The organism is Lacisediminihabitans sp. FW035 (assembly GCF_054880895.1).
In genome coordinates this window covers 506,588-562,384 of the sequence record NZ_CM142187.1, presented here as the reverse complement: position 1 = coordinate 562,384, position 55,797 = coordinate 506,588, and the positions used below count along the sequence as shown (strand labels likewise).

The 55,797-nt window shown below is 66.3% G+C and carries 54 protein-coding genes and 1 tRNA gene (2 of these 55 only partly in view); 21 read left to right on the top strand and 34 right to left on the bottom strand.

What is annotated here, in order from left to right:
* The 9 genes from ACVXZ4_RS02825 to ACVXZ4_RS02785 all read right to left on the bottom strand — a co-directional run.
* A protein-coding gene (locus ACVXZ4_RS02825) for a cyclase family protein (protein WP_461796726.1) crosses the window boundary here: on the bottom strand, positions 1–134 show its 5' portion. The gene continues 529 nt to the left of window position 1, outside the view; 134 of the gene's 663 nt are visible here — the first part of the coding sequence; it begins with the start codon at positions 132–134; its stop codon lies off the left edge, out of view.
* Positions 135–220: 86 nt separating this feature from the next.
* A complete protein-coding gene (locus tag ACVXZ4_RS02820) occupies positions 221–2,200 on the bottom strand; it encodes a glycosyltransferase family 39 protein (RefSeq protein WP_461796725.1) in 1,980 nt (659 codons plus the stop codon).
* A complete protein-coding gene (locus tag ACVXZ4_RS02815; RefSeq protein ID WP_461796724.1) occupies positions 2,197–3,426 on the bottom strand; it encodes a bifunctional glycosyltransferase family 2/GtrA family protein in 1,230 nt (409 codons plus the stop codon). The genes ACVXZ4_RS02820 and ACVXZ4_RS02815 overlap by 4 nt, the downstream gene beginning before the upstream one ends.
* 68 nt (positions 3,427–3,494) lie before the next feature.
* A complete protein-coding gene (locus tag ACVXZ4_RS02810) occupies positions 3,495–4,646 on the bottom strand; it encodes a cystathionine gamma-synthase (RefSeq protein ID WP_461796723.1) in 1,152 nt (383 codons plus the stop codon).
* A gap of 26 nt (positions 4,647–4,672) precedes the next feature.
* Positions 4,673–6,037, bottom strand: a complete 1,365-nt coding sequence (locus ACVXZ4_RS02805) for a cystathionine beta-synthase (protein ID WP_461796722.1) — start codon at positions 6,035–6,037, stop codon at positions 4,673–4,675.
* A gap of 47 nt (positions 6,038–6,084) precedes the next feature.
* Positions 6,085–7,953, bottom strand: coding sequence for an ABC transporter ATP-binding protein (locus tag ACVXZ4_RS02800; RefSeq protein WP_461798052.1), 1,869 nt, complete (start codon positions 7,951–7,953; stop codon positions 6,085–6,087).
* 224 nt (positions 7,954–8,177) lie between these two features.
* Positions 8,178–9,155 (bottom strand): carbohydrate ABC transporter permease, encoded by a 978-nt coding sequence (locus tag ACVXZ4_RS02795; RefSeq protein WP_461796721.1) that lies wholly within the window; start codon positions 9,153–9,155, stop codon positions 8,178–8,180.
* Positions 9,152–10,285, bottom strand: coding sequence for a carbohydrate ABC transporter permease (locus ACVXZ4_RS02790; protein WP_461796720.1), 1,134 nt, complete (start codon positions 10,283–10,285; stop codon positions 9,152–9,154). Before ACVXZ4_RS02790 ends, ACVXZ4_RS02795 begins: the two co-directional genes overlap by 4 nt.
* Before the next feature lie 143 nt (positions 10,286–10,428).
* Positions 10,429–11,805, bottom strand: a complete 1,377-nt coding sequence (locus ACVXZ4_RS02785; RefSeq protein WP_461796719.1) for an ABC transporter substrate-binding protein — start codon at positions 11,803–11,805, stop codon at positions 10,429–10,431.
* Between the two features lie 307 nt (positions 11,806–12,112).
* Here ACVXZ4_RS02785 and ACVXZ4_RS02780 point away from each other — a divergent pair, with 307 nt between their 5' ends.
* Entirely contained in the window at positions 12,113–13,132 is a 1,020-nt protein-coding gene (locus ACVXZ4_RS02780; protein ID WP_461796718.1) for a LacI family DNA-binding transcriptional regulator, read from the top strand.
* Between the two features lie 490 nt (positions 13,133–13,622).
* Here the strand turns inward: ACVXZ4_RS02780 and rplL are convergent, their stop codons facing one another.
* From rplL to ACVXZ4_RS02750, 6 genes are all read right to left on the bottom strand, one after another.
* Positions 13,623–14,006 (bottom strand): 50S ribosomal protein L7/L12, encoded by a 384-nt coding sequence (gene rplL / locus ACVXZ4_RS02775; RefSeq protein ID WP_461796717.1) that lies wholly within the window; start codon positions 14,004–14,006, stop codon positions 13,623–13,625.
* Positions 14,007–14,063: 57 nt separating this feature from the next.
* On the bottom strand, positions 14,064–14,579 hold the full coding sequence (gene rplJ / locus ACVXZ4_RS02770) for a 50S ribosomal protein L10 (RefSeq protein ID WP_461796716.1): 516 nt from the start codon (positions 14,577–14,579) through the stop codon (positions 14,064–14,066).
* A 412-nt stretch (positions 14,580–14,991) separates the two neighbouring features.
* Positions 14,992–16,200, bottom strand: a complete 1,209-nt coding sequence (locus tag ACVXZ4_RS02765; RefSeq protein ID WP_461796715.1) for a hypothetical protein — start codon at positions 16,198–16,200, stop codon at positions 14,992–14,994.
* Entirely contained in the window at positions 16,193–17,038 is an 846-nt protein-coding gene (locus tag ACVXZ4_RS02760; protein WP_461796714.1) for an NAD-dependent epimerase/dehydratase family protein, read from the bottom strand. The genes ACVXZ4_RS02765 and ACVXZ4_RS02760 overlap by 8 nt, the downstream gene beginning before the upstream one ends.
* Positions 17,039–17,073: 35 nt before the next feature.
* Complete coding sequence (locus ACVXZ4_RS02755) at positions 17,074–18,573, bottom strand: sensor histidine kinase (RefSeq protein ID WP_461796713.1); 1,500 nt, start codon at positions 18,571–18,573, stop codon at positions 17,074–17,076.
* Positions 18,570–19,325, bottom strand: coding sequence for a response regulator transcription factor (locus tag ACVXZ4_RS02750; RefSeq protein ID WP_461796712.1), 756 nt, complete (start codon positions 19,323–19,325; stop codon positions 18,570–18,572). The genes ACVXZ4_RS02755 and ACVXZ4_RS02750 overlap by 4 nt, the downstream gene beginning before the upstream one ends.
* A gap of 156 nt (positions 19,326–19,481) precedes the next feature.
* On the opposite strand from ACVXZ4_RS02750, the gene ACVXZ4_RS02745 reads away from it, so the two are divergent.
* The 5 genes from ACVXZ4_RS02745 (at position 19,482) to ACVXZ4_RS02725 (ending at position 23,970) form a co-directional block, all read left to right on the top strand.
* On the top strand, positions 19,482–20,729 hold the full coding sequence (locus tag ACVXZ4_RS02745; protein WP_461796711.1) for an efflux RND transporter periplasmic adaptor subunit: 1,248 nt from the start codon (positions 19,482–19,484) through the stop codon (positions 20,727–20,729).
* Positions 20,729–21,448 (top strand): ABC transporter ATP-binding protein, encoded by a 720-nt coding sequence (locus ACVXZ4_RS02740; RefSeq protein WP_461796710.1) that lies wholly within the window; start codon positions 20,729–20,731, stop codon positions 21,446–21,448. Before ACVXZ4_RS02745 ends, ACVXZ4_RS02740 begins: the two co-directional genes overlap by 1 nt.
* A complete protein-coding gene (locus ACVXZ4_RS02735) occupies positions 21,445–22,668 on the top strand; it encodes an ABC transporter permease (RefSeq protein ID WP_461796709.1) in 1,224 nt (407 codons plus the stop codon). Before ACVXZ4_RS02740 ends, ACVXZ4_RS02735 begins: the two co-directional genes overlap by 4 nt.
* Before the next feature lie 51 nt (positions 22,669–22,719).
* Positions 22,720–23,250: a DUF5666 domain-containing protein gene (locus tag ACVXZ4_RS02730; protein WP_461796708.1), complete on the top strand. Its 531-nt coding sequence runs from the start codon at positions 22,720–22,722 to the stop codon at positions 23,248–23,250.
* Positions 23,251–23,340: 90 nt separating this feature from the next.
* The gene (locus tag ACVXZ4_RS02725) at positions 23,341–23,970 is read left to right on the top strand and encodes a DUF5666 domain-containing protein (protein ID WP_461796707.1); all 630 of its coding nucleotides are present in this window, start codon (positions 23,341–23,343) and stop codon (positions 23,968–23,970) included.
* A gap of 8 nt (positions 23,971–23,978) precedes the next feature.
* Here the strand turns inward: ACVXZ4_RS02725 and ACVXZ4_RS02720 are convergent, their stop codons facing one another.
* From ACVXZ4_RS02720 to ACVXZ4_RS02705, 4 genes are read right to left on the bottom strand one after another with little or no spacing between them, the layout of a single operon-like run.
* Positions 23,979–24,995 (bottom strand): sugar phosphate isomerase/epimerase family protein, encoded by a 1,017-nt coding sequence (locus ACVXZ4_RS02720; RefSeq protein WP_461796706.1) that lies wholly within the window; start codon positions 24,993–24,995, stop codon positions 23,979–23,981.
* Positions 24,992–26,122, bottom strand: a complete 1,131-nt coding sequence (locus ACVXZ4_RS02715; protein ID WP_461798051.1) for a Gfo/Idh/MocA family protein — start codon at positions 26,120–26,122, stop codon at positions 24,992–24,994. The genes ACVXZ4_RS02720 and ACVXZ4_RS02715 overlap by 4 nt, the downstream gene beginning before the upstream one ends.
* Positions 26,123–26,164: 42 nt before the next feature.
* Complete coding sequence (locus ACVXZ4_RS02710) at positions 26,165–27,265, bottom strand: Gfo/Idh/MocA family protein (protein ID WP_461796705.1); 1,101 nt, start codon at positions 27,263–27,265, stop codon at positions 26,165–26,167.
* Complete coding sequence (locus ACVXZ4_RS02705; RefSeq protein WP_461798050.1) at positions 27,262–27,954, bottom strand: sugar phosphate isomerase/epimerase family protein; 693 nt, start codon at positions 27,952–27,954, stop codon at positions 27,262–27,264. The genes ACVXZ4_RS02710 and ACVXZ4_RS02705 overlap by 4 nt, the downstream gene beginning before the upstream one ends.
* A 264-nt stretch (positions 27,955–28,218) precedes the next feature.
* Between ACVXZ4_RS02705 and ACVXZ4_RS02700 the strand changes: the two genes are divergently transcribed.
* Together ACVXZ4_RS02700 and ACVXZ4_RS02695 are read left to right on the top strand one after the other, a co-directional pair.
* Positions 28,219–29,400, top strand: coding sequence for an ROK family transcriptional regulator (locus ACVXZ4_RS02700; protein ID WP_461798049.1), 1,182 nt, complete (start codon positions 28,219–28,221; stop codon positions 29,398–29,400).
* A gap of 67 nt (positions 29,401–29,467) precedes the next feature.
* Positions 29,468–30,070 carry a YqaJ viral recombinase family protein gene (locus tag ACVXZ4_RS02695; RefSeq protein ID WP_461798048.1) on the top strand — a complete coding sequence of 201 codons (603 nt, stop codon included), beginning with the start codon at positions 29,468–29,470 and terminating at the stop codon, positions 30,068–30,070.
* Here ACVXZ4_RS02695 and ACVXZ4_RS02690 read toward each other — a convergent pair.
* On the bottom strand, positions 30,067–30,759 hold the full coding sequence (locus ACVXZ4_RS02690; protein ID WP_461796704.1) for a DUF998 domain-containing protein: 693 nt from the start codon (positions 30,757–30,759) through the stop codon (positions 30,067–30,069). The two genes, ACVXZ4_RS02695 and ACVXZ4_RS02690, sit on opposite strands and share 4 nt — an antisense overlap.
* Positions 30,760–30,855: 96 nt before the next feature.
* On the opposite strand from ACVXZ4_RS02690, the gene ACVXZ4_RS02685 reads away from it, so the two are divergent.
* A complete protein-coding gene (locus tag ACVXZ4_RS02685; protein WP_461798047.1) occupies positions 30,856–31,815 on the top strand; it encodes an NADP-dependent oxidoreductase in 960 nt (319 codons plus the stop codon).
* Here the strand turns inward: ACVXZ4_RS02685 and ACVXZ4_RS02680 are convergent.
* The 3 genes from ACVXZ4_RS02680 to rplK form a co-directional block, all read right to left on the bottom strand.
* Entirely contained in the window at positions 31,812–32,342 is a 531-nt protein-coding gene (locus ACVXZ4_RS02680; RefSeq protein WP_461796703.1) for a GNAT family N-acetyltransferase, read from the bottom strand. The genes ACVXZ4_RS02685 and ACVXZ4_RS02680 overlap by 4 nt on opposite strands.
* A gap of 188 nt (positions 32,343–32,530) precedes the next feature.
* A complete protein-coding gene (gene rplA, locus ACVXZ4_RS02675; RefSeq protein WP_461796702.1) occupies positions 32,531–33,220 on the bottom strand; it encodes a 50S ribosomal protein L1 in 690 nt (229 codons plus the stop codon).
* Complete coding sequence (gene rplK, locus ACVXZ4_RS02670) at positions 33,220–33,651, bottom strand: 50S ribosomal protein L11 (RefSeq protein WP_185202312.1); 432 nt, start codon at positions 33,649–33,651, stop codon at positions 33,220–33,222. The genes rplA and rplK overlap by 1 nt, the downstream gene beginning before the upstream one ends.
* Before the next feature lie 137 nt (positions 33,652–33,788).
* Between rplK and ACVXZ4_RS02665 the strand changes: the two genes are divergently transcribed.
* On the top strand, positions 33,789–35,018 hold the full coding sequence (locus tag ACVXZ4_RS02665) for an HNH endonuclease signature motif containing protein (protein ID WP_461796701.1): 1,230 nt from the start codon (positions 33,789–33,791) through the stop codon (positions 35,016–35,018).
* 13 nt (positions 35,019–35,031) lie between these two features.
* Here ACVXZ4_RS02665 and ACVXZ4_RS02660 read toward each other — a convergent pair whose 3' ends face one another.
* From ACVXZ4_RS02660 to ACVXZ4_RS02650, 3 genes are read right to left on the bottom strand one after another with little or no spacing between them, the layout of a single operon-like run.
* The gene (locus ACVXZ4_RS02660) at positions 35,032–37,590 is read right to left on the bottom strand and encodes a GIY-YIG nuclease family protein (RefSeq protein ID WP_461796700.1); all 2,559 of its coding nucleotides are present in this window, start codon (positions 37,588–37,590) and stop codon (positions 35,032–35,034) included.
* Complete coding sequence (locus ACVXZ4_RS02655) at positions 37,583–39,178, bottom strand: Eco57I restriction-modification methylase domain-containing protein (protein ID WP_461796699.1); 1,596 nt, start codon at positions 39,176–39,178, stop codon at positions 37,583–37,585. The genes ACVXZ4_RS02660 and ACVXZ4_RS02655 overlap by 8 nt, the downstream gene beginning before the upstream one ends.
* Positions 39,175–39,717: an SAM-dependent DNA methyltransferase gene (locus tag ACVXZ4_RS02650; RefSeq protein WP_461796698.1), complete on the bottom strand. Its 543-nt coding sequence runs from the start codon at positions 39,715–39,717 to the stop codon at positions 39,175–39,177. The genes ACVXZ4_RS02655 and ACVXZ4_RS02650 overlap by 4 nt, the downstream gene beginning before the upstream one ends.
* Positions 39,718–39,887: 170 nt before the next feature.
* On the opposite strand from ACVXZ4_RS02650, the gene ACVXZ4_RS02645 reads away from it, so the two are divergent.
* Positions 39,888–40,163 (top strand): helix-turn-helix domain-containing protein, encoded by a 276-nt coding sequence (locus tag ACVXZ4_RS02645; RefSeq protein WP_461796697.1) that lies wholly within the window; start codon positions 39,888–39,890, stop codon positions 40,161–40,163.
* An 80-nt stretch (positions 40,164–40,243) separates the two neighbouring features.
* Here ACVXZ4_RS02645 and nusG read toward each other — a convergent pair whose 3' ends face one another.
* From nusG to ACVXZ4_RS02630, 3 genes are all read right to left on the bottom strand, one after another.
* Positions 40,244–41,293, bottom strand: a complete 1,050-nt coding sequence (nusG, locus tag ACVXZ4_RS02640; protein WP_461796696.1) for a transcription termination/antitermination protein NusG — start codon at positions 41,291–41,293, stop codon at positions 40,244–40,246.
* Positions 41,294–41,415: 122 nt separating this feature from the next.
* Positions 41,416–41,682, bottom strand: coding sequence for a preprotein translocase subunit SecE (gene secE, locus ACVXZ4_RS02635; RefSeq protein ID WP_461796695.1), 267 nt, complete (start codon positions 41,680–41,682; stop codon positions 41,416–41,418).
* 55 nt (positions 41,683–41,737) lie between these two features.
* Positions 41,738–41,810 (bottom strand) — tRNA-Trp (locus ACVXZ4_RS02630).
* 345 nt (positions 41,811–42,155) lie between these two features.
* Between ACVXZ4_RS02630 and ACVXZ4_RS02625 the strand changes: the two genes are divergently transcribed.
* From ACVXZ4_RS02625 to ACVXZ4_RS02600, 6 genes are all read left to right on the top strand, one after another.
* Positions 42,156–43,052, top strand: a complete 897-nt coding sequence (locus ACVXZ4_RS02625) for an endonuclease domain-containing protein (protein WP_461796694.1) — start codon at positions 42,156–42,158, stop codon at positions 43,050–43,052.
* Positions 43,053–43,277: 225 nt separating this feature from the next.
* Complete coding sequence (locus ACVXZ4_RS02620; protein WP_461796693.1) at positions 43,278–44,195, top strand: ABC transporter ATP-binding protein; 918 nt, start codon at positions 43,278–43,280, stop codon at positions 44,193–44,195.
* On the top strand, positions 44,192–45,037 hold the full coding sequence (locus ACVXZ4_RS02615; RefSeq protein ID WP_461796692.1) for an ABC transporter permease: 846 nt from the start codon (positions 44,192–44,194) through the stop codon (positions 45,035–45,037). Before ACVXZ4_RS02620 ends, ACVXZ4_RS02615 begins: the two co-directional genes overlap by 4 nt.
* Before the next feature lie 39 nt (positions 45,038–45,076).
* Entirely contained in the window at positions 45,077–46,234 is a 1,158-nt protein-coding gene (locus ACVXZ4_RS02610) for a sensor histidine kinase (RefSeq protein ID WP_461796691.1), read from the top strand.
* Positions 46,231–46,881, top strand: a complete 651-nt coding sequence (locus ACVXZ4_RS02605; RefSeq protein WP_461796690.1) for a response regulator — start codon at positions 46,231–46,233, stop codon at positions 46,879–46,881. The genes ACVXZ4_RS02610 and ACVXZ4_RS02605 overlap by 4 nt, the downstream gene beginning before the upstream one ends.
* 182 nt (positions 46,882–47,063) lie before the next feature.
* Entirely contained in the window at positions 47,064–47,786 is a 723-nt protein-coding gene (locus tag ACVXZ4_RS02600; RefSeq protein WP_461796689.1) for a M23 family metallopeptidase, read from the top strand.
* 13 nt (positions 47,787–47,799) lie between these two features.
* Here ACVXZ4_RS02600 and ACVXZ4_RS02595 read toward each other — a convergent pair whose 3' ends face one another.
* From ACVXZ4_RS02595 to ACVXZ4_RS02585, 3 genes are read right to left on the bottom strand one after another with little or no spacing between them, the layout of a single operon-like run.
* Positions 47,800–48,915, bottom strand: a complete 1,116-nt coding sequence (locus ACVXZ4_RS02595) for a UDP-N-acetylmuramate dehydrogenase (protein ID WP_461796688.1) — start codon at positions 48,913–48,915, stop codon at positions 47,800–47,802.
* Positions 48,916–48,918: 3 nt separating this feature from the next.
* The gene (locus ACVXZ4_RS02590; protein WP_461796687.1) at positions 48,919–49,338 is read right to left on the bottom strand and encodes a MaoC/PaaZ C-terminal domain-containing protein; all 420 of its coding nucleotides are present in this window, start codon (positions 49,336–49,338) and stop codon (positions 48,919–48,921) included.
* Complete coding sequence (locus ACVXZ4_RS02585) at positions 49,335–49,781, bottom strand: FAS1-like dehydratase domain-containing protein (RefSeq protein ID WP_461796686.1); 447 nt, start codon at positions 49,779–49,781, stop codon at positions 49,335–49,337. Before ACVXZ4_RS02585 ends, ACVXZ4_RS02590 begins: the two co-directional genes overlap by 4 nt.
* A 506-nt stretch (positions 49,782–50,287) precedes the next feature.
* Here ACVXZ4_RS02585 and ACVXZ4_RS02580 point away from each other — a divergent pair.
* Both ACVXZ4_RS02580 and ACVXZ4_RS02575 read left to right on the top strand, forming a co-directional pair.
* Complete coding sequence (locus tag ACVXZ4_RS02580; RefSeq protein ID WP_461796685.1) at positions 50,288–50,917, top strand: C40 family peptidase; 630 nt, start codon at positions 50,288–50,290, stop codon at positions 50,915–50,917.
* 46 nt (positions 50,918–50,963) lie between these two features.
* Positions 50,964–51,923 carry an acetylxylan esterase gene (locus ACVXZ4_RS02575; protein WP_461796684.1) on the top strand — a complete coding sequence of 320 codons (960 nt, stop codon included), beginning with the start codon at positions 50,964–50,966 and terminating at the stop codon, positions 51,921–51,923.
* Here ACVXZ4_RS02575 and ACVXZ4_RS02570 read toward each other — a convergent pair.
* A complete protein-coding gene (locus ACVXZ4_RS02570; RefSeq protein WP_461796683.1) occupies positions 51,920–52,912 on the bottom strand; it encodes an MBL fold metallo-hydrolase in 993 nt (330 codons plus the stop codon). The two genes, ACVXZ4_RS02575 and ACVXZ4_RS02570, sit on opposite strands and share 4 nt — an antisense overlap.
* Before the next feature lie 132 nt (positions 52,913–53,044).
* Between ACVXZ4_RS02570 and fgd the strand changes: the two genes are divergently transcribed.
* Complete coding sequence (fgd, locus tag ACVXZ4_RS02565) at positions 53,045–54,076, top strand: glucose-6-phosphate dehydrogenase (coenzyme-F420) (protein WP_461796682.1); 1,032 nt, start codon at positions 53,045–53,047, stop codon at positions 54,074–54,076.
* A 10-nt stretch (positions 54,077–54,086) separates the two neighbouring features.
* On the opposite strand, the gene ACVXZ4_RS02560 is transcribed toward fgd, so the two are convergent.
* The gene (locus ACVXZ4_RS02560; RefSeq protein WP_461796681.1) at positions 54,087–55,427 is read right to left on the bottom strand and encodes an O-acetylhomoserine aminocarboxypropyltransferase/cysteine synthase family protein; all 1,341 of its coding nucleotides are present in this window, start codon (positions 55,425–55,427) and stop codon (positions 54,087–54,089) included.
* Positions 55,428–55,574: 147 nt separating this feature from the next.
* Here ACVXZ4_RS02560 and ACVXZ4_RS02555 point away from each other — a divergent pair, with 147 nt between their 5' ends.
* Positions 55,575–55,797: the 5' end (the start) of an LLM class flavin-dependent oxidoreductase gene (locus ACVXZ4_RS02555; protein WP_461796680.1), read on the top strand. The gene runs 1,097 nt beyond the window's last position; the window shows 223 of its 1,320 coding nt (coding positions 1–223); the start codon lies at positions 55,575–55,577; its stop codon lies beyond the right edge, outside the window.

Below are 55,797 nucleotides of genomic sequence, written 5' to 3'. Positions count from 1 at the left end.
AACTGGGTGCCCTCGGCGTAACTGGCGATCGAATCCTCGCGGGTGAGGAACGGGCGGATCTCGGGCGCCGGCAACCCGGGATAGGTCACCAGACCCGCACGGATGGTGTGGCTGAGATCGACGAGTCGGGTCATGGCTCAATTCTCCCAGCGGCTCGCGAGACTGTCGCGCGATTTCCCGCCAGCCGCCGGGCGGATGCCGCCAACACGTTTGTCCCGCGCTACTTCGTGAGGTCGTATACGGTCACCCCGTCGACGGTCGTGGCGGTGAAGTTGGCCGCGACCCAGGCGGCGATCGCAGCGGATGCCGCGGAGCCTCCGCTCGACTGGCCGACCGATCCGCCGCCGACGAAATAGTGGATCTCGCCGGCCGCGACCGACGACCTGAACTCGGAGAGCGTCGGCGAGGGATCACTGCCGTTGAAGCCGCCGATGGCCATCACCGGGAACCGGCTCGCGAGCTGATAGCCGGCAGCGTTATTCGATCCGACCGATGCCGCGACCCAGGTGTAGTCAGCCGCGTTGACCTCGAGCATGGCGACCACTTTCGATGACACAGTGCCTGCTCCGAGCAGGCCTCCCATGCCGCCAGCCGCGCCACCGGGCCGGGCACCGGCGGGAGGTGTGCCCGTGGCGGTCATCCCGGCAGGGGGTGCAACCCGACCGATCAGGCCCCCGGGCATCCCTGCGCCCATCGAGCCGCTCACCGCCGGCCCCGCGGTGACGATCGAGCCCGTATGCGCAGTCGACACGGTCTCGAGGCTGTACGCGGCCGGGGCGATGAGACCCGCCACCAGGGTCACCGCGAGGGTAGCGATCGCGAGCATCCGTCCGCGCGCCGGCAGCAGAAGGAGCACTGCCGCGCCGGCACCGAGCACGAGCACCACCCACTTGAGCCAGGGCAGCCAGTCGGGGGCCTCGTTGAGCAGGGCGAACGCCCAGAGCGCGGTGAGCGCCATGGAGAGCGCCGAGAGGATGCGCACCCACAGTTCCGCGCGACGGGACCACAGCATGCTCGCGCCGATCGCCACGGTTCCGGCAAGCGGCGGGGCGAGGGCCACGGTGTAATACGCGTGGAAGATGCCCGCCATGAAGCTGAAGGCGAGCGCTGTGACCACGAGCCAACCGCCGAAGAGGGCGAGGACCGCCCGGCGAGGATCGGTGCGCTTGGTCCTGCCGAACAGCACGAAAGCGACGACCATGACGATGAGGGCCGCGGGCAGGAGCCAGGTCACCTGACCACCGATCTCGCCCTCGAAGAGACGCAGGATGCCGGTCGACCCCCACATTCCGGTGCCCGTGGCCCCACCTCCGCCGACGCTGCCGGTCTCGTTGCCGGTGAGGCGGCCGAGACCGTTGTACCCGAAGGTGAGCTCGAGGAAGCTGTTGGTCTGGGAACCACCGATGTAGGGGCGGACGCTCGCCGGAACGAGTTCGACGATCGCGACCCACCAGCCGGCCGAGACGATCATCACGCCGAGGGCTCCGAGGAGGTGCGCGAGTCGTTTGCGCCAGGACAGGGGCGCCGCCCAGAAATAGACGCCGGCGAGCACCGGCAGGATCAGGAAAGCCTGCAGCTGCTTGGTGAGGAATCCGAGTCCCACCATCGCTCCGGCCCACAGCACCCACCGCACTCTCCCGCTCTCCACACCACGCAGGGTGAAGTAGACCGCGAGCGTCATCAGCAGAACGAGCAGGGCATCCGGATTGTTGAAGCGGAACATGAGCGCCGCCACCGGCGTGAGGGTGAGCGCCGCGCCCGCGACAAGGGCTGTCCGCGCCGAGAAGTGTCGGCGCACGATCACATAGACCAGCGCAACGGTGACGACCCCCATGATCGCCTCCGGCAGCAGGATGCTGAATGACGACAGCCCGAAGACGCGCGCCGAGAGAGCCATCAGCCAGAGGCTCGCCGGAGGCTTGTCGACGGTTATCGAGTTCGCGGCGTCGGAGCTGCCGTAGAAGAAGGCCTCCCAGTTCACCGAGCCCGCCTGCACCGCGGCGGAGTAGAACGAGTTCGCCCAACCATTCGCACCGAGGTTCCACAGGTAGAGCACCGCGGTCGCGGCGAGGAGGCCGAGCAGCGCCGGTCGCTCCCAGGCGGCCGTATCGGAGCGGCCACGCAGGATCCAGCGGAACAGGGTCGCGAGGCGGAGCGAGCGTCGCTCCCCGTGCAGGGCGGTTGCGGTCGAGGCGGTCATGAGACGGTCGCTTTCTGGTCGGAGGGGATGGATGCCGCGGGCCGGCGCTGATGCCGGAAGACCCAGAGCCGCAACAGCACGAAGCGCACGAGGGTGGCGAACAGGTTGGCGAGGGTCAGCACCACAAGCTGGGCCCGGGCGGACGCGGTGGGGTCGACGCCGTGCAGCAGTAGGAGCGAACCGCTTGTGATAGCCCAGGCGATGCCGAAGACGACGAGCCCCTGGAACTGGTGCGTCACGGCACCGGACCGACCCTGCACCCCGAAGGTGAATCTGCGGTTGGCTGCGGTGTTCGCGACCGCGGTGATGAGCAGGGCGAGGAAGTTCGAAAGCTGGGCAGGCATCGCGAGCTGGAAGACGAGGTAGAGCAGTGCGTAGGCCGCCGTCGAGAGCACCCCGATGGCGCCGAACCGCACGACCTGCCCGAAGAAGCTCGGAGTGCGAGGCTGCTCGAAGGGGCGCCGCCCGAGCTCCGCGTAGATCGACTCGACCGGAATCCGCCCCGACATGATCGACCGGGCGACCCGGAGCATCCCCTTCAGGTCTTCGCGAGCGGTCGAGACGATGTCGACCGTGCTTTCGGGGTCGTCGATCCAGTCGACGGGCACCTCGTGGATGCGAAGGCCGCCGCGCTCGGCGATGATCAGAAGTTCCGTGTCGAAGAACCAGCCGTCGTCTTCGATCAGCGGGATGAGTTCCTGGGCGACCTCGCGACGCACCGCCTTGAATCCACATTGCGCATCGCTGAAACGCACGGCCATCGCCCCGCGCAGCAGCAGGTTGTACCCGCGGGAGACGAACTCGCGCTTGCCGCCACGCACCACACGGGACCCCCGCGCGAGTCGGGTGCCGATCGCGATATCCGAGTGTCCGGAGAGGAGGGGGGCGATCAGCGGTGGCAGCGCGCTGAGTTCGGTCGACAGGTCGACGTCGAGGTAGGCGAGCACGTCGGCCCGCGACTCGAGCCACACCCTCTTGAGGGCGCGTCCCCTCCCCTTCTCCGCCAGGTGCACGGCCACCACGCCCGGCAGCTCCTCAGCCAGACGATCCGCGATCTCCGCGGTGTCGTCGGTCGAGGCGTTGTCGGCAATGGTGATGCGCCAGGGCACGTCGAGTTGCGTCGAGAGGTACTCGTGCAGCGTGCGGATGCTGCGCTCGAGCGCGGCCTGCTCGTTGTAGACCGGAACCGCGAGGTCGAGCGCGAGGGAGTCGGGTGAATGTGCCATGGGCACACTCTCAGCGACGGCTCTCGGCGCGCCCTATGGCACGGCTATGAGGCTGTTATGGATGTGGTTCAGCGGGTCGCGACACGATCGAGGGCGTCGCGCACGTCAGCCACCAGGTCGTCGACGCCCTCGATGCCGACGGAGAGCCGCACGAGGTTCTCCGGCACGGCGAGCGCGGTGCCGCGAACGGAGGCGTGGGTCATCTCGGTCGGATACCCGATCAGTGACTCGACTCCTCCGAGTGACTCGGCCAGCTGGAACAGCTCGGTCGACTCGGCGAACGCCCGCGCCGCGGCGGGACCGCCGGCGAGTGCCACCGAGAGCATCCCCCCGAATCCCCGCATCTGGCGTGCGGCGAGTTCGTGACCGGGATGATCGGCGAGGCCGGGGTAGTACACGCGCTCGACGGCCGGATGCCCGACAAGGGCTTCCGCGATCGCCTGGGCATTGGCGGTGTGGCGGTCCATCCGCACGGCGAGCGTCTTGATGCCCCGAACGGTGAGCCAGGCATCCATCGGACCGGACACCGGCCCGATCGCGAACTGGAGGAAGCCGAGCTTCTCGGCGAGTTCATCATCGTTCAAGACGACCGCGCCGCCGAGCACGTCGGAGTGACCGCCGAGGTACTTGGTGGTCGAGTGGGTCACCACATCCGCTCCGAACGCGAGCGGGTTCTGCAGGTACGGCGACGCGAAGGTGTTGTCCACCACCACGATCACACCGGCGGCGTGCCCGATCTCGACGAGAGCCGCGATGTCGCTGATCTTCATCAGCGGGTTGCTCGGCGTCTCCACCCAGAGCACCCGGGTGTTCGGACGGATGGACGCGCGCACGGCATCGAGGTCGGTCATCTCCACGGTGTCGAGCTCGATCCCCCACGGCACGAAGACCCGGTTCACCAGCCGGTGCGTTCCGCCGTAGACGTCGTTGCCCATGATCACGTGGTCACCGGGCACGAGGATCGACCGCAGCAGGGTGTCTTCCCCGGCGAGTCCAGAAGCGAAGCTGAAGCCGTGCTTCGCTCCTTCAAGGTCGGCCACGAGCTCCTGGAGGGAGTCACGGGTGGGGTTGGCGCTCCGCGCGTACTCGTACCCACCGCGGAATTCGCCGATGCTCTTCTGCACGAACGTCGAGGTCTGGTAGATCGGGGGGATCACCGAACCGGTGCTCGGGTCGAAGGCCTGGCCCGAGTGGATGGCGCGGGTGGAGAAGTCGGTCACGGTGATCTTTTCTGTTGCAGGAGAATTCAGTCGGAGAGGAAGGTGAGCAGGTCGTGCCGCGTGACGACAGCGACGGGCTTGCCGTCCTCGGTCACGAGCAGTGCATCCGCTTTGCCGAAGGCGGCTCGGGCGGCGCTGACTGCTTCGTGCACACCGATCAAACCGAGCGGAGGCCCGATAAATTTCCCCACCGGGTCGGTCATGCTCGCGTCACCGCTGAACACCTGCTCGAGCAGCGTCTTCTCTTCGATCGCTCCCACCACCTCGCCGATGACCACCGGCGGCTCGGCCGAGAGCACCGGCAGCTGCGAGACCCCGTACTTCGTCATGATCTGGATCGCGTCGCGCACCGTGTCCGAGGGATGCACGTGCACGAGCGCGGGAAGCGAGCCGGTCTTGTGGCCGACGACGTCCGCGACGGTCTTCTCGTCGGAGACCTGCGTGAAGCCGTAGGACTGCATCCACTTCTCGCTGAAGACCTTGTTGAGGTAGCCGCGGCCGCCGTCGGGCAGCAGGATCACCATCACCGCATCGGCGGGCAGGGTGCGTGCCGCCTTGAGGGCGGATGCCACGGCCATGCCGCTCGACCCTCCGACGAGCAGTCCCTCCTCGCGGGCGAGGCGCCGCGTCATGTCGAAGGACTCGGCGTCGGACGAGGCGATGATCTCGTCGACGACCGAGCCGTCGTAGGCCTCCGGCCAGAAATCTTCGCCGACGCCCTCCACGAGGTAGGGGCGACCGGTGCCGCCGGAGTAGACCGAGCCCTCCGGGTCGGCGCCGATGATGGTGACCGCACCGTTCGACACCTCCTTGAGGTACTTGCCAACGCCACTGATGGTGCCGCCGGTACCGACCCCGGCGACGAAGTGGGTGATCTCGCCTTCGGTGTCGCGCCAGATCTCGGGACCGGTCGTCTCGTAGTGGCTGAGCGGACCGTTGGGGTTCGAGTACTGGTTGGGCTTGAAGGCGCCGGGGATCTCGCGGGCCAGCCGATCCGAGACCGAGTAGTACGACTCCGGGCTGTCGGGTGCAACGGCCGTGGGGGTGACGACGATCTCCGCGCCATAGGCGAGAAGCACGTTGCGCTTCTCCTCCCCCACCTTGTCGGGTAGCACGAAGACGCACCGATAGCCGCGCTGCTGGGCCACGAGCGCAAGCCCGATTCCGGTGTTGCCCGAGGTGGGTTCGACGATGGTGCCGCCGGGTTTCAACAGGCCGTCGCGTTCCGCCGCGTCGATGATGCGGGTGGCGATGCGGTCCTTCGACGACCCGCCGGGATTGAGGTACTCCACCTTCACGAGAACAGTGGCGGCGATGCCATCCGTCACCCGGTTGAGCTTCACGAGAGGGGTATTGCCGACGAGGTCGATGACGCTATTGGCGAACTTCATAGTGCCGCCAATCTACCAGCGGGGTTCGGCCCGGATGGAGGGAGCCCTCAGTCCTGCGACACCTGCTGGGCATAGAGCCTCGCGTAGACGCCGCCGAGCGCAGTGAGCTCTGCGTGGGTGCCGTGCTCCACTATTCGTCCTGCATCGACGACGAAGATCACGTCGGCGCCGACGATCGTCGAGAGGCGGTGCGCGATGGCGATCGTCGTGCGGCCGGCCGAGGCGGTGTCGAGGGCGTCCTGCACGATGCGCTCGGAGAGGGAGTCGAGCGCGCTCGTCGCCTCATCGAGGATGAGCACGCGTGGGTCCTTGAGCAACACCCGCGCGATGGCGATGCGCTGCTTCTCGCCGCCGCTCAGCCGGTAGCCCCGCTCTCCGACCACGGTGTCATAGGCCAGGGGAAACGACACGATGGTGTCGTGGATGTTCGCGGCCCGCGCCGCTTGCTCGAGTTCGGCATCCGTCGCACCGGGCTTCGCATACCGCAGGTTCTCCGCGATCGTGGCGTGGAACAGGTAGGTCTCCTGGCTCACGATGCCGATGTTCGAGACCAGGGAGTCCTGCTCGAGTTGCCTCACGTCGTCCCCGGCGAAGAGGATTCGGCCGCCGGTGACGTCGTGGAAGCGGGGAATCAGATAGGAGACCGTGGTCTTGCCCGCCCCTGACGGCCCGACGAAGGCGGCGAACTGGCCCGGCTCGATCGAGAAGGAGACGCCCTTGAGGGTGGGGGGCGTGCCCGGCCCGGAGTCCGGGTACGCGAAGACAACATCCTCGAACTGCACCCGGCCGAGTTCGGCGGGGTCGACGGGATGGGCGTTCGGGGCATCAGAGATCGCGGGGTGCAGGTCGAGGTACTCGAAGATGCGGGCGAAAAGGGCCTGCGAGGTCTGCAGGTCGAGCGCCACACGCATGAGTCCGAGGAGTGGCCACATGAGCCGCGCCTGCACTGTGGTGAAGGCCACGATCGTGCCGGCCGTGACGGCGACATCGTGGAACAGGAGCCAGGCGGCGCAGATGTAGATCACTGCCGGGATGATGGCCAGGAAGATCTGCACCATCGCGAAGAACCACTGGCCGCTCATCTGCTCGCGCACCTGCAGCCGGATCTGGTTGTCATTCTCGTCGCTGTAGCGAGCGACCTCCGCGCCCTGCTGGTTGAAGCTCTTTGCCAGAAGGATGCCCGACACCGACAGGGTCTCCTGGGTGATCGCGGTCATGTCGCTGAGCGACTCCTGGGTTTTGGTGGCGATCTTCGCGCGCACGCGTCCCACCCGCCGCTGGGCGATCACGAGGATCGGCATGAGGATCACGGCCACGACGGTGAGCTGCCAGGAGAGCACGAGCATGCTCACGAAGGCCGCAGCGACCGTGACCGTGTTGCCGAGCACGCTCGCCACGGTGTTGGTGAGCACGCTCGACACGCCCCCGACGTCGTTCTGCAGGCGGGACTGGATGATTCCGGTCTTTGTTCGCGTGAAGAAGGCGAGCTCCATCTTCTGGAGGTGCCCGAACAGCCGTACCCGCAGCGCACCCATCACCCGGTTGCCGACGGTGGCGGTGAGGAAGGTCTGCCAGACCCCGAGGCCCGCAGAGGCGACGTAGATCACGATCATGAGCCCGACGATCTCGAGCAGCACCGGGAAGTTCGGCCGACCGGATGCCGGGAACAGTCCGACGTCGAAGGCCTGCCGGGTGAGCAACGGCGGCAGTACGGTGAGCCCCGCGCTGATGATGACCAGCGCTGCCGTGACGCCGAGGGCACGACGGTGAGGCTGGAACAGCTGCGCGATGCGGGCGAGCAGGTCGGGGATGCGCGGGGCATCCGCGTTCTCTGCCTTCTGGGCATCCGCATCCGATCCGCTGATGCGGGTACGCTGCTTCCCCATCCGGCCCACCGGGGTGCTTCCGCCGTGCATTCCACTCACCAGATCACCTTACGCACCGCCGCCGACACCGCAGGCGCGATTCGCCCTCGGCGAAACTGCCGGTCGAGTAGAAGCGCCAGCCCTGCCGGTCGAGTAGGCCGCGACGGAGGAGCAGCCGTGTCGAGACCCCGCAGCACAGGGATCTCGACACGCTCGCTGGCGCTCGCTACTCGATCAGCAGGGCCTTTCGCTCGCTACTCGATCAGCACCGCTGGTCAGCCCTTGGTGCTGCCCGCGAGCAGGCCGCGCACGAAGAACCGCTGTAGGGCGAAGAACACGATCAGCGGCACCAGGATCGAGATGAATGCACCCGAGGTGAGCAGCTGCCAGTCCTGGCCGCGTCCACCGGTGATCTCAGCGAGCAGCTTGGTCATCGGTGCGACCTCGCCATCGGCGAACACCAGCGCGACCAGCAGGTCGTTCCAGACCCAGAGGAACTGGAAGATCGCGATCGATGCGATGGCGGGCATCGTGAGCGGCAACACGATCCTGAAGAAGATCTGTCCGTGCCCCGCGCCATCTACTCGCGCCGCTTCGATCAGCTCCGCAGGAAGCTCGGCGATGAAGTTGTGCAGCAGGAAGATGACGAGCGGGAGTCCGAAGATCGTATGCGCGATCCAGACCTGGGTGTACGAGCCGCTCGCATTCAGCCCGGCGAACAGCTGCACGCCGCCGATGTTGAGGCCCCGGGAGAACAGGCTCAACAGAGGTACGAGAGCCATCTGCAGCGGAACGATCTGCAGCGCGAACACCCCGATGAACATCCAGTTCTTGCCTTTGAAGTTCATCCACGCGAACCCATAGGCCGCGAGGCTTGCGAGGGTCAGCGGGATGAGCGTCGCGGGCAACGTGATGGCGATCGAGTTGATGAACGCCTGCCCGAGGTTCAGCTGGCTGTTGCCGGCCTTCAGCACCTGCGCGTAGTTGTCGAAGGTGAACCCGGGATTCTGGAAGATGGTCCACCAGCCCGTGGTGTTGATCAGGACGGCCGGACGAATCGAGGAGATGAAGAGCCCGAAGGTGGGAACCGTCCAGAGGAGCGCGATGATCAGCGACGCGATGGTCGCACCACGACTGGTCAGGCGCTTCTTGGTGCGCTTGGTGACGCTGCGCTCCGCGGCGCGTTCGCCGACTCCGAGCTGTCGCTTCGTCCGGGCGTCGATCGGCACATCGATGGGTGAGACGGCGCTCATCGGATCTCCCTCTGCTTCTTGATCTGGCGGGCGTTGTAGATGACGATCGGCAGCACGAGCACGAAGAGCACGAGGGCGAACGCCGCCGATCGGCCGTTCTCGAATCCCTTCCACTGCGTATACATCTCGTTGGCGATGACGCTCGTATTATTGGCGCCGGCGGTCATCGTCCTCACGATGTCGAAGACCTTCAGCGACGCGATCGAGATCGTGGTGAGCACGACGATGAGCGAGGAGCGGATGCCCGGCACGGTCACGTTGATGAAACGCTCCCAGGCATTCGTGCCGTCAAGCTCCGCGGCCTCGAGCTGCTCGGTCGGCACGCCCTTGATGGCCGCCGAGAGCACGACCATCGCGAACCCCGTCTGGATCCAGACGAGCACCACGATCAGGAAGAAGGTGTTCCAGGGCGAGATTGATACGAAGTCCGTCGGCTGGCCGCCGAAGAGCACCACCAGCTGGTTGAGGAGTCCGATCTGGTTCTGCCCCTCCGGCCTCGCCGTGTAGACGAACTTCCAGATGATCGATGCCCCGACGAATGAGATCGCCATCGGCATGAAGACGAGGATCTTGAAGAACTTCTCACCGCGTGACTTGTCGATGAAGACGGCGTAGGCGAGTCCGATGGCCGTCGAGAACGCGGGAACGATGAGCACCCAGATGACCGTGTTCAACACGACCCGGATTCCGGTGGGCTGGGTGAAGATCCAGACGAAGTTCTCGAACCCGATGAATCGGTTGCCGCGGTTGTTCTGGAATGCGGCGATCGCCGTGAGGATCGTCGGGTAGACGAGTCCGATCAGCAGCAGGATCAGGGCCGGGGCGAGGAAGCCCACCAGTTGGAAGAGGTAGCCCGCTCCCTGCTTCGACCGGTAGTCGAGGATGAAGAAGACCCCACCGAGAACGGCGGCGACAGCGGCGGCCCAGGCTACCGATCCGAGGAAGACGAAGATCGCGAGCGGTGCGAGCACGCAGACCGCGAGGCGGATGATCGTGTACTTCCGGCCGGATCGCGGGGCGATCTCGACGAAGAACAGGATGACTGCGACGACGGCGACGAACGCCCCGACGACGAGGGGAATCTGGGCCAACGCGGGGAGCGTGGAGATCCAGTTGAAGAAATCTGACATTGTGCCCTTTCGAGTACGGCGGTGGACTCAGGAGCTGCGGACTGCATCTGCATTAGACACCGTAGCAATGGGTGAGGAAAGGCCGGCAAAGAAAGTTCCTCTGCCGGCCTTTCGCACTGGTGCTTCTTAGCTAGCCGGACCTGCTATTTGGACGGCCACGACGCGTCGATGGTCTTCAAGACCTCGTCCGTCGACTTGCCATTGATCCAGTCGACCATTCCGGTCCAGAACGAGCCGGCACCGACGACTCCGGGCATCAGGTCTGATGCGTCGAAGCGGAAGGTCGTCTTCGGGTCCTGGAGCGTCTTGATGGCCTCCTGCAGGATCGGGCTCGACGCGTTGGCCGGGTCGAGGCCCTTGTTGGCGCTGATCACGCCACCGAGCTTGACACGGCTGTTCGCCCAGTCGCCGCTCGACAGGTAAGCCTGCACCTTCTGGGTGTCCGCGTCGTTCGAGAACGCAGCGACCATCTCGCCACCACCGGTGACGGCGGGGCCTGCGCTGGCGTCGATCGGCGGGGTGATGAAGGCCCAGACCTGCTTGTCCGGTCCTACCGTGGCGTTGCCGTTCTTCGGGTCCTGGATGAATCCATCGAAGAAGGATGCCTGGTGGGTCATCGCGCACTGGCCGTTGCCGATAACGCGAGCGACATCACCGAACGGCGTGGAGTTGATCGACTTCACGTCGCCGAGTCCCGCGTTCACGTACTTCGGGTTGAGGAGGATGTCGCCAACCGAGTTGAACGCCTTCTTGATGGCCGGGTCCGTGAACGGGATCTTGTGACTGACCCACTTGTCATAGGTGTCTGCACCCGCCTGGCGGAGCACGAGGTCTTCCACCCAGTCGGTGCCGGGCCAGCCCGTGGCCGCATCGGAGCCGAAGCCGGCACACCACGGGGCCGTGCCGGTCTTCTCCTGGATGGTCTTCGTGAGGGTGAGGAGCTCATCCCAGGTCTTGGGAACCTCGACGCCCCACTCCGCGAACTTCGCCGGGGAGTACCAGATGAAGCCCTTGACGCTCGCCATCAGCGGCGAGGCGTAGAGGGTTCCGTCCGAGGAGGCGTAGCCAGCCCAGTCCTTCGACCAGTTCTTCTTGACGTTGGCCGCCGCCGCCGCGGGTTCCGGCTGGATGTAGTTGCGCGAGGCCAGGTCCTTCAGAAGGCCGGGCTGCGGGAAGATCGCGATGTCGGGAGCGTTGCCGCCCTGCGCGCGGACGCTGATCTGGGTCTCGAACTCCTTCGAGCCTTCGTACTTGATGGTGATCTTGTTCTTCTTCTCCCAGTCCGCCCAGGACTTCTGCAGGAGTTCTGCCTCGGTGTCGACGATCGTGCCGTAGATGGTGACGACTCCATCGGCCTTGCCGGCGTCGCCGGGGCCTTTGTCCGAGGCCGTGTTGCCTCCACCAGACGACGAGCAGCCCGCGAGAGCGAGCCCTGCGATGGTGAAGAAGACGATCGGGGCTGTGATTCGGCGGTGCAACTTCTTGCCGCTGACTGCGCTGCGGAGCAGGGTGGAACTCATGTGACTCCTCCTCATTGAGGGTTGGGGTTGGGTCTTTCGGTCGGAACTGCTCCGCCCTGAGATCGACGGGTGGACGCTCGTGATGGGGAACCGGTTCCACTGCACAAGCTACGGGCGTAGCGATGGTTATGCAAGCGCTTGTTCCGAAGCGTTGTCTAACGTTTTAGTCACGTCCTGAGGAATTGCCTAGAATCCGGGGCTCGGCCATGGGAGCGCACCCATGGAAGTGTGGTGCGTTTCCCACATGGGCCATCTCGTGCCTATGATGAGCCATCGCTCGTCAACGCTGTCGAATCCGAGGTCCCCTGTGAGCGCAATCGCCGATGTCGCTCGCCTCTCTGGCGTGTCGAAGTCCACCGCGTCGCGCGCGCTTAGTGGAAACGGCTACGTGTCGGAGGAAACACGCTCCCGGGTCGAGCGGGCGGCGGCGGAGATCGGTTACGTTCCCTCGTCGATAGCGTCGAGCCTCGCTACGGGTCTCACCCGCAATGTCGGCGTGGTCATCCCGTTCGTGAACCGCTGGTTCTTCGCCGAAGTGCTCGAGGGGATCGAGAACGCGCTGATCTCCGCAGGCTACGACCTCACGCTCTACCAGCTGCACGACGATGAAGCCCGCCGCCAACGGATCTTCGACTATTTCCTCGTCCGTAAGCGTGTGGATGCGGTGATCGCGGTCGGCATCTCCCTCAGCCCGCACGAGGTGCAGTCGCTCAACGCGCTCGGCAAGCCGGTCGTCGGCATCGGCGGAGACGTCCCGGCGATCTCTACCCTGTGCATCGACGATGCTGCCGCGTCACGCTTTCTGACCGAACACCTCGTGAGCCTCGGGCACACCCGGATCGTTCATCTGGGCGGCGACCTGCACGAGCAGATGGACTTCGCCGTGCATGCCCAGCGCCTTGCCGGGGTGCGGCAGGCTCTCGCCACCGCGGGACTCTCCCATTCCGATGATTTCCGCGCTGTGGCCTATTCGATCCCCGGAGGATACACCGGCGCCCTCGCGGTCCTCTCCGACCCGTCGACCCGTCCGACGGCGATCGTCGCCGGCTGCGACGAGATCGCGATCGGGGCGATCCTCGCGGCACGCCAGCTCGGCATCGCCGTGCCAGCCCAACTGTCGATCGTCGGTATCGACGGACACGCCCTCGCCGAGATGTTCGGACTCACGACCCTGGAGCAGCACCCTGCGGCCCAGGGGGAGCAGGCGGTGCAATTGATCCTCGACCGCCTCCGCCCCGGCGCGGACGCCTTCGGGGACGAACGGATCACCGTGCCCGTGCGCTTCGTCGTGCGCCGGAGCAGCACGGCTCCACCCCGCGCGGGCTGAGTTTCGCACGACGGGGTGGAGCCGAAACCATCCGCTCTCCCACCAGGGACGACACGGGTTTCACGAACTGGCCAGAGGGTAAGGCCGTCCAGTTCGGACATCGCAGGTCGAAGAAAAAGATTGGTGAGTGAGACAGCGGACGGTGCTGTGTGACGACGGCCCGGAACACGGGGTGGCGCCGGTCCTCATTATGGTGGACACGACCGCAGTTATGCAACTACCCTCACTTATGGCAGCGTTATCTGCCCGGAGTCCAGAGCCGTGCTCGCCGTCGGTCGGTTCTTCACTGGATGCCGTGTGATTCGTCCCTGATCCCGAATCGCGTGGCGCAGACGGCACGGTGCGGGGCGGGCCCGTGGTTGGGGCACGCCTCGCACCGCTCGGGATCATCGCGGCTGCCCCACGCACAACGACCCTCGTGCGTGCCATGGGCACGGGCGAGGGTCGTTGCGAACTGCGTGCAGAGGTGCCGCCCCGAGGGGCGACCCGACTACTTGAGGGTGACGGTTGCGCCGGCCTCTTCGAGCTGAGCCTTCGCCTTCTCGGCGGTCTCCTTGTTGACACCTTCGAGCACGACGCCGGGGGCGTTGTCCACGACGGCCTTGGCCTCGCCGAGTCCGAGGCTCGTGAGCGCGCGGACCTCCTTGATAACCTGGATCTTCTTGTCGCCGATGGACTCGAGAACGACGTCGAAGGAATCCTTCTCCTCGACCTCTTCGACCGGAGCGGCGGTTCCGCCGGCAGCAGCAGCCGCGACGGGCGCAGCAGCGGTGACCTCGAAGACCTCTTCGAACTTCTTGACGAAGTCGCTGAGCTCAATGAGGGTGAGTTCCTTGAATGCGGCGATCAGGTCGTCGCTTGAGAGCTTTGCCATGGTGATTCTCCTTGTTTTTCGTGTTGTAAGCCGCGCTGTCCAAGACCCGTCAGGGACTTAGGAGGCGGAATCCTGCTTCTCGCGCAGCGCTTCGACGGTGCGAACCGCCTTCGCGAGCGGTGCGTTGAACAGATAGGCAGCGCCGAAGAGCGAAGCCTTGAAGGCGCCGGCAAGTTTGCCGAGCAGCACCTCTCGGGTTTCGAGATCAGCGAGCTTGATGACCTCTGCCGGGCTCAGGGGGTTACCGTCGAAGTAACCGCCCTTGATGATCAGCAGCGGGTTTGCCTTGGCAAAGTCGCGGAGACCCTTCGCTACGGTGACCGGGTCACCGTGCACGAAAGCGATTGCGGATGGGCCGACGAGGTCGTCGTCGAAAGACGAGATCCCCGCAGCGTTGGCCGCGATCTTGGTCAGCGTGTTCTTTACCACGGCGTACGTTGCGTGCTCACTGAGGGTGGTGCGCAGCGTCTTCAGCTGTGCGACAGTGAGCCCGCGGTACTCGGTGAGCAGAACGGCGGTCGAGTCGCGGAACTTGTCCGTGAGCTCGGCAACCGAAGCTTCCTTGTTCGCCATGTGGCTCCTAGGTGGATTGGTGGTGCGTTATGTCTTCGACCTGGACCACGGTTTCTTAAACAAAAAAGGCTCCGGCGCAAGCGCACGGAGCAAAACCTGTAAGGGGAATTCTCAATACACCTGCGCAGGTTTTCGTGGCATCCGAATCGGATGTCTCGAACCTTCGATCGGGGCTGCTCATCAATTCTGAATCGCGGCACACCGATAACCGGCGGTCTTTGGCTCCGTTCAGAGTACGGGATGCGGCGGGCCCGTGCAAATCCGCGTCGCTGGACGACTGCAGGCCTCCCGCGCCTTCGTGTCCTCACGGATGCCGCCGCGAAAGTCGCTCGCGAAGAGCGCCGCGGCGTCGAGTTGCACTGTTTTGCTGGTGTGGCCGCCGCCCAACCCGCAAAAGAGTGCAACTCGTAAGCTACGCGGGATCAGGCGGGTCCTGTTTACGGTTGACCGGCGCACGTTTCGCCGCCGGCGCCTTCGGGGTGGTGGCATTCACCGCCGCGGGCTTCACGGCCGCAGGCTTCACGGCCGCAGGCTTCACGGCCGCAGGCTTCACGGCCGCAGGCTTCACGGCCGCAGGCTTCACGGCCGCCGGCTTCACAGCGGGCGACTTCACGGCCGCAGGCTTCACAGCCGCAGGCTTCACAGCGGGCAACTTCACGGTTGCAGGCTTCACGGTCGCAGGCTTCACGGCCGCAGGCTTCACGGCCGCAGGCTTCACAGTCGCCGGCTTCACGGTCGCAGGCTTCGCGGTGGGCGAATTCACAACCGCCGACTTCACAACCGCAGGCTTCACGGTCGCCGGCTTCACGACCGCGGGCTCGATTCCAGCGGCCGGCACAAGGGCAGGCGCGACCTCGGCCACCGGCGGCCCGGACTCGGGTATCCCGCCATCAGCCGCGGGCACACCGGTCATCTGAGCGCGCCGGCGGCGGTCGGGCAACAGAACGAAGGTCGCAAGGAGCACCACCACGATCCCGAGCACGACGACGGCGATGATCAGGCCACGGTTGGGACCGGGATCGGCGGCAACCGGGGCGGAGAGGGTGAACTGCCGTTGATAGGCGACCGGGGTCGTCGCGACGGAGACCCCCGAGGTGCCACTGACGAGAGGTGTCAACGTGGTGCCATCGGTGGCGAACCACGCCGAGTGGGTGTCATCCCGAACAAGGAGCGTGCCTTTCGGCGCGGTCGCGAGCGCGGTCGCGAGAGCAGGCCCGGAGGAGAAATCCGCGAGCTCGGGCTGGTCGCTGGCGGGGTTGATCCACACTGTCGCGACGCCGGCCACTGTGCCATCCGCCGCCGTGATGGTGGCGATCCAGGTGTTGGTGATCTGGGTGGGGTCGTCTGTCTTCGCACCGGAGAGGAAAGCCTTCGTGAACGACAGCACACGATGGATGCCTCCCACCTTCGCCGCCGAGTCGAACACCACTTCGGCGCCGGCCTTCGCCCCGAACAGGTCGACAAGGCGGGGCATCAACCCGGTGGCGAAGTATCGGCCGACGTTCTCGGGCACTCGCGGTTCGTCGAGAGCGCTGGCCGGGGCGGCCGAGACGAAGACCGCCGCCGCCGCCAGAATGACGACGACGACAGTCTTCCTCAATGCGAGAGTCGCACTACGCATGGTCCCGCCAGGAATGCTCCGGTTCGAAGCCGAGCACCCGGCGGGCCTTGTCGATGGAGAGCAGGGTCTCGCGCTCTCCGAGTTCGCGAGTGACGCGCGTGGAGGGGAACACCTCCGCGGCGAGGCTCGCACTCGAACGCGACATCACGGTGTCCGCCGCGGCGATGATGTAGGCCTCGAAGCCGGGCTTCGCGAGGGCGAGCGCACGCTCCACGGCCTGGGCGCCATCACGGGCATCGATGTAGCCCCACAGGTTCCACTGGCGGATGCCGGCATCGGCATCGAACGAGGGGAACGGCGCGTAGTCCGCGACATCCATCACGTTGGAGAACCGCAGGGCGGAGATGCTCAGCTCGGGATCCCAGCGCACCAGCTTCTGCGCGAGCTGCTCCTCGAGGTGCTTGGTGACCGAGTAGATGCTCTCGGGGCGGGTGTCGTACTCCTCATCGACGGGGATGTAGGGCGGCGGCGTCTCGAAGGGGATGCCGAGCACCGTCTCGCTCGAGGCGTAGACGATGTTCTTGATGCCCGCCCGCCGGGCGCCCTGAAAGACATTGAAAGTGGCCGACATGTTGTTGTGGAAGGTCTGCGAGTCGGGCAGGATTCCACCGGCCGGCGCCGCGGCGAGATGCACGACCGCATCGAGGCCGTCGTGACGGTCGTTGATGCCGAAAAGGGCGTCAACGGTCTGGCCGTAGTCGGTGAAGTCGACCCTGGTGAATCCGGGGCCGCGTTCCCCGACCACGTCGAGGGAGTGGACGGAGTTTCCGGAGTCCCGGAGGCGCTGGACGACGGCGCGTCCCAGCTTTCCACTGGCTCCTGTGACAGCAATTCGCACGGTAGTTCCTAACATCTGGGGGTACGTCCAGTCTGTCATCCTGCCCGGGTGTTCAGCGGCAGGATCACGCGGAAGCTCGTGCTGCCCGGCTCGCTCTGCACCTCGACGGCGCCGCCGTGCCCCTCGATGACGGCGGCCACGATAGCGAGACCGAGGCCGGTGCTGCCGGCAGCGCGGGAACGCGAGCTGTCACCGCGCGCAAAGCGTTCGAACAGCACGGGCTGCAGTTCCGCGGGGATGCCGGGACCGTCGTCCGTCACGGTGACGACGGCATTCTGGCCGACGATGGCGACCGCGGTCACGACATCGGTGCCCGCGGGCGTGTGCACACGGGCGTTTCCGAGCAGATTGGCGAACACCTGATGGAGGCGCGCGACGTCACCCTCGATCATCACCGGCTCATCAGGCAGGTCGAGCGACCATTCGTGCTCGGGGCCGGCGGCATGCGCATCGCTCACCGCATCGATCAGGAGCCGAGTGAGGTCGAGCGGATCGCTCTCCAAATCGCGCCCCTCATCGAGGCGGGCGAGCAGCAGCAGGTCCTCGACGAGCGAGGTCATGCGGGTGGCCTCCGACTCGACTCTTCCGAGCGAATGCACGACATCCTCCGGCAGGTCGTGGTCCCCGCGGCGGGTGAGCTCGGCGTAGCCGCGAATCGCCGCGAGCGGCGTGCGCAACTCGTGGCTCGCATCCGCCACGAACTGGCGCACCTTGTTCTCGCTGGCCTGGCGGGCGCTGAGGGCGGATGCCACATGTCCGAGCATGCGGTTGATCGCGGCCCCGACCTGCCCGACCTCGGTGCGCGGATCGGCGTCGTCGTCGGGAACGCGCACCCCGAGGGCGACCTCGCCCCGGTCGAGCGGAAGCTCGGCGACACGGGTGGCCGTGGAGACCACTCGCTCGAGCGGCCGGAGTGCGACGCGCACGATCCAGAGCGCGAGGAATGCCGCGATCACGAGCCCGGCGGCGGTAACGATGGCGATGATGAGGCCAAGTTGAAGGAGCGTGGTCTGCACCTCGCCGAGTGGCAGTGCGGTGACGAGCTTGACGCCGCCGTTGTATTCCACTGCGACGGCCCGATATGCCCCGATGCCGCCCCCCAAGCTGATGGTGGTGGCGACGCCGGTCGCTGGCACGCCGAGGAGAGCGGCGCTCTGCGCCGCGGTGAGCTTCTTTGCCGCGCCGGCCTGATCTTTGAGGAACGCCGCCAACACCGAGGGGCCGCTCACCACCGCAAGGACCGTACCTGGCGCCTGGGCGTTGAAGATCCGAGAGAACTGCTCGGGCGAAATGGTCTGCGATGTCGGGTCGTCGGAGGGGGCGCCGGGAGGTCCGCCGAATCCGGTCTGCGAGCGACCGTTTGCCGCGTTGAGCTGCCCGTCGAGGCGACCCATGAGGAAGCCCTGCAGCGCGAGCACACTGATCGAGCCGATCACGATCGCGACGATCGCGAGCAGTCCGACGACCGCGAGCACGAGACGTCGGCGCAGCGACCAGCGAGGGCGAGCGGCCCCGACAGGCGTGAGCGAGGTCATCCAGCAGCCTTGATCATGTAGCCCACTCCGCGCACTGTATGGATCATCGGGGTCTCCCCCGCGTCGATCTTCTTGCGCAGGTAGGAGATGTAGATCTCGACGATGGACGACCGACCACCGAAGTCGTAGCTCCAGACCCGGTCGAGGATCTGCGCCTTGCTCATCACCCGGCGTGGGTTGCGCATCAGGAAGCGCAGCAGTTCGAACTCCGTGGCGGTGAGCTCTATGAGACGGCCGTCCCGGCGCACCTCGTAGCTCTCCTCATCGAGCACCAGGTCGCCGACGCGCAGCAGCGGGTCGGTGGAGTCAGCGACGACGACCGACGAGCGGCGGATGAGCCCGCGCAGTCGCGCGACCAACTCCTCGAGGCTGAACGGCTTCGTGACGTAGTCGTCTCCCCCGGCGGTGAGCCCGGCGATGCGATCGTCGAGTGCGTCCTTCGCGGTGAGGAAGAGGATGGGCGTGTCCTGGCCGTCGTCCCGCAGTCGCTTCAACACCTGGAGACCGTCGATGTCGGGAAGCATGACGTCGAGCACGACCACATCCGGCTGGAACTCGCGGATGATCTGGATGGCCGTGCGCCCCTCGGCGGCGGTCTTCACATCCCAGCCCTCGTAGCGCAGCGCCATGCTCAGCAGGTCGCTGAGCGTCGCCTCATCGTCAACGACGACGACACGCACGGGAGAACCGTCGGCACGGCGGAGCTTCGGGCCGGTGGTCGGAGCAGAGGAGCTGTGGTTGTTTGAGGTCACTCTCCCTACTATCGCGAGTTTGCTATGAACCGCCTATGTTTCACCCAAACCTTGCCTGAGCCTTTTCTCTGCCCAAAACAACGACAGGCAACACTCTGTGGAGGGCCATAGCCGCTCCATATACCTTCCATAGGAGCGGCCGACATGGTCGGGTCCATGAAGATATCCCGACCCGTGCTGATCAACAGCTCACTCGCCGTGCTGGTGCTCGGCGCCCTCGTCGGTGCTTACTTCGTCGTCGCGAATCCCTTCGTCGCGACGGCGAGCAGCTCCGCAACCCAACTCACCGGCACCGTGCAGTCCGGCACCGTGTCGAGCAGCATCACCGCGAGCGGATCGGTTGCCGCGGTGAACACAGTCGTCGCGTCCTTCGCGGTCTCCGGCACCGTCGCCTCGGTCGATACGACCCTCGGCGCGACTGTCGCCGCCGGGGCGGTGCTCGGCACGCTCGACACGACGGATCTCACCGCAGCGCTCACCAAGGCGAAGACGACGCTCGCCAACGCCCGAAGCTCCCTCTCCGACGCAAACGCCTCCCTGGCCGCGGCGAAGACGGCGGACGCCGCGGCAAGCAGCAACGCCAGTATCAGCGGTAGCGGGAGCGGCGCCAGCCAGACCACTTCCGCAAAGCAGCAGGTCACCTCCGCCCAGTCGTCAGTCACCGACGCGGTGGAAGCCGTGACAACGGCCCAGTCCAACCTCGACTCCGCCACCCTTGTCGCGCCCATCGCCGGACTGGTGGTGGCGGTGAACGGCTCCATCGGAGCGAGCACGAGCGGGGGATCATCCGCCAGTGGCACGGGCACAGCAGCAACCTCCACAACGGGCTTCGTGTCCATTGCGGATGTGTCGCAGATGACCATGACCGCGAACATCGCCGAGGCGGACATCGCCTCCGTGAGCGTCGGCCAGGCGGCATCCATCACCTTCCCGGCCCTCACCGGTGTCACCGCAGCGGCCAAGGTGACCGCCGTCTCGCCGGTGGCGACCGCCAGCAACTCGGTCGTGACCTATGCGACCACGATCACGCTTGACGCAATCCCCGCCGGGCTGCGGCTCGGGCAGACCGCTGAGGTGTCCATCGTGACGGCGAGCTCCGCCTCAGACGCCCTCTACGTGCCCACCGCGGCGGTCACGACCGCCGCCGACGGCACCTCGACAGTGAAGGTCGTGGCCAACGGCAAGACCACCGAGAAGACCGTGACGCTCGGGGTCGTCGGCGACACCGGCACCGAGGTCACAACGGGACTCACCGTTGGCCAGACCGTGGTGATCGGCACGGTCGCGGCGACCACCTCGACGGGCACAACTGGGGGCACCGGCAACATTCGGGGCGGCTTCGGCGGCACCGGGACCGGCGGCGGCGGCTTCGGCGGCGGCGCCCCTCCCACGGGAGGCAACTGATGAGCACAGCGACCGAACCGGTGCTGCGCCTCGCGGGAATCCATCAGGTCTACGGCGCCGGTGAGGCCGTGGTGCATGCGCTTCGCGGCATCGACCTCGCCGTCGACGCCGGCGACTACGTCGCGATCATGGGTCCGAGCGGATCGGGCAAATCCACCCTCATGAACTTGCTCGGCTGCCTCGACATCGCCTCCGACGGCCTCTACGAGCTCGCCGGGCACGATGTGCGATCCCTCACCGAGAAGGACCTCGCCCGGGTGCGTAACCAGGAGATCGGATTCGTGTTCCAGTCGTTCAACCTCGTGCCACGGATGAGCGCTCTCGCCAACGTCGAGCTGCCCCTGATCTACGCCGGCTTGAAGAGGCACGAACGTCGACGGCTCGCGCTCGAAGCACTCGACCTGGTAAACCTCGCGAATCGCGCCGACCACCAGCCGCAGCAGCTCTCCGGTGGCCAGCAGCAGCGCGTCGCCATCGCGCGGGCCCTTGTCACGTCGCCGACCCTCGTGCTGGCCGACGAACCAACCGGAAACCTCGACAGCGACTCGACAGAGGAGATCCTCTCCATCTTCGACTCGCTCGCGACCGCGGGCCGCACCATCGTGATCATCACGCACGAGGAGAGCGTCGCCGAGCGTGCACACCGAGTGCTCACCATCCGCGACGGCCTGATCGTCTCCGACAATCCCACCAGCGACATCGCCCGGAGCGCTCGATGAGCTTCTTCGATATCCTGCGCTCCGCCATGCGGGGCGTGACCGCCAACAAGCTGCGCTCGATCCTCACTCTGCTCGGGGTGATGATCGGAGTCGGATCGGTGATCCTTCTCCTCGCCGTCGGCAACGGATCCGCCCAGACCGTGCAGAACGCGATCACGACCCTGGGAACCAACACCCTCACCGTGCGGGCCAGCGGTGGCGCAGGCGGCGGCACCACGGCTACGACGACCGCCGGCTCGAGCGTCAAGACCATCACCCGCGCGGTGAGCGACCGGCTCGCCGACGCCGGGCTCGGCCACGTGAAGACGGTCGTGCCCAATGTGAGCACGAGCCTCACGGTCTCCTCGGATTCCGCGTCGTCCACCGGCGTCTCCGTCGTCGGTTCGACGGCCGGCTACTTCGATGTGTCCACCGCGAAGGTCGCCTCCGGGAGCGCCTTCACCACGGCGGACGTCACAACCTCGGCCAAGGTGGCGGTGATCGGATCCACGCTCGCCTCCACCCTGTTCACCACGGGTTCGGCGCTCGGGCAGCAGATCGCGGTGGACGGTACCCCATTCACCGTTGTCGGCATTCTCGCCAGCCAGTCGAGCGTCGGCTTCACCGACCCGAACTCGATAGTGATCGCGCCGATCACCCGCATCCAGAAGTCGTTCACCGGTTACGGCGCCGTCTCCACCCTCACCGTGGAGGCCGTCGATTCGGACTCCGTGACGGCCGCCGAGGGCGAGGTCGGCGTGATGCTGAACCAGCTGCTCGGTGTGACGGATACTTCGAACCTGCCCTACACGATCACCAACCAGTCCTCCCTCCTTGCGACCGCCGCGGCGAGCGCCACCAGTTTCACGGTGCTGCTCGGTGCGGTGGCGGCGATCAGCCTGCTGGTCGGTGGCATCGGGGTCACGAACGTGATGTTGGTGACCGTGACCGAGCGCACTCGGGAGATCGGCATCCGCAAAGCCCTCGGAGCCACCCGCGGAGCGATCCTCGGGCAGTTCCTCACCGAGGCCGCGACACTCACGCTGGTCGGCGGGGTGCTGGGGGTGATCGCGGCGCTCATCGGCGCGCGGTACGAGATCAACGGTACCCAGCCGGTGATCCTCGGCTACTCCATCCCGCTCGCCCTCGGGGTGTCCGTCGCCATCGGCGTGTTCTTCGGGGTCTACCCGGCGGCGCGCGCGGCGGCGATGCGGCCCATCCAGGCCCTCCGAGCCATCTGACCGCTCGTCCCATTCCATCCACCCACCCACCCAAAACGAAGGACATTCGCCATGAATAACCCCACTCCGCCGACAAACCCGGCTCCTGCTGGCGAATCTCCTGCGTTTTCGTCAGAAGCACCGACGCCGCCGGCGCCCGGCAAGAAGCGCGCATCGCGCATCGTCACCCCGATCCTCGCCGGCGTCGCCGCAATCGCGATCGGACTCTTCGGCGGCATCCTGATCGGGCACAACACCTCGAGCACGTCCGCCCAGGCCGGAGGCACCCGTGGCGGCTTCGGTGGCGAGGGTGGGGCGCCCGGTGCGGGCGGTGGATTCACCGCCGGCACCATCTCCGCCATCGACGGCGACACGATCACCCTGAAGCTGACCGACGGATCGACCGTCAAGGTCACCACCGGCTCGAGCACGACAGTGACGAAGACCGCGGACGGCAGCGTGAGCGACCTCGCCACCGGCGACACCATCGCGGTGCAGGGCACGAAGGATGCGAGCGGCACCGTGTCGGCGACCTCCGTGTCCGAGGGCGCCCTCACCGGCGGATTCGGAGGGGGTGCGCCGCCGAGCGGCACGGGAAACTGAGTCACCACGGCTGGGCGGATCCTCGGGATTGAAGCCTGCCGCCCAGCCGGTCCATACGAATTTCATAGCTTCACGGGCGAGCGTTAGCCCATGAGCACTCCTGACGCGCCCACCGGCGACGAGCCCACCGAGGTCCTGAACACCGAGCCGCCGGCGGCGGCGTCCGCTCCGGCACCCGCAGCAGTGCCCCCGGCGGCGGCCGTCGCCCCAACGCGTAGCAGCGCCCTGCGATGGCTCACCCCGACGCTCGCGCTCCTCGCGGTTGCAGTGATCGCCCTCTTCGGCGGCATCCTCATCGGCCAGCACACCGCGGGACCGGGACAGGCGGCCGGCTTCAACCGGCCGGGCGGCCAGTTCCAGAATGGGCCGGGCCAACCGGGACAGCAGGGCCAGCGCGGCAACGGTGCACCCCAGGGCGGAACCGGCCAGCAGGGCAACGCCACGCGCCCCGGCGTCTTCGGCGGGCTGACGGCCGGCACGATCCAGTCGATCGACGGCGACACCATCACGGTGAAGCTCCGCGATGGGTCGACGGTCACGGTGAAGACCACCGATTCGACCACGGTCACCAAGACCGAGAAGAGCAGCGTCTCCGACCTCACATCGGGCGAGACCGTGATTGTCCGTGGCGCGAAGGACGGCAGCGGAAACGTATCCGCGACCTCCATCACCGAGGGCGCGAACGCCGCCTTCGGCGCGCGCCCGGGGGCGAACGGCTAGCGGTACCGCTACCCCTGGTTGCTGAAGGCGGCATCGAAGGATGCCGTCGGCAGTTCCCAGAGCAGCGAGCGCACGAAGCCCACTGCCTCGGCAGCGCCGTGAAGCCGATCCATGCCGGCATCCTCCCACTCCACCGAGATGGGACCGCCGTAGCCGATGGACCGCAGCGCCCGGAACGAGTCCTCCCAGGGCACATCCCCGTGGCCGGTGGAGACGAAGTCCCAGCCGCGGTGCGGATCGCCCCAGGGAAGGTGCGACCCGAGGATCCCATAGCGCCCGTTGGGCGTGCGCAGCCGGGTGTCCTTGCAGTCGACGTGATAGATGCGGTCGGCGAACTCGGTGATGAAGGACACGGGATCGATGCCCTGCCACATCATGTGGCTCGGATCCCAGTTGAACCCGAAGGCCGCCCGGTGGTCGATGGCCTCCAGCGATCGCACGCTCGACCAGTAGTCGTAGGCGATCTCCGAGGGATGCACCTCGTGGGCGAAACGAACGCCCTCCGAATCGAACACGTCGAGGATCGGGTTCCAGCGGTCGGCGAAGTCCTGGTAGCCGGCGTCGATCGCCGAGGCGGGAACCGGCGGGAACATCGCCACGTACTGCCAGATCTTGGAGCCGGTGAAGCCGACGACGGTGTCGATGCCCATCTTGCGGGCGACCACCGCGGTGAGCTTCAGCTCGTCCGCAGCGCGCCGGCGCACGCCCTCCGGATCCCCGTCCCCCCATACTGTCGGGCGGATGATCGCCTGATGACGGAAATCAATCGGATCGTCGCACACGGCCTGGCCGGTGAGGTGGTTCGAGATCGCCCAGGCCTTCAGCCCGTACCGATCGAGGATGTCCAGCCGCCCCTGCAGGTACTCATCGTCCTCGGCCGCCCGCGCGACATCGAGATGCTCTCCGGATGCCGCGATCTCGAGCCCGTCGTAGCCCCATCCCGAGGCCAGCTTCGCCACCTCCTCGAGCGTGAGGTCGGCCCACTGGCCGGTGAAGAGCGTCACGGGATGGGTCGAGGCGGTCATACAGTCTCCTTCGAGTGCGTGCTGTCGATTGTCACACTGGATCCGCTCGCCGTCGCGCTCGCCTCGATCGCGGCGAGCACGCGCTGCACCGCGAGGCCGTCGGCGAACGAAGGCGATGCGGGACTGCCGCCGGCGATGGCGAGCAGCAGGTCGCGCACTTCGTGCACGAACGAATGCTCCCAGCCGAGCACATGGCCCTGCGGCCACCAGGCGGCGACATACGGATGCTCCGGCTCGGTCACGAGGATGCGGCGGAACCCCTGCGTCTCGATCGGCTCGGTCGCGTCGAGGAACCAGAGTTCGTTCAACTCCTCGAGGTCGAACCGCAAGGCTCCGGTCGAGCCGAAGAGTTCGATCGACAGGGCGTTCTTGCGCCCGGTCGCGACGCGCGACACCTCGAGGCTCCCCCGCGCGCCCGAATCGAAGGCCAAGGTAGCCCAGACGGCATCGTCGACGGTGACCGGTTCCGGGCCACCCTCACCGGTGCGCTCGGTCACGAAGGTGTGGGTGCGGGCCGAGACCTCGGACACGAGATCCCCGAGCAGGAACTGCAGCTGGTCGATGGCGTGTGAAGCGAGGTCGCCGAGCGCTCCGGATCCCGCCGACTCGCGACGCAGCCGCCAGCTCATCGGGGCTTCGGCATCCACCAGCCAGTCCTGCAGGTAGGACGCCCGCACCTGCCGGATCTCGCCGAGGCGACCGTCGGCCACGATGCGGCGGGCGAGCGCGAGCGCCGGTACGCGCCGGTAGTTGAAGCCGACAAGGGAGACGATGGCGCGAGCGGAGGCGTCGGCCGCGGCATCCGCCATCGCCTCCGCTTCGGAGAGGGAGTTGGCCAGCGGCTTCTCGACCAGCACGTGCTTGCCCGCGGCGAGGGCCGCGAGGGCGATCTCGGCGTGAAGATGGCCAGGCACGCAGATGTCGACGATATCGATGTCGTCGCGCGCGATCACCTCGCGCCAGTCGGTGGCCGATTCGCTCCAGCCGAACGCCGCCGCCGCGGAGGCGACGCCCGCGGCATCCCGGCCCACCAGCACCCGTTGCTCGAATGCGGGCACCTCGAAGAACGAGGCGACAGTCGCCCAGGCGTTCGAATGCGCTCGGCCCATGAACGCGTAGCCGATCATTGCGACGCCGAGCGGTCGCGCTGTGGAGGTCACGATCGTGCCCTACAGCGTCGCCGCCGTCGGATCCCAGTCCTCCGGTAGGGCGGGAGTCGTCGAGATCGAGCTCGCCACCTCCACGAAGCTGTGGCTCTCGATCGATTCGCTGATCGACACCATCGTGTCGAGCACGTGGTACGCCAGCTCCCCGGTGGCACGATGCGGGCGCCCGGCGCGGATGGCGCGGCCCATCTCGAGGACCCCGGATCCACGTGAACTGGTGGAGCCGAGCGCGGGGTAGGAGGTCCACTCCGCCTCGCCGGGATGCTTCACGCGGATCTCCCCGTCGAAGTTGTTGGGGTCGGGGAGCGACATCGTGCCCTCGGTGCCGGTCACCTCCACGAAGCCGTGGCGGTCCATCGGCGAGTCGAAGCTGAAGATGCTCTGCGACGACTGGCCGCCCTCGAATTCGGCGAGTGCGCTCACGTGGGAGGGAACGGTCACGTCGAAGCTCTCGCCGGCCTTCGGGCCGGAACCGATCACCCGGGAGTCGCGTGACTTCGAGCCGAGCGCGGCGACGCGGCGCACCGATCCGAAGGTCTGCATGAGGGTGGTGAGGTAGTACGGGCCGATGTCGAAGAGCGGGCCGGCGCCCTCCTGGAAGAGGAAGGCGGGGTTCGGATGCCACGACTCCGGTCCCGGCGACTGCATGAGCGTGAGGGCGGTGAGGGGCACCCCGATGTCACCGCGCTCGATCATGCGGCGAGCGGTCTGCAGGCCCGCGCCGAGGAATGTGTCCGGTGCGGAGCCGAGACGCACGCCGGCCTTCTCCGCCGCCGCGAGCAGCGTGAGGCCGCTCGCGCGGTCGAGCGAGAACGGCTTCTCGCTCCACACGTGCTTGCCGGCGGCGACCGCGGCGAGAGCGACCTCGACGTGGGCGGCCGGGATGGTCAAGTTGATCACGATCTCGACATCCGGATGCCCGAGCGTCGCGTCGACGCCGCCCCAGGTCTCGATGCCGAATTCCGTGGCGCGCTCCTTGGCCACCGGTTCGTAGACGTCGCCGATGGAGTGCACGACGATGTCGGGGAAGGTGGTGAGGTTCTCGAGGTACTGCTTGCTGATGGTGCCGGCGCCGATGAGGCCGACCCCGATCGGGCCGCTCACGCGGTGGCTCCCGCGATCAGGTACGCATAGCTGTCGGTCACGGCGTCGAACATGTCGCCGGCGAAGGCATCGAGCTCGACCACGGCCACCTCGAGGCTCGTCGCCGCGGCGATGATGTCCCAGACCGGCATCTTGCCCTTGCCCACCGCGAGTTGCGAGGCGGGGTCCGGTTCGATCGGCCCGTCCTTGATGTGCAGCAGGCGCACGCGGTCGCCGAGGCGCCCGAGCAGTGCCACTACGTCCTGACCGCCGGCGGCGGCCCAGTAGGTGTCGAGTTCCAGGATCACGGCGGGATCGAGGCCAGAGCTGAGGATCTCCAGCCCGGTGTCGCCGTCGATCACCGACTCCAATTCGAACCAGTGGTTGTGGTAGCCGATGCGGATGCCGTGCTTCACCGCCACTTCCGCGGCGGCGTTGAGGGCATCCGCGGTCTTGTGGATGTCGGCGGCCGACTGCCACTTCGCCGGGTCGACGAAGGGATCGATCACGGTCGGGATGCCGAGGCGGGCGGCCGTCGAGAACACGTCGTCGAGACTGGCGCCGGCACGGCTCTCGGCATCGAGGAACCGGAAGTGCGCGCTCGGCGCGGTGAGGCCGGTGGCCGCGAAGCCGGCAGCGAGCGCATCGGCACGGGCGAGGAAGTCGTAAGGTTCGACCCGGGTGAACCCGATGTCGGCGACACGCTGCATCGTGCCGGCAAAGTCTGCATCGAGAGCCTCGCGAACTGTGTAGAGCTGGAGCGAGAGCGGGGGTGTCGTTGGCAAGAGGATCTCCTCGAATCGAGCGGCGATGCTGGTCACGGTGGCAAGCTCCGCATCGACCGCGAGGCTTCGTGCATACGAAGAACAAGCTAGGGCCACTTCTGCCGTGAGTCAAGCAAAAGTGGCGCTTCACCCGACATCTATAGATTGCGTGACATGACGAAGTCCAACTGGTATCAATAGGTCATGGTCATGCCGAGCGCGCCCGCCGTTCCGGCCGCCGGCTCCTCGCGCTCCGGTGACCTCTTCCAGCTGCTGCTCGACGGTGTTCCCCGCACCCGTGCCGAGCTCGCCGTACTCACCGGTCTCGCCCGGTCGACGGTCGCCGCCCGGGTGGATGCCCTCATCGCCTCCGGTTTCGTCAGCGCGGTGGGCGGGGCAGCGTCATCCGGTGGTCGGCCGCCATCGCGGTTCGCGTTCAACCCGACGGCCCGGGTCGTGCTCGCCATCGACCTCGGTGCCTCGCACAGCGTGATCGCCGTCACCGACCTCGCCGGGACGGTGCTCGCGAGCGTCCGCGCCGAGACCGCGATCGAAGACGGGCCCGAGCCGGTGCTCGATCTGGTGGTCGAGCGGGCACGGCACCTTCTCGGCACGCTCGGTGCGCAGCGCGGCGCCCTGATCGGGATCGGTATCGGCCTGCCCGGCCCCGTCGAGCACACGACCGGCAGGCCGGCCAACCCCCCGATCATGCCCGGCTGGCACGACTTCGATGTGCCGGGCTACGTGCACCGCTCGTTCGACGTGCCCGTGCTCGTCGACAACGACGTCAACATCATGGCCCTCGGTGAACAGCGCACCCATTGGCCCACCCAGGAGAATCTGCTCTTCATCAAGGCGGCGACCGGTATCGGCGCCGGGATCATCGGCAACGGCCAGTTGCAGCGCGGGGCGATGGGGACCGCCGGAGATCTCGGGCATGTGCGCGTCGCCCGAGGATCCCACGTGACCTGCCGCTGCGGCAACATCGGGTGCCTCGAGGCACTGGCCGGCGCCCCAGCCATCGCCGCGACCCTGGGCGACGGCACGCGCGTCGGCGAACTCCTGGACCTCGTCGATCGCGGCGACCCCACTGCAGTGGCCGCTCTGCGCCAGGCCGGGCGCGATCTCGGCGAGGTCCTCGCCACCTGCGTGAGCCTGCTCAACCCGTCGGTCATCGTGCTCGGTGGGTCGCTCGCCGACGCGGGCGACCACCTCCTCGCGGGGGTGCGCGAGGTCGTGTACACCCGGTCCCTGCCGCTGGCGACCGCCCACCTCACGATCGTGCGCTCGCGCTCGGCCGACGACGCCGGCATCCTCGGTGCGTCCATGATGGTCGTGCAGCATGTGCTCTCGCCGGAGTCCATCGAGAGCGCGCTGGCTCTTCGGCCCTGACTGCGGAGAGGCGCCGCCCGGGGACGGGGCCCCGGGAGACAATGGTGGGGTGACCGTCATCCAGCCCATGCTCTCCCTGTGGGACGAGCCGGCCCCGGATCACCGCGATCGCATCGTCGCGCGCGCTGCCGACCGCGTGTCCTGGCTCCGAGCCCGAAGCCGAGGCATCACCGCGACGGATGTCGCCCGCCTCTCGGGCGCGGCCTCGGTGCAGGCGGTCGCCTTCGAGAAGATCAACGGCAGCGGCTTCGGCGGCAACGCCTACACGGATCATGGCCGGGCGCGCGAACCGGAGATCGCTCGCTGGGTGGAGCGCAACTACGGCATCGTCTCGAGCGACGCCCTCTTCCACGCCGCCGGCGAGACCTCGCATCTCGCCACCCCCGACGGCCTGGCGATCGCCGCGACCGGACACCTCGAACTCGCCGAGATCAAGACCACGAAGTCGGCCTGGCGATCCATCCCCCGCTCGTATCTTCGGCAGGTCTGGTGGCAGCAGTACGTGCTCGGTGCCGAGCGCACCCTTCTTGTCTGGGAGCAGCACGACGACTTCGTGCCGACCAACGCCGAGCCCGAATGCCGGTGGATCGACCGCGATGAGAACCAGATCCACCTGCTCGTGCAGCTTGCCGACCAGGTGCTCGGGCTGGTTGCGGCCGGTCGTCGTTAGCCCACCGGCAGCGCGATCTCCTGTTCGATCGGAGCCACGCCGGTTCGGGCCGGCCGCACCGCCATCATCACGCCGAGAGTGAGGAGCCAGGCGAGAGCGATCGTGGTCGCGGCGAGTTCGAGTCTGCTGCCGAAGTCCGCTTGGAAGCGGGCGAGGGAGAGGATGCCGCCCGCCCCCGCGATCAGCGCGACGGCCACTCCGGAGGCGAGCGAGAGCCGCGCGAGCGATCGATGGCCGGCCGCGAACGAGACCTGCACCATGCCGAGGCAGGCCGCGGCGAACGCCAGCACCGCCACGACGGTGTGCACGAGGTCCTGCCAGGTGAACGTCGTGCCCATGGGAAGTGGGCATCCGCTCGTGCACGTCACCTGGGAGGCGACGAGGAAGAAACCGCAGCCGATCCACAGCGACACCGCCGGGGCCCAGATCGAAAGCAGCGGTAAGCGGCAACGAATGCCGCGGGCGGCATATGCGATGAGGCTGCCCCCCACAACGATCAGCAGCAGCGCCCCCTCGAACCACCGCGCGGTGGGCTGGCCCGCAGCGCCGAGCTCGCTCACGTAGAGATCCCGCCCCTGGGAAACCCGAGCCACCCAGATGATCACGAGGGCCACGAGCACGAATGCCGAGCCGACCAGGGTGCCCGCCGCTTCCACCGATCGCCGGTTCGGGAGCGGCGTCGCGGTCATTGTTGAATGGTAGGGCCTCGCGCATAGTTTTTTTCCAGTTGACACCGTTGTAACACCGGCGAATCATTGTGCGGCTTGACTGTGTTCATGACCACGATGCGAGCGATGGTGATCGCGGCCACAGGGGGCCCTGAGGTATTCACACCGGCCGACCTGCCGATGCCGATTAAGGTGAGCGCCGAGGTGGTGGTGAAGATCATCGCCGCGGGCGTGAACCCCATCGATGCGAAAACGCGTTCCGGTGGCGGCTCTTCGGCCGCCATCGCCAACTTCCCCGTCGTGCTCGGTGCGGACTTCAGCGGCATCGTCGTCGAGAGCCCCTACGAGACCTGCCCATTCAAGCCGGGGGACGAGGTGTTCGGCATGGTTCCGGTGCCGCGCATGGCGGGCACCTACGCCGAGTATGTGACCGTGCCCACCCTGAGCATCGCGCGCAAGCCCTCAAGGCTCACTCACGTTGAGGCGGCGGGGGTGCCGATGGCCGCCCTCACCGCCTGGGGGATGGTGGTGGATGTCGCGAAGGCACACGAGGCCCAGCGGGTGCTCGTGCACGCGGCATCCGGTGGCGTCGGGCACTTCGCCGTGCAGTTCGCCGCCTACTTCGGCGCGCACGTGATCGCCACCGGATCGGCGCACAACGAGAGCTGGCTTCGCGAACTCGGGGCCGCCGAGGTGATCGACCACAACACGACCCGCTTCGAAGACGTGGTGAGCCGGGTCGATGTGGTGATCGACCTCCTCGGCAACGTCCACGACGACACCGGCACACGGTCGCTGTCGGTGCTGCGCTCGGGCGGGCTGCTCGTCAACGCCCCGAGCGGCAGCTGGCCGACCATCATGGAGGATGCCGCGGCGGCGGGCGTGCGCGCGACCACCTACAAGACCTCCCCCGACGGGTCGACGCTGGCGATCATCGGGCGACTTCTCGACTCCGGAGACATCCACGTGACCGTCGATCATGTCTACGACCTCGAGCATGTCGCCGACGCCCACACCGCGATCGAGACCGGCCATACCCGCGGCAAGATCGTGCTGAGCGTCTCCGAACTGGGCTAGAGCGTCACCACGCGCACGAAGTCCTCTTCGAGGCGGTCGCCGAGGGCGAAGGTCTTGGTGCCGGCGATGCCGAACCCCGACCTCTCGTAGAAGCGATTGGCGCGGAGGTTCTGTTGGTTGACGCCCAGCCACACGACGACCGCTCCGCGAAGGCGCGCATGCTCCAGCGTCGAATCCATCAGCTGCGCCGCAAGGCCGCTGCCGTGGCTGTCGGCGCGCAGATAGAACTTGCTCAGCTCGACCGCGGGGCGTGCGCGAACGACGGCGGCGACATCCGGATCCGTCGGTTCACCGGTGATGAGCATCGCGTAGGCCAGGAACCGGCCGCCGTCCGTCGCGACGAGAATCTGCCGGTCAGGATCTGCGAGGTAGGCCTCGAAGCGCTCCTCGGAGAGTTGGGCGGCGATGAATCCGACGATGGCTTCGGCCGGGGTGTCGGGCGGACAGGCCAGCCCGAAGGTGTCGGCGGCGAGCTCGTGGAGCATTGCGCCCTCGCCCCCCTCCGCGCGACGGATCGATGCGGTCATCCGTTGTTCTCCTTCTCCCCCGTATGCGTCCCCAAAACGCAGGAGATTCGCCACGAGATGTACGTTATCGCCGCAGATTCCTACCGGACGTGGCGAATCTCCTGCGTTTTCGGTGGGCGGGTTCGGATTGGGCACGAAAAGAGGGGGACCACCGAAGTGATCCCCCTCTTGAAACGCGACTGTTTTGCTTAGAGGACGTTGACGTCCAGCGGGATGCCCGGACCGAAGGTGGTCGTGACAGTGCCCTTCTGGATGTAACGGCCCTTTGCGGAGCTGGGCTTGGAGCGCACGATCTCGTCGAGCGCTGCCTTGATGTTTTCTTCGAGCTGCTCGGCCGGGAAGGCGGCCTTACCCACGATGAAGTGCACGTTGGAGTGCTTGTCGACGCGGAACTCGATCTTTCCGCCCTTGATCTCGGTGACGGCTTTGGCCACGTCGGTGGTCACGGTGCCGGTCTTCGGGTTGGGCATGAGGCCACGCGGGCCGAGCACCTTTCCGAGACGACCGACCTTGCCCATCAGCTCCGGGGTGGAGACGGCGGAGTCGAACGAGGTGTAGCCGGCGGCCACCTTCTCGATGAGCTCGTCGCCACCGACCTCGTCGGCGCCCGCAGCGATCGCGGCGTCAGCGGCCGGTCCGGTTGCGAACACGATGACGCGGGCGGTCTTGCCGGTTCCGTGCGGGAGGATCACCGTTCCACGAACCATCTGGTCCGCCTTGCGGGGGTCGACACCGAGCTTGAGGGCGACCTCGACGGTGGAGTTGAAGTTTTTCGAACCGGTCTCACGGGCGAGTCCGACGGCTTCGTTGGGCGTGTAGAACTTGCCCTCTTCCATCTTCTCTGCGGCGGCGCGGTAGGCCTTGGATTTCGTAGCCATTATGCGTCCACCGTGATTCCCATAGAGCGGGCGGTGCCCGCGATGATCTTCTCTGCCGCCGCAACGTCGTTGGCGTTGAGGTCGACCATCTTCTGCTCGGCGATCGAGCGGAGCTGGTCCTTCGACAGGCGTCCCACCTTGGTGGTGTGCGGGGTGCCGGATCCCTTGGCGACTCCGGCGGCCTTCTTGATGAGCTCGGCGGCCGGCGGGGTCTTCAGGATGAACGTGAACGAACGGTCCTCATAGACGGTGATCTCGACCGGGATGACGTTGCCGCGCTGCGACTCGGTCGCGGCGTTGTACGCCTTGCAGAACTCCATGATGTTAACGCCGTGCTGTCCGAGCGCCGGCCCGATGGGCGGTGCGGGGTTGGCGGCGCCGGCCTGGATCTGAAGCTTGATCAGACCCGTGACCTTCTTTTTCGGTGCCATTGTTTTCCTCTTCTGTATCGAACTGGCCCGTGTTGGCCAGCTCTCCCGCAATCCAGAGGGATGCGGTGCGGTCGCGCCCGAAGGCGCAACCTCTTTACCTTACGCGAAATGTCGGTGGTTGCCTATTGGATGAAGGCATGGAGGCAGTCGGCTACTACTCGGATCAGGCCCGATCCGACGTGCGTGTCGACACCGCGATTGCGGCCGCCGAGTACGAACTCCGCGCCGTGAACTCCCATCATGCGGCAACTCTGGTCGCCATCCATTCGGTGCTGGAAGAAGCTCGGCTCAGCCCAGAGGTCTTCGTCGGCCAGCATGCGTCCCGCTTCTCGAGGGAAGACGTCGAGTTCTCCGAGCGGGCCGCGATCGCTGACCTCGCCGTCAGGCTCGCGCTCTCGGAGAACACCGTCCGGGCGCACGAACACCAGGCCGTCACGATGATCGGCCGTGCACCCCTCACCTGGCAGAAGTTCCGGTGGGGCGAAGTCTCCCCTGTCAACGCGCGCACCGTTTCAGAACTCGCCGCGTCGCTTCCGGATGGCGACACCGCGCTGTTCGCCTCGTTCGACACCGCCGTTGCGGAGCACGCAGCGCGGCTCGCACCAGCACGGTTTCGCGCCTTCGCTCGCAAATTGCGCGAACAGATCGTCTCCGACACGGCAGCGGAACGGCACGAGTCGGAATTGTCACAACGCCGAGTCGTCTTCGAGCCCGACATCGATGGGATGGCCTGGATCTCGGCCTACCTTCCTGCCGAGGTTGCGACCAAGGCGATGACGTTCCTCGACGCCGAGGCGCTCAGGCTCTCGGCAATGCACGGCGAGACTCGCACCCTGCCCCAACTGCGAGCGGACGTCTTGGGCGACATGATCACCGGATCGGGCAGCGCCGGCTCAGTGGCGGTGCGTGTTGGCGTGCTCATCCCCATGCTCACCCTCCTCGGGCAGTCCGAGATGCCCGCCTCTCTCGAGGGTTACGGCCCGATCGATGCCGAAACCGCCCGCACACTGGCGGGGGACGCGTCCTCGATCTACCGCATCCTCACGGATCCCGTCACCGGCGCAATTCTCGACATCGACCAGCCGACGAAACGCATCCCAACGGGCCTCCGCCGAATGCGCCAGCTGATCGACCAGACCTGCACCTTCCCCGGATGCGGCAAACGCGCGGTGAATTGCGATCTCGACCACACCGTCGACCGCCAGTTCGGCGGCCGCACGACGCTGATGAACCTGTCGCACCTCTGCCGCAATCATCACCGCGACAAACATCGGACTAAGTGGACAATTACTCAGGATAAGGCAGGGCGGATCGAGTGGACGAGCCCGACCGGGTATGTCGCCGCGCCCGATCCGCCGCCGTTCTAGGGGAGAACTCTGCCTACCGCGGGCTCTCGAGTGCGACGACGGTGTCGTAGAGCCCGTAGCGCCGAAGGCCCTCGTGCGAGTCGATTCCTGTATACGACAGGGATGCGTCCTCGTAGCGTCGGAACGCGAAGACGGCCTGGTTCATTTGCGAGGAATTGAATACATCGAGCGAGACGAGCAGGTTGAAGTCGCCGACCGTCAAACCGGTGACTGCTCTGAAGAGGTCCGGCTCGAGCTTCGTGATCACATCGTGCAGGGTGTTCTCCCGGTAGTCAGTCAGGTACATGAATGCCGGAATTCGAGTCGCGAATTTGATCAGCTTCTCCTGAATCTGCTTTCGCTTGGACCGGTAGTCCTTCTCGTCGTCGGAGAGTTCCTTCTTCTCGGGCGCGGTGATGCCGTCGCCCTTTAGCCTCTTCGTTTCTTTCACTGCCTCGGATTTGTTCACGACGGTCTCGAAAATCGACGACCCCAACGCACGGAACCCCTCGATGTTCATCACCGCATCCATCGCAGCCGGCGACTCCATGATCTTGCGAAGTGTGTCGTTGTCGACATTGACGAGCAACGCTGACTCCCACTTGCGCGCCAGGAGCGTCGCGGATGTACCCGTCATCGCATAGTCGAGAATTGCACCCGCATCGATTTGAAGCATGTTCGACCCGTTGTAGGCGAGCACAGGCAGAAATTTCACAAGGTCCTCGACGGCGCGTTCCGGATTAAGTGCCTCCGGGGATAGTCCGATGCCATATTCGGCGATCTGACGAAGAGCGCGCGTCGGGGCGAAGTCGAATACGAAACACACTGGTTTCAGGATCTGCTCGGACCTCGGATCGTCGCCATGCGGGTTGCTGATCGTCCACGGCGACTGAACTCGGAAGGCGGCCTGAAAATACGTTTCCGGCGACTTGAGGTTCCGCAGCATGAGAATCGATGACCACGGCGCGACCGTCACGCCGGTGGTGAGCTTGCCGACGGTGAGTGTGATGGTCTTGGTGTCGTAACCGTTGCCCATCGCCACGCGCACCGGCGGAAGCGCATCCAGCCCTACGCCGACCCCTGGAGCCGACACATTGACGACCGCGTAGTCGTGCCAGAAAGAGTTCTGCGGTTCGGCGAGCAAGTTGACCATCGCGGCGCAGGAGGTGACGCGCGGAAGCATCCACAGGGAGTGCTGCAAGTACGGGAGCAAGCGAGTGTCGGAATAGGGAAATGGGGGTCGAGTTCCTGCTCGTAACGCGTCGATCTGGGTCGGAAGGTGTGAGCCGCGAATGATGTCGAGCCACTTCTGCACATCGTCTTTGTGCACGAATTGCGCTGCGCTTTCGGACCCAGTCGCCTCGAAGAACGAATTGAGATCGAATTCGTCGAGCTCGCCCTGATTCGCCACGGCAACTAGTTCATCGGGCATCTGGTAGGTAAGCAGCCGCATTTCGGGCAGCGAGGCGTAGGGGTTGCGGTCATTCGGATACTGCTCGGCGAATGCCGCTTTCGCGCGCTGCTCGTCGGTATATGTCCAATTGAAGATCTGCTCTTCGATGAACCGACCGGTCGCGAGGGCTTTGAACGGTGTGCCAGAAAGATAAAGATACGCTCCAGCGCGAATGGGCACGAAGGCGTCTTCGACACTGCCGAGCTCTTCCGTCTCTTGGGCGAAGGTCTCGAGGTCGCGACCGAACTCGAGTTCGAGTTCCTTCTTCTTCGAAGTGTCATCCTCGCCCTCGAAGAGCTCTTTGGCCGCGTCGCGCCAGGCGCCGAAGTGATACTCGTCGAAGACAACCAGGTCCCAGGACATCTCGGTGAGCCACTGGTGTCTCGCCTTGAAGTTGCCTGCTGCGTCACGGCCCAGTAGATCTTGAAAGGACCCGAAGTACACAAGGGGACGGTGTGAGTCGGCGCTGTCGGGGTCGGCTCCCGTTGCGCGGGACAGGTACTGCCAGCCATCGAAGTCGACATGCGACTCGAGGTCGGTCTTCCAGGCGTCCTCCACGGCTGGCTTGAAGGTGACGACTAGCACCCGCATCGCCCGCAGGCGCTTCGCGAGCTGATACGCAGTAAAGGTCTTGCCGAACCGCATCTTTGCGTTCCATAGGAACTCAGGGACCGCATCAGAGTCCTCGTTCCAGATGGATCGGTAGTACTCGACAGTCTTCGCGACCGCCTGTTCCTGTTCGTTCCGCAGTGGAAAGGTGTTGTGGTGGGTGCCGCTGAAGTCGCGATTCTCGCGCAGCTCGTGGATCACCGTCAGCACATCGTCGGCCGTGCAGCGCATCCACTCTCGGCTTGATTCGTAGACAACGTTCTCGAAGTTCTTCGAGATAAGCCGAGCCCGCACGTCGGTGTCCGTAATCGTGCTGCCGTCTGCCCGCTCCGCCGACTCGTCAACCTCGACGGAGTACTCAACTCGCGCCTGCCCCTGCGACTGCCGAATGCGATCGTTGACCCGTTGCGTCGTCTGCCCGATCTTGAGACAACCGCGCCACCGCTCCGCGACTTCGCTACTCGACCAACCGTAGATTCGAAGTCGGGCGTCGGGCTTTTCTGGCAGCAGGCTATCGATGGGCTTAGTCATCGATCACTTCGGACGTGGCGTCATGCGCGGCAACTTGAGACTCAATGAAGTCAACTTCGCCGCCACTCAAACCGTATCGCTCATAGAGCGCACGGTCAGTCCAGTCTTGGTCGGTGCTGAGATCCGGGACAAAGGAGTAGACGTCACGGTTTGCGTGCTGTGTTGACTTGCGCAGCGACACAAGGAACCGGAGGAAGCGGGATCGAAGGTACCCCGCAAATCGCTTGGCCTCGTCTTCGTTCGAAAAGTGTCCTGCGACAAGGTATGTCTCCGTGCAAGCTGTCCCGGGCGCAGCAATGATCGGCTTGCTGAGGAATTTAGTCTCGACTGCGGCACTAGTGCCCTGCACAGCCGTCATGAGAACCTTCCACTCATCGATCCACCCAGCGTTCTGTGGAATCGCGTTTCGCTCGACCCAAGTGATTCTTTGAGAGCCGAAGAGCTGGATCGGATCGGTCAGTCCAGTCGGAGTCGGCTGACCGTGGAAAAAGGTTCGAAGTCCGAAGGGCTTGCCTGCAGACACATGTGCGTCGAGGGTCGGTTCGTTTCTGGCTCGGACTTTTTCCAAGATCGACACGGCCTCGTTTCGACGAACGAGTATGTCGTAGGTGTCGAGCTCCCTGGCGACGGGAAGCCCGACCGGGACACCATCCCACATCGTCTGTATCGTGCAGGTGCCTTCATGGTCGCGATCCCACAAGAAGTACGAGATTCCTCCGCGGATCTTTACCCCCGGAAACGCGTCATACAACTTCGGGTAATCGACCAGGTACCGCAGCTTCCGCGAAGTGAGCATTCTCTTTCGGAACCCGTCAAGTCCTCGCCCCCCGGCGAACCAGCGGGACGGTGTAACCATCACGATGAAACGCGGATCCAGGGTCACGGCTCCGTCAACGAAAAGCTGATAGATCGGTGCCGCCGAATTATTGTGCCCACCATCATCGAGTTGGTAGGGCGGGTTCCCAATCACTACGTCGAACTGCATGTCGGCTCCGAAAATCTGCTTAATCCGTGCTGTGATGTCGGTCGCATGGATGAAGGCGTAGGCGTGTGTCTCGAGATCGGCACCCCGGCTGTATTCCAGCTTGCTGGCGCCGCAGTATGCGCACTTTTCCCCAGCCCAGGTATGCTCGGTGCGCTCGAACCAGATGTTGCCCCAATCCCGGTCGAACGACTTTGCGATGGAGTGGGTGCCAGTTGCATCCTTCGAGCAGTAGACGCTTCGTCGGGCAAGCAGGCTGGTGAGCCTGGTGATCCCGATGCCGAAAACCTGTTTGGTAAGGATGTGCTCGACTCGAGTATCCAGTTCGGGGATCTGATCTTCCAGCCCGAGATTCAATCGCGCAACAATCTCGCGAAGAAAGACCCCCGACTTCGTGAACGGATCGAGAAAGGTGACTGCGGGGTCCGCCCAGATGCTCTTGCCGTCATTCGCCTCGGCCCATGCCACCTCGAGTGTGTCGAGCATCTGATTGGCCAGAGCCGGCGGAGTGAAGACCTCATCATTAGAGAGATTGGCGATGCACGTGAGCACGTCAGGGTTGTGGCCCTTCAGAGTGAACTCCGCCTTCGGTGAAGCAGCGGTCATGCCGCAAGCTCTCGCACGGTCATCGGCGGGAAGATGGCGACTGGCACGAAGACCTCGTGCTCCTCCAAATTCTCAAAGAGACTGCCCTGCACTGACGAACGTTGGGTGAGCGCGTCGTAACGAAAGTCGCGACGCTGGAACTTGCCTCGACCTAGATAGCCCCACTCCGGAAACGTGATGTGATTGCCGCTTGCGGCGGTCATGGTCAATGCGTCGCCCTCGACGACGTTTAACGCGAGGACACGCTGGGCCGCGGGCCACCAGCCATCCTCTTCTGCGAGTCTGAGGAAGGCAGCAAACGTCGACAAAAGCCTCGCTCGACACTCCGCCGCGTTATCCGGAAGAAGCTCGACTCCGTACACCGACATCAGGGCAAGCAGCGCATAATGCCTGCGCTCGAAGTCGTTGCGACCGTAACGGGACTGCACGACAGCGAGCTTTCGCTCGAGTACCGGGATGAGGAAATTGCCCGATCCGCAAGCCGGCTCGAGAAATCGCGAGTCGATGCGCTCTGTCTCGGATTTGACGAGGTCGAGCATGTCTGCGACCAGCCACGCGGGCGTGAAGACTTCGCCGTGATCGGCGACGCGCTTTCGGGACTTTACTAGCCGCTCGACTCCCTCATTCGCTGCGGCCATAGGTACCAGAGTACAAGTACCCGGTGACTTACACACTGGTACACGCGCCCGGGCGCCCTGAGGCTTAGTGGATGCCCCGAGTCACCTCCGACGCCGCAGCCCACATCGGGCGGCGAATCGCTGAGCGCCGGCGGCAGATAGCAATTACGCAGGATGAACTCGCTGCCGGGAGCGGGATCGATTCGTCCAACATCCGCGCCTATGAAAACGGGCGTGCGATGCCGAGCATCCACTCACTGGTGCGCATTGCGGCCGCCCTCGGCCTGGATCCGGGCGCGCTGCTCGATGGCCTCACACTCGACCTCTTCACGGCGAAAGTGAACGACGGCCGCCGGCAGAGCGCGTAGGCATAAGGCCGAAAGACAACGAAAAAGCCCGCCGCGGGTGCGACGGGCTTTTCAGAGCTGGGGTCTCCAGCGGGGGTGGGTTAGAGCTTGGTGACCTGGTCGAAGCTGAGCTCCACCGGGGTCTCGCGCTCGAACAGGGAGACGAGCACGATGAGCTTGCCACTCTCGGCCTTGATCTCGTTGATCGATCCCGGAAGACCCGCGAACGAACCCTCCTTGATCGTGATGGTCTCGCCGATTTCGAAGTCCACTTCCTGGGGGATGGATCTGCCGATGGCCTTTCCGCCCTTTGCTCCGGCCTTGACCGGGGCTTCGACGATCTGCACCAGGCTCTTCAGCATGTTGAAGGCCTCTTCGAAACGGAGCGGCGTCGGGTTGTGCGAGTTACCGACGAATCCGGTGACGCCGGGGGTGTGGCGTACGACCGACCAGCTGTCTTCGTTGAGATCCATACGCACGAGCACGTACCCCGGGATGCGCACGCGGGTGACGAGCTTGCGCTGGCCGTTCTTGATCTCGACGACGTCTTCCATCGGAACCTCGACCTGGAAGACGAAGTCCTCCATGGCCATCGAGACCTTGCGGTTCTCGATGTTCTGCTTGACGCGCTTTTCGAAGCCGGCGTAGGAGTGGATGACGTACCACTTGCCGTAGGCCGCCTTGAGCTCCTTGCGGAACTCGTCGTAGGGGTCGACCTCGGTCTCTTCGTCGGCCTCATCAACACTCGCCTGCTCGGCGAGCTCGGACTCGATCTCCGCCTCGAACGCATCGTCGAAGGGCACGACCTGCTCGGCCTCCCCCTCCACGAATCCGACCTCGTCCTCGGTCGCCTCGAGGGCGGCCTCGGCCTCGTCGACAGAATCGACCTCTAGGGCGTCGGCGACCGCGAGATCGGCTTCGGGGTCTGCGGCGAGCGCCACGGCATCGAGGGCGGCATCGAGGTCTGCCTCGACGTCACTCTCGATCTCGTACTCGTTGTCTTCGTCGACCAGGTGAATGGCGCGGCTCTCGGCGGACTCTACGGACGACTCATCCGCGGCCAGCTCGTAGCCCTCCTGCGCTTCGTCCTCTTCGGAGGACTGCTCGGCGGCAGTCGCGAGGTCGATGTCGTCGCGGTTTGTTCCAGACACTGTGAATCTCATTCCATTTCTTGGGGCGGATGCGGCACGTCGCGTGCCTCCGCCGGTTAGGGAGCCGTTAACTCCCTGCGGCCCGTTCCGTGCTGTGGCCGCCAGTTGCAGTTGTTCTGTCGCTAATTGCCGAAGATGGTATTCACACCGAGTGCGAAGAGCAGGTCCAGCCCGTACACCAGCGCCATCATGATGACCACGAAGACCAACACGACACCGGTGTAGCTGAACAGTTCCTTGCGGGTCGGGGTGACGACCTTCTTCAGTTCATTGATGACCTGCCGAAGGAACAGGACGAGTCGGCCGAACGGACCGCGGCTCGAGCCACGGTCTTGTTTGGCATTCGCGACGATGTCCTCACTCGGCTCGTCGATGACATTTCTCGCCACTTGGTTACTACCTTCGTCGAAACTGTCGACCCGTACAGGTGCACGAATCGAACTGCAGGGCGGACAGGACTTGAACCTGCAACCTGCGGTTTTGGAGACCGCTGCTCTACCAATTGAGCCACCGCCCTTCGCAGCCGAACTGTCATCATCCGCATCCGAAACCAAGGGTTTTACCCGAAATGGGCATACGAAATGATGGCAGATTTCAACTACCACGCTCCAGTGTAGGCGACGGTTCCGCCGGGTGCAAAGCTGCGCGCGGCGGGGTGCGCACACGGGGCTCCCGTGACTCGGCGACGGCGTGAGGGGTATCGGGACGGAAACTCTGGTGACCGCCGTCACTGGCGACAAGTGCACCTTCGATCGCATCCGGAGGGTGTACTTCTCGCCAGTCACGCGCCCGACCCGGTGCGCGACGCCAACCCTGTGGACAGTGGACGACACGGCTCGCGCGGGAGCGGCATCCTCTTGTCATGCCACCGCGCGTACCCCTCCCCCGCAGCCTCGGCGCCGCGCCGTTCAGCGTGCGGCAGGGCGCTTCCGCGGGGCTCGGACGCGGCCGGATGCTCGGCCCGGATCTCGCCCAGCCGCAGCGCGGGGTTCGGATTCCTGCAGGAAGCGCGCCATCGGTCGAGTCGCTCTGCCGCGCCTTGCGCCTTCGACTGCCCCCGTCGGCGTTCTTCAGCGGGATCACGGCCGCCGTGGTGATTAACCTGCCGCTCCCGAGTCGATCGGAGGCGTCGCGCCGGCTCGAGGTGAGCGTTCCGGCGCCGCTGCGGGCGCCGACCGGGCGAGGCATCCGGGGCCGCTCGGTTGTGGTGCGGGAGTGCGAAATCCGGGTCTGGCACGGCATCCGAATCAGCTCACCGGAGCGGGTCTTCTGCGACCTCGGCGCCGACCTCGACCTCCCCGATCTCGTCGCGGTCGGCGACTTCCTGATAGGGCGGATGCTTCCTCTCACCTCCCGCGATGCCCTCGCCGCCGCGATCGCGAGCTACCCCGGCCGCCGGGGATTGCCTGTCCTGCGCGCTGCCCACCCGATGCTCTCCGACCGGTCAGAGTCGCGAAAGGAGTCCCACCTTCGGGTGATCATCCTCACGGCCCGACTGCCGGGGATGGTGGCCAACCTGCCGATCACCACCTCCGGCGGCTTCGAGTACCGGGCGGATCTCGCCTTTCCCCGTCACAGGGTGCTGATCGAATACCAAAGCGACTACCATTCCGATCCCGACAACTTCCGGGCCGACATTACCCACCGCGCCCGGCTCGAGGCGGACGGATGGTTCGTGATGCAGGTCAACGCGAACGACCTGCGCGATCCGGACGAGTTGGTCGCCCGCATCCGCACGGTGCTCGCGTCGCGGGGGTGAGCGCGGCTCCCGAGGTCACGGATTCGCGCAACTGCTCGCGACCCGCGGAGTGCGCGCTCACTGGCGAGAAGTACACCGCGAACGCGTCATGGAAGATGTACTTCTCGCCACTCAGTCGGCGGAGTGCCACCACGCGACCCCACCCCGCGCCATCCACCGATCGGTTGATCCCTCTCCAGCCGGTGCACCGTTGTCCCGGGGTGCCGCGAGCGCGACTATTGGCACATGACAACTTCTCCCCACGTGAGTGTGCGCGACCTGCGCAAGCAGTACGGAGACTTCGCGGCCGTCGACGGCGTGAGCTTCGACATCCAGGCCGGCGAGACCTTCGCCCTGCTCGGCCCCAACGGCGCGGGCAAGTCCACCACCATCGAGATCCTCGAGGGCTACCGTGACCGCACCAGCGGCGAGGCGCGCGTGCTCGGCGTGGATCCGCAGCGCGGCACCCTCGAGTGGAAGGCCCGCCTCGGCATCGTGCTGCAGTCGACCGGCGAGAGCGGCAACGTCACCGTTCGCGAGCAGCTCGCCCACTTCGCCGGCTTCTATCCGAACCCGCGCGACGTCGACGAGGTGATCGCCGCTGTCGGCCTCACCGAGAAAGCCAAGGCCCGCATCAAATCGCTCTCCGGCGGCCAACGGCGGCGGGTGGATGTCGCGCTCGGAGTGATCGGGCGGCCGGAGTTGCTCTTCCTCGACGAGCCGACCACCGGGTTCGACCCGGAGGCGCGTCGCGAATTCTGGGAGCTCATCCGCTCCCTCAAGCGCGAGGGCACCACCATCCTGCTCACGACCCACTACCTCGACGAGGCCGCCCAGCTCGGCGACCGAGCCGGCGTGATCGCCGGCGGCCGGCTCATCGACATCGGCACGATCGATGAGATCGGAGGAGCGGATGCCCGGGTACCGGTCGTGCGCTGGCACGACCAGAACGGGGCGCACGAGGAGCGCACCACCGAGCCGGCATCCGTCGTCGCGCGGTTGCTCGCTTCCACCGGCGGCGAGCCCGCCGGGCTCGAGGTGCGCCGCCCGAGCCTCGAAGACGTCTACCTCGACCTCGTGGCGGCTCACGAAGGGGCAGCCCGCGAAGGGGCAACCCACAGCACCGAGAAGAAGACCCCCGAACAACTGGAGCGTTCACTGTGACCACCATCGAAATCGCGACCCCGAAACTGCCCGCCGGTCGCACGCTCGCACTTGGCGCCAGCCGCATCGCCTACGAGGTGAAGACCTACTTCCGCCAGGGCGACTCGGTTTTCTTCACCTTCCTGTTTCCGCTCATCTTCCTCACGATCTTCTCGGTCGCCTTCAGCGAAGGCAGTTTCGGAAAGACCGCGAGCGGCGCCAAGGTGACCGCCGCCGAGTTCTACCTTCCCGCCATGCTCGCGGCCGGGGTGCTGTTGAGCGGCCTGCAGAACATGTCCATCGACATCGCCACCGAGAAGAGCGACGGCACGCTCAAGCGGCTCGGCGGCTCGCCCCTGCCGGTAATGAGCTACTTCATCGGCAAGATCGGGCAGGTGATCGTGACGGGCATCCTGCAATCGGCACTGCTGCTGGTGGTGGCGGCGGTCGCCTTCGGGGTGTCACTGCCGACGGATCCGGCCAAGTGGCTCACCTTCGCCTGGGTGTTCCTGCTCGGAGTCTCCACCTGTGCTGTGCTCGGGATAGCCCTGAGCGCCCTCCCGCGCTCCGGCAAGAGCGCGACGGCCGTGATCATCCCGATCACACTGATCCTGCAGTTCATCTCGGGCGTCTACCTCAGCTTCTCGCAGCTGCCCGACTGGCTGCAGAACTTCGCCAGTATCTTTCCCCTCAAGTGGCTCGCACAGGGAATGCGCTCCGTATTCCTGCCCGACTCGTTCAAGGCGCTCGAGATGGGCGGCACCTGGAACCTGGGGGGTGTCGCGCTCGTCACGGCGATCTGGCTCGTGGTGGGACTCGTGGCGTGCCGCCTGACCTTCCGCTGGATCCGCAAGGACTCCTGAACGCCCGAAAGGCGGGGGACGGATGGGATGCTTGAGTCCATGACAGGCAACCGCTGGTGGCACGTGTTCTTCGCCACCACCATGGTGATGCTCGCGGTGATCAACCTGTTCGCCTGGGCACCGAGCACCGGCCAGCGCATCGGAGCCTGGGTGACCATCGCCACCCTCAGCCTTGCCTACGTGACCATCGGGCGGCGGGCGCTCGGCGGAGACACCCGTTTCACCCTCCCGTTCTCCCTCGCGTTGATCATCGGTTCCGGCGTGCTTGTCGCCTGCTCGCCGAACCTCGCGTTCGTGCAGGCGATCGCATTCCCGCTGCTCTGGGTGGTGATCGAGCGCACCAGGGTCGCAGTGGCGGCCAACGTCGCCCTTGCCCTCGTGGTGAGTGCGGGATTCGTCGTGTCGGTGGGAACCGGCTCCGACAACCTGTCCCAGACCGGACTGATCCAGAGCATCTCGCTCGTCGGAAGCCTCGCCCTCGGCCTCTGGATCAGTCGCATCGCCGATCTCAGCAACGAACGGCTGCGCCTGCTCGACGAACTCACGGCGACCCAGGCCGAACTCGCGGCGGCGAACCACGACACGGGAGTCGTGAGCGAACGTGAGCGCCTTGCCCGGGAGATCCACGACACGATCGCACAGAGCCTCACCGGCATCGTCATGATGTCGCAGCGCGCCCAGCGGGAACTCGGCGCCGGGCAGCTCACGCCGCTCGCCGACCAGCTCCAACTGCTGGAGGAGAGCGCCCGGGATGCCCTGGTCGAGACCCGATCGCTGGTCGCGGCGAGCGCCCCGGTCGACCTCGGCGGCGGGATCGCCTCCGCGCTCGAGCGACTGGCCGAGCGCTTCCGGCGGGAGAGCGGCATCGCGATCTCGGTAACCGCCGAAGTCTCGGTGGAGCTCGACCGGGACACGGAGGTCGTTCTGCTGCGCTGCGCCCAGGAGGCTCTTGCCAATGTGCGCAAGCACTCTCACGCGACTACCGCCACGGTGCGCCTGGTGACGGAGCTCCTGACCGCGACGCTCTCGGTCACCGACGACGGCAGCGGATTCGACTCGAGCGCCGCCGAGACCGGCTTCGGCCTCCCCGGCATGCGCGACCGGCTCGCCCTGGTGAACGGCGCGCTCGCTGTGTCGAGCGTGCCGGGCGGCGGCACCTCGCTGTCGGTGTCGCTGCCGATCGGAGTCGCTGCGTGATCCGCATCGTGGTGGCCGACGATCATCCGATCGTGCGCAGCGGCATCGTCGCGTTGCTGCAGGATGCCGCGGACGTCGAGGTGATCGGCGAGGCGTCGAGTGGCGCGGACGCCGTCGAGACAGCGGTACGTCTGAAGCCCGATCTCGTGCTGATGGACCTGCGGATGCCGCTGCCGGCGTCATCCGTCGGCGAGGTGGAGCTGGACGGGGTGGCTGCGACCGCGCAGATCATGGCCGCCGAGCCGGGCATCCGCGTGATCGTACTGACGACCTACGAGAGCGATGAGGCCATCCTCTCCGCGATCGAGGCCGGCGCTACCGGCTATCTGCTCAAGGCCGCCCCCCAGGAGGAGATCCTCGCCGGGATCCGCTCGGTCGCTCGCGGCGAAGTGGCTCTCGCGCCGTCGATCGCGGCACTACTCGTGCGACGGGTGGCCAAGCCTCCCACGGTGACGCTTAGCGAGAGGGAGACAGAGGTGCTCGGCCTGGTGGCGCGCGGAAACAGCAACCCCTCCATCGCGAAAGCGCTGTTCCTCAGCGAGGCGACCGTGAAGACCCACCTGCTGCACGTGTTCGAAAAACTGGGGGTGAGTGATCGCACGCGGGCGGTCACTCTTGCCATGGAGCTCGGCCTGCTGAAGCGCTGAGCGCACCGGGGGCTCTGGTCGAATCGGTCGAGTCTTGCTAGCCTTTACCGATTCGTTACTAAACGGTGACGAAACCCGAGCAAGCCCGAGTCTCTCGACTGCAGCGCAGCGGCGATTCACGGCAGAGGACTGACCTGGTGACACGGCAACGGCGAGGCGCCCTGAAGAGGGCGACTTCGAAGGTGACCGCGATCGGTGCCCTGTTCGGCGTCGCAGCGCTCATCGTCTCGACCTCGCTGCCGGCCGCGGCCCTCTACCGCCCGGATTCGGCATCCGCCCTCACGCTCACCGGTTCGAGCCTGCGGGAGACCGCGCCGACCCAGTCGTTCGCGACCGTCGCAGCCCTCACAGCGCCGACGACGGTGGTCCGGGACGCCTACGCCGTCACCCTCCCGCCGCCGCCTCCGCCGATCCGCCAGACGAAACTGGCCAGCTTCGCACCGCGCGGGAGCATGCTCTACACGCCCAATCCCAATGGCACGATCCAGTGGCCGTTCACGCGCTATGTGCCGATCGCAAGCGGGTTCGGGCCGCGACCAGCACCCTGCAACGGATGCTCCTCATTCCACGACGGGCTCGACTTCCTTCCCGGAGCGGGCGCGCCGATCGGTGCGATCGCTGCCGGAGTGGTGACCATCGTCGGGCAGGACAGCGGGGGCTACGCGTCCTACGGCACGCGGGTCGTGATCGAACACGTGATCAACGGCCAGAAGGTCGAGAGCCTCTACGCTCACATGATCGCCGGATCCCCCACCGTCACGGTCGGCCAGACCGTCACCGTCGGACAGACGCTCGGCCTGGTGGGAAGCACGGGGGCGTCGACCGGCGCGCACCTGCACCTCGGCATCTCCCTTGGCGGCACCTTCGTGGACCCCTACGCCTGGCTCATGGCGAACGCCAACTGACCCTGACTCCGCCTCAGACGTGCACGCCCACCAGCACGGGCTCCGGCTGGAGCACGACTCCGTAGGCCCCGAGCACGCGGGTCTGGATGTAGCGGGCCAGCTCGGCGACCTGTGACGCCGTCGCATCCCCGGTGTTCACGATCGCGAGACTGTGTTTGCTCGAGACTGCCGCGCGTGACCCCGGAAGGCTGAACCCTCGCGTCACCCCCGAATGCTCGATGAGCCAGGCCGCGCTCAGCTTCACGCCGGCCGGCTCGACGGCGGCAGCCTGGGGCAGGCTGCCCGGGTCATAGGTCTCGAGGGGCGTCACGCGCGGCTCCGTCGTTGCGGAGTCCTCGATCGGCCAGCGAGGAACGTCCGCGGGCAGGGAGCGTGCAAAGGCCGCGCTCACCACCGGATTGGTGAAGAAGGATCCCGCGCTCACCGAATCGGGATCCGCCGGATCGAGCAGCATCCCCTTGGCCCCGCGAAGTGCAAGCACCGCGGAGCGTACCCTGGCGACCGGCAGACGATCCCCGACGGACACGCCGAGCGCGCTGGCGAGCTGGTCGTACTCGATCGGATCGCTGAGGGCACCCTCGTTTCGCGTCAGCACGAGGTCGATGGAGACGACGATTCCCGCGCGACCGCGCTTGAGCAGGGAGCTCCGGTAGCCGAGTTCGAGCTCGGCGGCCGGGAGGCGCAGAAGGTCGCCGCTGAGGTAGTCGAGAAACTCGATCGAGACCAGGCTGGACGAGAGCTCCTGCCCGTAGGCGCCGATGTTCTGGATCGGAGCCGCCCCGCTCGACCCCGGGATGCCCGAGAGCGCCTCCAGCCCGGCAAGGCCTTGCTCGACAGTCGTCGCGACGAGAGCGTCCCACGGCTCCCCAGCCTGTACCCGCAGCACGACCCGTCCGTCGAGTCCGGACCCGGACAGCCGTTCGATCCCCCGGGTGACCACATGGATGACGGTGCCCGGCACTCCCTCGTCGGCCACGACGAGGTTCGACCCTCCCCCGAGCGCGATCCAGTCGTCGCCGGTCGCCCAGGTCGCGCGCGCGGCGTCGATGAGCTGCTCGCGCGTCTGTGGCGCAAGGTAGTGCCGGGCCGCGCCGCCGACCCTGAGGGTGGTGAGTTCTCGAAGATCCATCGGTCAGGCCACGCTCACGCGCACCTGCGCCTTTCCGAGCACGGTCGAACCGTCGAAGGTGACCGTGAGGTCGATCCGCGCGATGTCACCGTCGAGAGCGCCGACCTTGGCGGTCACGATCACGACAGCACCGTCGGCAGCATCCACAGCGACCGGGCGGGTGAAGCGCACCTGGTAGTCGAGCACCCTTCCCGGGTCGCCGATCCAGTCGACGACCGGCTGCACGGCAAGTCCCATAGTGAGCATCCCGTGGGCGAGAACGCCCGGAAGCCCCACCGAGCGGGCCACGTCGTCGCGATAGTGGATGGCGTTGAAGTCCCCGGATGCCCCCGCATAGCGCACGAGGGAGTCCCGGTTGAGTGCGAACTCGGCTTCGGCGACGACCTGCCCGATTGCGAGGGAGGCCGCCGTGATGCCGCTCATTCGTCGCCCCGCACCACGAGGGTGGAGGTGGCGGTGACGACGTGCGCGCCGTCCGAGCCGACGATCGAGGACTCGGCCGTGACCATCGAATGCCCGCCGAGCGACTTGATGCTCGCAACGGTCAGTGTCGCGGTGAGCTCGTCGCCGGCCACGATCGGTCGGCTGAAGCTGAAGCGCTGGTCGCCGTGCACCACCCGGGAGAAGTCGATGCCGGCATCCGGCTCCGAGAGCAACTGCTGAAGGGTGAGCTCCTGCACGACCACCGGAAAGGTGGGTGGCGCCACGAGGTCGCTGTACCCGGCAGCGCGTGCGGCCGCGAGGTCGAAGGAGAGGGGGCTGGTGGCGAAGACGGCGCGGGAGAATTCGCGGATCTTCTCCCTCCCGACGAGATACGGCCCGATCGGCGGGAAGACCCGGCCGACGAGCTCGGGGTTCACTGTCATTCGAATTCCTTGGGCACAGTTTCTGTTGGCACAGCTTCAATTGGCACAGCGAAAGCTTAACGAACGAAGCCCCGGTCACCATCAATGGTGGCCGGGGCTTCGCAGGAGTCGCTCCGTGAAGGAGTCGCTCCGTGAGGGAGCTAGGGGCTTACTGGCAGCTGTCGCACTGCAGGTCGTCCATCGGGTCGACCGGCACTGCGTATCCGCCGATGAAGCTGTTGTCGTTGTCCATGGGAGCCTCCTGGATTGTGGGGTGGTCTGCTGAAAGTTTGGTACTCCGTCACCGTCTGTTCATTCCCGGTGCCGTCGTGGGTTCTTACTATATAACCGGAATGACACTCGTGTCATTCCACTACATCTAGTGTTTTCGGCGTGTCGCCATATTTTTCCGAAATGGAGCGATGCACCGGTCTGATCACCCCCGAAATGACGCCCGAGCGCCCCAATTCACGGGGATCTCGTTATCAGAATGAGACTTTCGAGGAGCTCTGGGCTACCCTGTTCGAATGACTTCTTACGCCGCGAAGCTCGGTGCCCTCGTGGCAGCGGGCGCTCTCGTCGCAACTGTCGCCATTCCCGCCTATGCCGTCGCCGGCTCTGCGGCCGCGGTCACCAGCCGCGCGGCAACGGTCCAGACGGTCTCCCTCGTCTCCTCTGTCGAGCTCGTCGCCCCCTCCCGCGATGGGTATTCGGTGACCAAGCCGCAACCGGTCGCGGCCGTAGCCGCGGTGGGCCGAGCGGCCGTCGCGAACAAGTTCGGCAGCATCACCGTCAACCCCCCGGCGCCAACCTACAGCGGTGCGGCGGTGCTCGAATATGCGGCGCAGTTCGTGGGCGTCGTGCCCTACGGGTATGGAAACAGCCCCCAGACGAGCTTCTCGTGCGACGGCTTCACCCAGTACGTCTTCGCGGGATTCGGGATCAGCCTCCCCCGTGGAGCCGACCACCAGGCGCGCCTCGGCGTGCGCATCAGCCAGGCGGATGCGGTAGCCGGCGACCTCGTGTACTGGCCGGGTCAGCACATCGGCATCTACGATGGCGCGGGCGGCATGTACAACTCACCACGGCCCGGCCGCTATGTCGAGCACGTCGGCAGCCTCTGGGGTTCGCCGCTCTTCATCCGCCTCACCGTCTAGGTTCGGCAGCCCTCCCCTCTCCCCGCCCCGCTTCCGAGGAACGACGATGTTCACAGACCTTCCCGAGGCCGAACTGAGGTCTTACCGCAGCGGCCAGATCGATCCGCCCGACTTCGATTCCTTCTGGGCAGCGACCCTCGCGCAAACCCGAGAGTTCGACCTCGCGCTCTCCGTGGTGCCCGTCGAGAGCGGGCTGCGCACCGTCGACGTCTTCGACCTCAGCTTCTCGGGATTCGGTGGGCAGCGCGTTCGTGGGTGGCTGCGTCTCCCTGCCGGCCTCCCCCAGCCCCTCCCGGCGGTGGTGGAATACGTGGGCTACGGCGGCGGCCGCGGTCACGCCGTCGAGAACCTGTTCTGGGCATCCGCCGGCTTCGCGCACCTGCAGATGGATACCCGCGGCCAGGGCTCGATCTGGAGCCCCGGCGACACCGCCGATCCGGAGGGCTCAGCCCCCAGCGCCCCCGGCGTTATGACCCGGGGCATCGAGAGCCCGGAGACCTATTACTACCGGCGCCTCATGACGGATGCCGTACGGGCGATCGATGCGGCGAGGTCACTGCCCGCTATCGACGCCGATCGGGTGTCCGTGCTCGGATTCAGCCAGGGTGGAGGGCTCGCCCTCGCGGTCGCGGGCCTCGTCGACGGCCTGCAGGCGGTCTTCCCCTTCGTGCCGTTCCTCTGCGACTTCCCCCGCGCGACGACCATCACCGACGATGATCCCTACCGCGAGATCGGCCGATATCTCGCCGTGCACCGCGGCAAGGCGGCGTTGGTGCAGGACACCCTGTCGTACTTCGACGGCGTGAACTTCGCCCGGCGAGCGACGGCGCCGGCTTGGTTCTCGACCGCGTTGATGGATTCGACCTGCCCGCCGTCCACGGTATTCGCCGCCTTCAATGCCTACGGGGGCGACAAACAGATCACGGTGTGGCCCTACAACGGTCACGAGGGAGGCCAGATCGAGGATGTGCTCGCCGCTCTCCGCGTGCTGAGGGTGACTCGCTAACGGGCCGGGTTCGCCAGGTAGTCGCGGTGCATCTCGGTCTGCGCGAGAGCCGAGTAGAGCAGGAAGCCGACGAGCCCCGACCACCCCGCCGACCAGGTGAGGCGGGACGCGATCTGCCAGGTGCTCGAGTGGGGAGCATCCGCGAGCACGGCCGCGACTTCACTCGACCGGCGGAGGTGATGAGCCGCGGTCTCCGTCGCGCGATCAGCGACGCCGGAGAACCGCCAGCCATGGCCCGGGAGCACTTCGTGGTCGGGGTAGCCGCTCACCAGGTCCAGACTCGCCAGGTAGTCCGCGAGGGGATTGGTGACGGTGGGCGCTCCGAGTCCGAGGCCGGGATAGATCATCGGGAGCAGGTGATCGCCGGTGAAGAGCAACGACCGCGCGTCGTCCCGCAGGCACAGGTGGCCGGAGGTGTGGCCCGGGGTGAGCATCGCCCGCAGGTCGAAGCCGGGGATGTCGAGCCGCTCGCCGTCGACGAGGGTACGATCCGCGGGAGGAGGCACGAAGCGCGAGGCTTGGGCGGTGATCCGAAGGATCTCGTCGCGGCGATCCGCCGGCACACCCCAGTCCTCGAGTTGACGGGCGCCCGCCTCCGCGCTGAGCGGGCTGTCGAAGGGCGATCCGATCGCCGCCGCCTCTGCCTCGTGCAGCTGGAGCGGCGCCCCGGATGCCTCGCGCAGCCGCCCCGCAAGCCCGATGTGATCGGGGTGGAGGTGCGTCGACGTGATCGAGCGGATGTCGGTGGGCGAGGCATCCAGATCGGCAAGGAGGGCGGTGAGGCCGGCCCAGTTGTCGGGGGAATCCCAGCCGGGATCGATCACGTGGAATCCACGCTCTGAATCTCTCAGCAGGTACAGCAGCGAGTACGGGAGGTACCCGCCGGGCATCCGCTGGGCGAGCGCCCATACGTCGTCCCGCACCGGTTCCGACTGCGGGATCGCGCCGGTTCGCGAGGCCTCGAACTGGGCGGGACTGGTGGGATACATGGGGCTCTCTCCGGCTGTGGGCGCGATTGGGCCCGAAGGAAACGATACGTCCGGTGCAGACTCCCGGTGTTTACTCACGGCCATCACGACGACAATGGAGGGGTACCTCATCGCCCTCAGGAATCGAGCCCCATGTCTGCACTGAACCTGCCATTGAAACTCGGCTACAAGGCATCCGCGGAGCAGTTCGCACCGCGAGAGCTGGTGGAGATCGCCGTCGCGGCCGAAGCCCACGGCTTCGAGAGCGTCGCCGTGAGCGACCACTTCCAGCCCTGGCGCCACACCGGCGGGCACGCGCCGTTCTCGCTGGCGTGGATGGCCGCAGTGGGCGAGCGCACGTCGTCGATCCAGATCGGCACCTCAGTGATGACCCCGACCTTCCGCTACAACCCGGCGGTGCTCGCTCAGGCCTTCGCGACGCTCGGCTGCCTGTATCCGGGGCGCATCATGATCGGGGTCGGCACCGGTGAGGCGCTCAACGAGATCGCCACCGGATTCCGCGGTGCCGGCGAGCAGGACTGGCCGGAGTTCAAGGAGCGCTACGCCCGCTTGCGCGAGGCGGTCTCCCTCATGCGAGAGCTGTGGACCGGCGACCGGGTCAACTTCGAGGGCGAGTACTACTCCACCCACGACGCGAGCATCTACGACCGGCCGGACGGCGGCATCCCCGTGTACATCGCCGCCGGCGGACCGGTCGTGGCCGGCTACGCGGGTCGAGCCGGTGACGGCTTCATCTGCACCTCCGGCAAGGGCATGGACCTCTACACCGAGAAGCTGATCCCCGCGGTGGCGGCCGGGGCCGAGAAGGCGGGACGGGATGTCGCCTCCATCGACCACATGATCGAGATCAAGCTCTCGTACGACACCGACCCCGACCTCGCGCTCGAGAACACCCGCTTCTGGGCTCCACTCTCACTCTCCGCCGAGCAGAAGCACGACTTGACCGACCCCATCGAGATGGAGAAGGCGGCGGATGCCCTGCCGATCGAGAAGGTCGCCACGCGCTGGATCGTGGGCTCCGATCCCGACGAGACCGCCGCGAAGATCGGGGAGTACATCGACGCCGGGTTCAACCACCTCGTCTTCCACGCTCCCGGGCACGACCAGCGCCGCTTCCTCGAGTCCTTCGAGCGCGACCTCGCTCCGCGGTTGCGCGCGCGGTAGAGACCCGGAGTCAGCCGACCTCGGCAAGCACCCGTGAGGCGCGCACGGCCGCGAAGGCCCGCTCGAGGTCGGCGATGAGGTCCGGCTCATCCTCGATCCCGACGGAAAGACGCACGAGGCCGTCACCGATCCCGAAGCGCTCGCGATCGGCGGCAGACACCTGGGCGTGCGAGGTGGTCGCCGGGTGGAGGATCATCGACCGCACATCACCCATGTGGGTCATCCGGCTGAAGAGCTCGACGGCGTCGATGAGCGTGCGGGCATCATCCAACCCGCCGCGCAGGGTGAAGCCGAAGACGGATCCGGCCCCGCGAGGGAGGTACTTCTCGGCGAGCGCGCGGTGCGGGCTCGACGCGAGGCTCGGGTAGTCGACCGACTCGACCTCCGGCTGCTTTTCGAGCCACTCGGCGATCGCGAGGGCGTTTCGGGAGTGCCGTTCGACCCGAAGCGACAGAGTCTCGAGGCCCTGCAACAACAGGAAGGAGTTGAACGGCGACAGCACGGGACCGAGCCGGCCCGCGATCACGTTCCTGGTGTACTCGATGAAAGCCTGGTCGCCGTGCCGGGTGAGCAGGGTGGCCTCCGGATCGCCGGAGAGCGGCGCGGAGAACTGGGGGAACTTCTCGGGGTAGCGCGCCCAGTCGAAGGTGCCGCCGTCGACGACGACCCCCGCCAGGGATGCGCCGTGCCCGCTGAGGAACTTGCTTGCCGAGTGCACGACGATGGAGGCGCCGTGGTCGAGGGGGCGCAGGAGGTAGGGCGTAGCGGCGGTGCTGTCGACGACGAAGGGGATGCCGGCATCCCGTGCGAAACCGGAGACGAGCTCGAAATCGATCAGGTCGTTCTTGGGATTGGGGATCGATTCCGCGTAGACGGCCCGGGTGGCCGGCCGCAACCGGCGCCGCCATTCCGAGAGATCGTGCGGATCGTCCACGAACTCGACCTCGATACCGAACCGGCTGAAGTTGTCGCGGAAGAGCGTCTTGGTGCCTTCATAGAGGCTCTGGGTCGCGAGGAAGTGGTCCCCGGCTTTCAGGATGCCGAGCATCGCCACCGTGATCGCGGCTTGGCCGCTGCCCACCAGAAGAGACGCGACCCCGTGCTCGAGCGCCGTGAGGCGGTCCTCCACGACGACGTTGGTCGGGTTGCCAAGCCGGGAGTAGACCCAGGCGCCGTCGTCCCCGGCGAAGCGGTCCCGAGCGTGGTCGAAGGAATCGAAGACGAACCCGGCGGTCAGGTAGATGGGGGTGATCCTTGCGCCGTGCCCCGCGCCGATCTGCTCGCCCGCGTGTACCTGGTCGGTGTCGAAACCGAAGTGCTCGCCGCCGAAGGGCAGGGGGGTGGATGTCACGAAAATCTCCTCTGGGTGCGCCGCCCACGCTACGGGCGAGGGCGCGCCCGGACAATCCGCGCGTTCACACGGAGACATATTCGCCCGCCCGCAGCCCGGCTCGACCTAGGGTCGAGAGGCCAGCGCACGCCCCACAGAGAGACGATCATGACACGACTCCAGCACTTCGGATGGTTCTTCGGTCGCGGATTCGGCCCACAGGGCTGGGGACGCCCCGACTACCAGTGGAACTACCGGTGGACCTCGCCGAAGCTCTACCAGCAGTCCGTCCGCGAACTCGAGCAGGCCGGGCTCGACCTGTTGATCATCGAGGATGCCCTCTCCCTCGGCTCACCCGAGACCCTCGACCTCCGCGTGCGGGCCGCCTACG

Bases quoted from the DNA above. Each gene is read 5' to 3' on its own strand.
- ACVXZ4_RS02585 (WP_461796686.1), bottom strand. From the start codon at position 49,781: ATGACAGTGAACCCCGAGCTCGTCGGCCGGGTCTTCCCGCCGATCGGG.
- ACVXZ4_RS02590 (WP_461796687.1), bottom strand. From the start codon at position 49,338: ATGAGCGGCATCACGGCGGCCTCCCTCGCAATCGGGCAGGTCGTCGCC.
- fgd (WP_461796682.1), top strand. From the start codon at position 53,045: ATGTCTGCACTGAACCTGCCATTGAAACTCGGCTACAAGGCATCCGCG.
- ACVXZ4_RS02655 (WP_461796699.1), bottom strand. From the start codon at position 39,178: ATGACCGCTGCTTCACCGAAGGCGGAGTTCACTCTGAAGGGCCACAAC.
- ACVXZ4_RS02725 (WP_461796707.1), top strand. From the start codon at position 23,341: ATGAGCACTCCTGACGCGCCCACCGGCGACGAGCCCACCGAGGTCCTG.
- ACVXZ4_RS02570 (WP_461796683.1), bottom strand. From the start codon at position 52,912: ATGTATCCCACCAGTCCCGCCCAGTTCGAGGCCTCGCGAACCGGCGCG.
- ACVXZ4_RS02705 (WP_461798050.1), bottom strand. From the start codon at position 27,954: ATGCAGCGTGTCGCCGACATCGGGTTCACCCGGGTCGAACCTTACGAC.
- ACVXZ4_RS02785 (WP_461796719.1), bottom strand. From the start codon at position 11,805: ATGAGTTCCACCCTGCTCCGCAGCGCAGTCAGCGGCAAGAAGTTGCAC.
- ACVXZ4_RS02800 (WP_461798052.1), bottom strand. From the start codon at position 7,953: ATGCACGGCGGAAGCACCCCGGTGGGCCGGATGGGGAAGCAGCGTACC.
- ACVXZ4_RS02685 (WP_461798047.1), top strand. From the start codon at position 30,856: ATGCGAGCGATGGTGATCGCGGCCACAGGGGGCCCTGAGGTATTCACA.
- ACVXZ4_RS02735 (WP_461796709.1), top strand. From the start codon at position 21,445: ATGAGCTTCTTCGATATCCTGCGCTCCGCCATGCGGGGCGTGACCGCC.
- ACVXZ4_RS02755 (WP_461796713.1), bottom strand. From the start codon at position 18,573: ATGACCTCGCTCACGCCTGTCGGGGCCGCTCGCCCTCGCTGGTCGCTG.
- ACVXZ4_RS02650 (WP_461796698.1), bottom strand. From the start codon at position 39,717: ATGCTCGACCTCGTCAAATCCGAGACAGAGCGCATCGACTCGCGATTT.
- ACVXZ4_RS02645 (WP_461796697.1), top strand. From the start codon at position 39,888: ATGCCCCGAGTCACCTCCGACGCCGCAGCCCACATCGGGCGGCGAATC.
- rplK (WP_185202312.1), bottom strand. From the start codon at position 33,651: ATGGCACCGAAAAAGAAGGTCACGGGTCTGATCAAGCTTCAGATCCAG.
- ACVXZ4_RS02660 (WP_461796700.1), bottom strand. From the start codon at position 37,590: ATGACTAAGCCCATCGATAGCCTGCTGCCAGAAAAGCCCGACGCCCGA.
- ACVXZ4_RS02680 (WP_461796703.1), bottom strand. From the start codon at position 32,342: ATGACCGCATCGATCCGTCGCGCGGAGGGGGGCGAGGGCGCAATGCTC.
- rplJ (WP_461796716.1), bottom strand. From the start codon at position 14,579: ATGGCGAACAAGGAAGCTTCGGTTGCCGAGCTCACGGACAAGTTCCGC.
- ACVXZ4_RS02805 (WP_461796722.1), bottom strand. From the start codon at position 6,037: ATGAAGTTCGCCAATAGCGTCATCGACCTCGTCGGCAATACCCCTCTC.
- ACVXZ4_RS02595 (WP_461796688.1), bottom strand. From the start codon at position 48,915: ATGGATCTTCGAGAACTCACCACCCTCAGGGTCGGCGGCGCGGCCCGG.
- ACVXZ4_RS02715 (WP_461798051.1), bottom strand. From the start codon at position 26,122: ATGATCGGCTACGCGTTCATGGGCCGAGCGCATTCGAACGCCTGGGCG.
- ACVXZ4_RS02790 (WP_461796720.1), bottom strand. From the start codon at position 10,285: ATGTCAGATTTCTTCAACTGGATCTCCACGCTCCCCGCGTTGGCCCAG.
- ACVXZ4_RS02690 (WP_461796704.1), bottom strand. From the start codon at position 30,759: ATGACCGCGACGCCGCTCCCGAACCGGCGATCGGTGGAAGCGGCGGGC.
- ACVXZ4_RS02745 (WP_461796711.1), top strand. From the start codon at position 19,482: ATGAAGATATCCCGACCCGTGCTGATCAACAGCTCACTCGCCGTGCTG.
- ACVXZ4_RS02695 (WP_461798048.1), top strand. From the start codon at position 29,468: ATGCTCTCCCTGTGGGACGAGCCGGCCCCGGATCACCGCGATCGCATC.
- rplL (WP_461796717.1), bottom strand. From the start codon at position 14,006: ATGGCAAAGCTCTCAAGCGACGACCTGATCGCCGCATTCAAGGAACTC.
- ACVXZ4_RS02765 (WP_461796715.1), bottom strand. From the start codon at position 16,200: ATGCGTAGTGCGACTCTCGCATTGAGGAAGACTGTCGTCGTCGTCATT.
- ACVXZ4_RS02625 (WP_461796694.1), top strand. From the start codon at position 42,156: ATGCCACCGCGCGTACCCCTCCCCCGCAGCCTCGGCGCCGCGCCGTTC.
- ACVXZ4_RS02700 (WP_461798049.1), top strand. From the start codon at position 28,219: ATGCCGAGCGCGCCCGCCGTTCCGGCCGCCGGCTCCTCGCGCTCCGGT.
- ACVXZ4_RS02610 (WP_461796691.1), top strand. From the start codon at position 45,077: ATGACAGGCAACCGCTGGTGGCACGTGTTCTTCGCCACCACCATGGTG.
- ACVXZ4_RS02730 (WP_461796708.1), top strand. From the start codon at position 22,720: ATGAATAACCCCACTCCGCCGACAAACCCGGCTCCTGCTGGCGAATCT.
- ACVXZ4_RS02820 (WP_461796725.1), bottom strand. From the start codon at position 2,200: ATGACCGCCTCGACCGCAACCGCCCTGCACGGGGAGCGACGCTCGCTC.
- ACVXZ4_RS02720 (WP_461796706.1), bottom strand. From the start codon at position 24,995: ATGACCGCCTCGACCCATCCCGTGACGCTCTTCACCGGCCAGTGGGCC.
- ACVXZ4_RS02665 (WP_461796701.1), top strand. From the start codon at position 33,789: ATGGAGGCAGTCGGCTACTACTCGGATCAGGCCCGATCCGACGTGCGT.
- ACVXZ4_RS02815 (WP_461796724.1), bottom strand. From the start codon at position 3,426: ATGGCACATTCACCCGACTCCCTCGCGCTCGACCTCGCGGTTCCGGTC.
- ACVXZ4_RS02580 (WP_461796685.1), top strand. From the start codon at position 50,288: ATGACTTCTTACGCCGCGAAGCTCGGTGCCCTCGTGGCAGCGGGCGCT.
- ACVXZ4_RS02620 (WP_461796693.1), top strand. From the start codon at position 43,278: ATGACAACTTCTCCCCACGTGAGTGTGCGCGACCTGCGCAAGCAGTAC.
- ACVXZ4_RS02795 (WP_461796721.1), bottom strand. From the start codon at position 9,155: ATGAGCGCCGTCTCACCCATCGATGTGCCGATCGACGCCCGGACGAAG.
- rplA (WP_461796702.1), bottom strand. From the start codon at position 33,220: ATGGCTACGAAATCCAAGGCCTACCGCGCCGCCGCAGAGAAGATGGAA.
- ACVXZ4_RS02575 (WP_461796684.1), top strand. From the start codon at position 50,964: ATGTTCACAGACCTTCCCGAGGCCGAACTGAGGTCTTACCGCAGCGGC.
- ACVXZ4_RS02740 (WP_461796710.1), top strand. From the start codon at position 20,729: ATGAGCACAGCGACCGAACCGGTGCTGCGCCTCGCGGGAATCCATCAG.